Source organism: Delftia sp. PX-1 (assembly GCF_055797465.1).
Window position 1 is genome coordinate 1111658 of sequence record NZ_CP184763.1, and the last position, 56089, is coordinate 1167746.

The following is a 56089-nucleotide window of genomic DNA, read 5'->3' on the forward strand; positions in this document are numbered from 1 at the left end:
GCAGGCCACGCAGTCCACCAGCTGCAGCACATGCAGGGCGCGCAGGCTGATGTCGGCCAGGTTGCCTATGGGGGTGGCCACCACGTAGAGGGCGCCCTGCGGATAATGCTGGGATGCCGCAGCATCCTTGGCTGCGCCCAGCGCGGTGGCGAAAGAGGTAGTCAATGGGTTTCCTTGCGAAAAAGCCGGCAGGCGCGGGGCCGTCTGCCCTCACGACCCGGCACCGGGGCCAGCAGGCCGAGGATGCGGCGCTGGCCCATCTGCAGGCGGCCGGCCTGCGTCTGGTCGAGCGCAATTATCGGACGCCGGGGCGCGGCGGCGGCGAGATCGACCTCATCGTGCAGGCGCGCGACGGCACCGTGGTCTTCGTCGAGGTGCGCAGCCGTGGCACGCGCGCCTTCGGCGGTGCCGGCGCCAGCATAGGCGCCACCAAGCAGCGGCGCATCGTGTTTGCCGCGCGCCACTACCTGATGCGATGGGCCGCGCCGCCGCCGTGCCGCTTCGACGTGGTGCTGGTCGAGTCCGGCGCCGGGTCTGCCGTGCAGTGGCTGCAGGCCGCCTTTGATGCCGAAGGCGCCTGATCCGTTACCGCTGCAGCACAAATAACGCCTGGCTACGAAAGACTTCAGGGGCGGCAGTTATCATCGGGCCTCCATGCTTGAGCAACGTATCCAACAGCATTTCATCGACAGCGCCGACCTGAAATACCAGGCCGCCCAGGCGCTGAGCCAGCCCATTGCGTCAGCGGTACAGGCCATGCTGGCCTGCGTGACCAGCGGCGGCAAGGTCCTGGCCTGCGGCGCTGGCGCCTCGGCCAGCGACGCCCAGCTCTTCGCCGCCCTGTGCGTGGCCGGTTTCGAGCGCGACCGGCCCGAGCTGGCCGCCGTGGCCCTTGTGTCCGACGGTGGCCTGCTGGGCACCGTGGGCGCCACGGGCTCGGGCGGCAACGCCACCCAGTACCTGGCGCGCCAGATACGCGCCCTGGGCCAGCCCGGCGACCTGCTGCTGGTGCTGTCCGCCACGGGCAACGACGTGGCCGTGCTGGAGGCCCTGGATGCCGCCCATGAGCGCGACATGATGGCCGTGGTGCTGACCGGCCGCACGGGCGGCTCCCTGGCCGGCCGCGTGCGCGAGACCGATGTTCTGATCTGCGTGCCGCACGACCGTGCGGCGCGCGTGCGCGAAACCCATACGCTGGTGCTGCACTGCCTGTGCGACGGCGTGGATGCCCAGTTACTTGGTGAACAGGAGATGCCTCTATGAAGTTCCGTTGGTCCCGCGCCGCCTGCGGTGTGCTCGCCGTTGCGTCCCTGGGCGCCGCCCTGTCGGGCTGCGTCGCCCTGGTGGGTGGCAGCGCCGTGATGGCCGGCATGTCGGTGGCGGACCGCCGCACCACCGGCACCCAGGTGGAAGACCAGGGCATCGAGCTGCGCGCCAACAACCGCATCTCCGAAGTGCTGGGCGACAAGGCCCATGTCAACGTCACCAGCTACAACCGCCAGGTGCTGCTGACCGGCGAGGCCGGCAACGAGGCCGACCGCCAGACCATCGAGAAGCTCGTGCGCGAGCAGCCCACGGTGCGCAATGTCTTCAACGAAGTGGTGGTGGCGCCCTTCACTTCCACGCTGAGCCAGCGTTCCAAGGACACCCTGATCACCACCCAGGTCAAGGCCAGCCTGCTGGACGCCAAGGACATCCAGGCCTCGGCCTTCAAGGTCGTGACCGAGAACAAGGTCGTCTTCCTGATGGGCATCGTCACCCCGCGCGAAGCCAAGCGCGGCGCCGAGATCGCCCGCGGCATCAACGACGTGACCAAGGTCGTGCGCGTGGTGGAAGTCATCTCCGAGGACGAACTGGCCCGCATGCAGCCGCAGTCCGCCCCCGTGGTCACCGACGACTCCGGCAAGGCCGCCGCAGCCAGCGCTCCCACCAGCCTCTCGGAAAGCAGCCTGTCCACCCCCGCAGGCGCCACCGCCACCCCGGTGAAGTGATCACCGCCGCCTGAAAGCAAAAGCCGGAACATGTTCCGGCTTTTTGTTTTGGACATAGGAAGATCTCGTCCCTCAGGGCATAGCACTTGAATCTGGCAGGGCCTAAAGCCAGGGACACCAAGCAAGGGCCGCCCCGCAGCGATGGTGTCGTCCCCCCTCCCTTGCGAAGCAAGTAGAGAGGGGGAAGCGGCGTAAGCCGCTCAGGGGGTGAGCCTCTTGATGAGGCTGGAGGTATCCCAGCGCCTGCCCCCCATCTGCTGCACATCGGCATAGAACTGGTCCACCAGGGCCGTGACGGGCAGGCGGGCGCCGTTGCGCTGGGCCTCGGCCAGCACCAGGCCCAGGTCCTTGCGCATCCAGTCCACGGCAAAGCCGAAGTCGAACTTGCCTTCGGCCATGGTGCGGCCGCGATTGTCCATCTGCCAGCTCTGGGCTGCGCCCTTGCCGATGACGTCGAGCACGGCGGGAATGTCCAGGCCCGCGTGCTGGCCGAAGGCGATGGCCTCGGACAGGCCCTGGACCAGGCCGGCGATGCAGATCTGGTTGACCATCTTAGTCAGCTGGCCGGCGCCGCTGTCGCCCATCAGCGTGCAGGCGCGCGAGAAGGCCATGGCCACGGGCTGCATGGTGGCGAAGGCGGCCTCGTCACCGCCGCACATCACGGTGAGCTGGCCGTTCTGGGCGCCCGCCTGGCCGCCCGAGACGGGAGCGTCGATGAACTGCAGGCCCAGCTCCAGCCCGGCCGCATGCAGCTCGCGCGCCACTTCGGCCGATGCCGTCGTGTGGTCGGCAAAGATGGCGCCGCGGCGCATGCCCGCGAAGGCGCCGTCCGGCCCCAGCACGACCGAGCGCAGGTCATCGTCATTGCCCACGCAGCTGAACACGATGTCGGCGCCGGCCACGGCCTCGCGCGGCGTGGCCGCATGGCCGCCGTTGAACTCCTCGCACCAGGCGCGGGCCTTGGCCTGCGTGCGGTTGTAGACCGTGACGCGGTGGCCTGCCGTGGCCAGGTGGCCGGCCATGGGATAGCCCATGACGCCCAGCCCCAGGAAGGCTACGGAGAGGGGAGCGATGGCCGCATAGCTGCGGGCGGCGATGGAGGAGTCGGACATGGGGGATTCCTGAGAGGTGGTGGGAGCGGGTGGCGCAGGGGCGCGCGGTGTGCGGCCCTGGAAGGAGCCGGTGTCCCGGCTCGGCGCGCTGAAGGCGCGTTCAGACGATGGCGAAATGCTCGGTGCCCGCCGCCAGGTCCAGCGACTTGGCGCGCTGGCTGCCCAGCTTGATCTGCAGCCGCAGGTCGTTGACCGAGTCCGCATTGCGCAGGGCATCCTCGTAGGTGATGAGGTTGGACTCGAACAGGTCGAACAGCGCCTGGTCGAAGGTCTGCATGCCCAGGTTGCGGCTTTTCTTCATGATCTCCTTGATCTCGGTGACTTCGCCCTTGAAGATCAGGTCGGAGATCAGCGGCGAGTTGAGCATCACCTCGATGGCGGCCACGCGCCCCTTGCTGTCCTGCTTGGGCAGCAGGCGCTGGGAGACCATGGCGCGCAGGTTCAGCGACAGGTCCATCAGCAGTTGCGGGCGGCGCTCTTCGGGGAAGAAGTTGACGATGCGGTCCAGCGCCTGGTTGGCGCTGTTGGCGTGCAGCGTGGCCAGGCACAGGTGGCCGGTTTCCGAGAAGGCGATGGCGTGCTCCATGGTCTCGCGGTCCCGGATTTCGCCCATGAGGATCACGTCCGGTGCCTGGCGCAGGGAGTTCTTGAGCGCTGCTTCCCAGCTGTCCGTGTCCAGGCCCACCTCGCGCTGCGTGACCACGCAGTTCTTGTGCGGGTGCACGAATTCGATGGGGTCCTCGATGGTCACGATGTGGCCGTAGGAATTCTCGTTGCGCCAGTCCACCATGGCGGCCAGCGTGGTGGACTTGCCCGAGCCCGTGGCGCCGACCAGGATGCACAGGCCGCGCTTGGTCATGGTCACTTCCTTGAGCACCTGGGGCACGCCCAGGCTGTCGATGGTGGGCAGGGCCAGCGGAATCGTCCGCATCACCATGCCCACGCGGCCCTGCTGGATGAAGGCGTTGACGCGAAAGCGCCCTATGCCCGGCGGCGAGATGGCGAAGTTGCACTCCTTGGTGCGCTCGAAATCGGCGATCTGCTTGTCGCTCATGACGGAGCGCGCCAGCGTCAGCGTGTGCACCGGCGACAGCGGCTGCGGCGACACCTTGGTGATGCGCCCGTCGATCTTGATCGCCGGCGGGAATTCCGCCGTGATGAACAAGTCGCTGCCGTTGCGGCTGACCATGAGCTTGAGCAGGTCGTTGATGAACTTGGTGGCCTGATCTCTTTCCATTGCCGTATTCCCCCGGGCATTGCGCACCGTCGTGGCGCGCAGGTTGTTTTGTTATGTGCAGGTGGTCCGGTCCGGCCCGGATGGGCCAGGCGTCCTCATATTCGACTCATTCGCCGACTCATTCGCCATCTAAGTGTGCTGCTCCTCGCCCAGGCGCACGCTGATGGCACGCAGCCGGAACGAGAGCTTGCGCGCCAGCAGCGCCATCAGCTTGGCGGCCAGCGCGGCATCCTTGACCATCATTTCGTCCAGCGCCTCTGCGCTGAGCACGCCGATCTCGCAGTCGGTCAGCGTGGTGCAGCTGGAAAAGCGCGGCCCGCCGTCGAGCAGCGACATCTCGCCGAGGATGTCGCCGGGCCGTGTCTGCGCCAGGCGCATGCGCTCGCCCCAGGGCTGCTGGCGCTCCACGGCGATCTGGCCGGACAGCACCACCGCCATGAAGCTGCCGTTCTCCTCCTGGCGGATCACGTCGCGCTGCGGCGCCACGGCCGCGTAGATGAAGTATTCGCTCAGCCGGTGCAGGCTGGCGGCGTCAAGCTGGCCCAGGTAGCGGTCGCGCGACCACAGCTGCTCCAGCTGGGTGACGCTGCCGCGCGGCAGCCGCGTGGCGCCCACCTCGATGGCGCGCGCCTCCCAGGGAACGGGAGGCGTGTGCGGGTCCATGAAGCCATGCGCCGCCAGCGTGGTCGTGAAGAAGGCCGACTCGGAGGCCGGGGCCGAAGGGTCCTGGCCGCTTCGCAGCTTGCGGAAAATGCTTTTCATGGCGCGTGGCGAGAGGCTGGGCCGGAGGCGGTCAGCCCGGGAAGTTGTCCGGTATCTTGGCCTTGGCGCGCGCTTCGGCCGGGCTGATCAGGTTGCGCCGCACCAGATCGGTCAGGTTCTGGTCCAGCGTCTGCATGCCCACATTCTGACTCGTCTGGATGGTGGAGTACATCTGGGCCACCTTGGCCTCGCGGATCAGGTTGCGGATGGCGCTGGTGCCCAGCATGATCTCGTGGGCCGCGATGCGGCCCTGGCCGTCCTTGGTCTTGCACAGCGTCTGCGAGATCACGGCCTGCAGCGATTCGGAAAGCATGGCGCGCACCATCTCCTTTTCCTCGGCCGGGAAGACGTCGATGATGCGGTCGATGGTCTTGGCGGCGCTGGAGGTGTGCAGGGTGCCGAAGACCAGGTGGCCCGTCTCGGCCGCGGTCATGGCCAGGCGAATGGTTTCGAGGTCACGCATTTCGCCCACCAGGATGGCGTCCGGGTCCTCGCGCAGCGCCGAGCGCAGGGCGGCCGAGAACGACTGCGTCATCGGCCCGACCTCGCGCTGGTTGATCAGGCACTTCTTGGAGTCGTGCACGAATTCGATGGGGTCCTCCACCGTCAGGATGTGGCCGTACTCGGTCTCGTTGAGGTGGTTGACCATGCCGGCCAGCGTGGTGGACTTGCCCGAGCCCGTGGGGCCGGTCACCAGCACCAGGCCGCGCGGCTTCAGGGCCAGGTCGGCGAAGATGCGCGGCGCGTTGAGCTGCTCCAGCGTCAGGATCTTGCTGGGAATGGTACGGAAGACGGCGGCCGCGCCCCGGTACTGGTTGAAGGCGTTGACACGAAAGCGCGCCAGGCCCTCGATCTCGAACGAGAAGTCCACCTCCAGGAACTCCTCGTAGGCCTTGCGCTGGGAGTCGCTCATGATGTCGTAGACCATGGCGTGGACAGTCTTGTGGTCCAGCGGATCGACATTGATGCGGCGCACATCGCCGTGCACGCGGATCATCGGCGGAAGCCCCGCGGACAGGTGCAGGTCGGAGGCCTTGTTCTTGACGCTGAAAGCCAGCAATTGGGTGATGTCCACGGAGTTCGCTCCCTCGTTTGGTACGCTGGCGGCAATTATGACGACGATTGAAAACAAGCTTCAACAGATTCACGAACGGATTGCCTCGGCCTGCGCGCAGGCGGGCCGGGCGGCCGGCTCGGTGCAGTTGCTGTCCGTCTCCAAGACCTTCGGCGCCGACGCCGTGCGCGAGGCCGTGCTGGCCGGCGAGCGCAGCTTTGGCGAGAACTACATCCAGGAAGGCGTGGACAAGATCGCCACAGTGCGCGCCATGGGCCTGCCGGGCGGCGAGGCCCTGCAATGGCATTGCATAGGCCCCATCCAGAGCAACAAGACGCGCCTGGTGGCCGAGCATTTCGACTGGGCCCAGACCGTGGACCGCCTGAAGATCGCCGAACGCCTGTCGGCCCAGCGCCCCGAAGGCCTGGCGCCGCTGCAGGTCTGCATCCAGCTGAACGTGGATGGCGGCGAGACCAAGGCCGGCGTGGCGCCCCAGCAGGCGCTGGAGCTGGCCGCCGCCATCGTGCAGCTGCCGCGCCTGGTGCTGCGCGGCGTGATGAGCATTCCCGACGATGTGCCGGGCTTCGAGGCCCAGCGCGAGGTGCATGCCCGCGCCACGGCCGTGTTCGCGAAGATCCGCGCCAGCGGCCTGCCGGGGCTGGAGCGCTTCGACACGGTGTCCATGGGGATGACGGGCGACCTGGAAGCGGCCGTGGCCGCCGGATCGACCATGGTGCGCGTGGGCAGCGGCATCTTCGGCCAACGAAACTACGCCCCGCATTGAGCGGGGCGTAGCTGGCTTGGCTGGCGGGGCAGGCCGCCTCAGCGCCCGCCTGGCCGCTTCATCTGGCAGTCCGTGGGCAGCTCCACCTGCTCGGGCGTGTAGACGGCGTCGGTGCGAAAGCCGTAGTTCGTGCCTTCCCAGCCGGTCTTGACCAGTTTGCCATCCACGGGCGCGATGGTGTTGACCACCTGGGGCAGCAGCAGCTGGTGGTCCTTGCCGCGCATGCGCACGGGGCCGACCACGGTGTCCATCTGCAGGTCCTCCAGGGCCAGCGCGATCTTCACAGGTTCGGTGGACTGTGCCTTGGCCATGGCGGCGGCCAGCATGCGCGGCACCAGGTCCATGCGCGGGGCCAGGAAGTCCTTGCCCATGCGGGCCTTGTATTCCTGGGCGCGGGCGTCGGCCAGCGGGCGGCCGGCCTGGCCCGGGTGCCATTCGGCCACCCAGGTCAGCTGGCCGATGCGGGTCTGGGCGAAGGATGTCACCGTGCCCGGCATGCCGCCTGCGCTGTGGTTGAAGTAGCGCAGGTCATAGCCCGAGTCGGCCGCCGACTTGAGCAGCAGGGTCAGGTCCTGCCCCCAGTTGCCCGTGATCACCGAGTCCGCACCCGTTTCCTTGATCTTGGCCACGTAGGGCGCGAAGTCCTTGACCCGGCCTATGGGGTGCAGCATCTCGCCCGTGAACTGGATGTCGGGCCGGGCCGCGCTCACCATCTGGCGCCCGTAGGCCGCCCACTGCTTGCCGTGGGCGTAGTCCTGGTTGAGCAGGTAGACCTTGCGGATGCCCGGCTGGGTCTTGATGTAGCTGGCAATCGCCTGCATGCGCATGGCGGTGTTGGCATCGAACATGAAATGCCAGAAGCTGCAGGCCTTGCCCGTCAGCTCGGGGTCGATGGAGGAGTGGTTGAGCACCAGCACCTCCTTGCCCGGATTGCGCTGGTTGTGGCGCGAGGCCGCCTGCACCAGGGCTGCCACCACCGACGAGCCCGATCCCCCGGTCACCACCACGCGCGCTCCCTGGTCTAGGGCTGCCTGCAGCGCGGCCTGGCTTTCCTGGGCCGAGAGCTTGCTGTCGAACTGCAGCAGCTGCAGCTTCGCCCCGTTGAACAGACCGCCCTTGGCGTTCACGTCCTCGACCGCGTACTGCACGTGGTCCCGCATCAGCTCGCCCGTGCTGACGAAGGGGCCGGACAGCGGGTCGATGAAGGCGATCTTGAAGCTGTCGGTTCCCTGGGCGTGGGCGGCCGTGCTGCACAGCAGGGCGGCGGCGAGTGCCATGGATGGCTGGGAATATCGTCGGATGCAATGGCGGCGGATCGGCATGTCTTGTCTCCTCGAAGGAATGGTCGTCAGTCCTTGCCGGGCGGCTCGGCCCGGGGCCGGCTGCGCCGTGCAGGCGTCTTTTTCGCGGGGGATGCGGCAATGGCTTCGGGCGCGGTGGCTGGCGCCGTGCGCAGGCCCAGCACGCGGCTGGCCAGCTCGGTCAGCTCGGCCACCATCTCGGCCGTGCCCAGGCGGCCGCCGGGGCGGTACCAGTTGTAGAGAAAGCCCGGCAGGCTGCAGGCGGCCTGGGCGGTGATGCGTGTCTCGCGAAAGTCCAGGTGGCCGCTGGCGCGGCCTTCTTCGAGCAGCGCGCAGAACTGACGGTAGAACTGGCGCGCCAGCGTGCGCGAGGCCTTCATGTACGCCGGGCTGAACGCCTGGGGCTCGCGGTAGGGAAAAAAGGCCGCAGGGTAGTGGGCAATGGTGGCCGCGATCAGGCGCTGCAGGCCGTCCACGGCCTTCTCGTGCGCGGCGCGCGGATCGTCGGCCGCGAAGTCCAGCACCGTGAAGCAGGCCTCGGTGGGTGCCCAGCACAGGGTCTCGAAGATCTCCTGCTTGTTGCGGAAGTAGTAGTAGACGAAGGGCTTGGTCACGCCCAGGGCCTGGACGATCTGCTCCATCGTGGTGTTGGCGTAGCCGTTGCGGTCGAACAGGGCCTCGGCCGCCTTGAGGATGCGTTCGCGCTTTTCATCGGAGCCGGCCGTGGGAAGGCGCTGGCGGCCGCGCGGGGTGACAGGGGGCTTGGGCATGCGGGAAATCTCGTGTCGCGTCGGTGGCTGCGATGGTTATACCGGTGGGTAGCAATGTTCTACCAGCGGGTATATATTGGCAAGCCGCTGGACCCCAAAACAAATCAAGGCTATCCCTTAGGACTGGTTCCGGGATGGCCAGACACCCAGGAGACAAGCATGGCGGATTCCGAGACCCTCATTCCCCTGCATGAGGCCCTGCGCCGCAATGCGCGCAACCACCCCGGCCGCGACGCCTACATCTGGTATGGCCGCCACATCAGCTGGGCCGAGATGGATGCGGCCAGCGACGCCTTTGCCGCGCGGCTGCAGGCGCTGGGCGTGGGCCGGGGCGAGCCCGTGGCGCTGTTCATGAACAACTGCCCGCAGTACATCGTGGCGCACTACGGCATCCAGAAGGTCGGCGCCATCGTCTGCCCCTGCGGGCCGCTGAACAAGGAGCATGAGCTGCAGTACCAGCTCGATGACCTCCAGGCCCGCGTCATCGTCGCGGCCGATGTGCTGCTGCCCGTGGTGGACAAGGTGCGCGCCAGCACGGCGCTCAGGCATGTGCTGGCCGTGCGCTATGGCGACTGGCTTCCTGAATCGGCCACGCTGGCGCTGCCGCCCGAACTGCAGGCCCCCGTGCAGCCGCTGCCCGAGGGCGTGGAATCGTTCTGGGATGTCATGCACAGCGGCGCCAAGCCCGTGCCCGTCGATGTCGCCATGGACGATGTCTCGCTGATGACCTATACCTCGGGCACCACGGGCCTGCCCAAGGGCGCCATGCTCAGCTACGGCAACGCGGCCAGCAAGACGGCCGGCGCTTCCAGCGCCACGGGCGTGAACGCCGGGGACATGCTGCTGGCCGTGGCGCCGCTCTATCACATTGCCGGCATGTCCATGGGCGTGAACATGCCCGTGCACAGCGGCGCCACCTGCGTGCTGCTGCACCGCTTCGACCCGCTGGCCGTGGCCCAGGCCCTGGAGCGCTACCGCGTGACCTGGTGGTACAGCATCGCGCCCATGAACGTGGCCGTGATGCAGCTGCCGGGCGTGGAGGCCATGGACTTTTCCGCGCTGCGCCGCAATACGGTGACCAGCTTCGGCATCGCCTACACCGAGGAGCTGGCGCGGCAGTGGAAGCGCTTCACCCCGAACTGCATCTCCAGCGAGGCGGCCTACGGCCTCAGCGAGACCCACACCATGGACACCACCATGCCCGGCGATGCCATCCGCTGGGGCACGCACGGCAAGCCGCTGCCCGGCAACGAGGTGCGCATCATCGACCCCGAGACCGGCGAGCCCCTGCCGGCCGGCGAAGTGGGCGAGATCACCATCCGCGGCCCCGGCAACTTCAAGGGCTACTGGAACAAGCCCGAGGCCACGGCCAGGACCCTGAAGAACGGCTGGGTCCACACGGGCGACATGGGCCGCTTGGACGCCGAGGGCTACCTGACCTTCATCGGCCGCTTCAAGGAAATGATCAAGGTCTCGGGCTACAGCGTCTTCCCCGAGGAGGTGGAGGCCATCCTCATCAAGCACCCGGCCGTGGCCCAGGCCGCCGTGATCGGTGTGCCCGACCCGCAAAAGGGTGAGGTCGTGCGCGCCTTCATCGTCACGCGGCCGGGCCAGCAGATCGCGGCCGAGGACCTGGTGCAGTGGTCGCGCGAGAACATGGCCAGCTACAAGGCGCCGCGCGAGGTGCGTTTCATCGAGGCGCTGCCTGCCACCGGAGCGGGCAAGGTGCTGCGTCGCTTGCTGCGCGATCAATGAGAAAGACCGAAGACCCATGTTCCAGAAGATCCTGATTGCCAACCGCGGCGAGATCGCGCTGCGCATCGTGCGCGCGCTGCGCGAGCTGGGTGTGCCCAGCCTGGCCGTCCATGCCGCAGACGATGCGCAGGCGCCGCATGTATCCGCTGCCGATGCAGCCGTGCCCCTGGACGCCAGCGGCCCCTCGGCCTACCTGGACGGCGCCCACCTGCTGCGCATTGCGCGCGAGCACGGCTGCGACGGCATCCATCCGGGCTACGGCTTTCTCAGCGAGAACGCCGGCTTTGCCCAGGCCTGCGCCGACGCGGGACTGCGCTTCATCGGCCCTGCACCCGCCCATCTGGCGCTGCTGGGCGACAAGGCCCGCGCACGCGATCTGGCGCGCCGCTGCGGCGTGCCGCTGATGCCGGGCAGCAGCGAGGCCGTCACGCTGGAACAGGCTCAGGCCTTCTTCGAGGCGCAGCAGGCCGGGGGCGCCAGCGGCATCATGGTCAAGGCCATCGGCGGCGGCGGCGGGCGCGGCATGCGCGCCGTGGCGCGTGCCGAGGACCTGCCCGCTGCCTACGAGCGCTGCCGCAGCGAGGCGCGCGCCGCCTTCGGCGTGGACGGTGTCTATGTGGAGCGTCTGATGACGGGCGCACGCCATATCGAGGTACAGATCCTGGGCGATGGCGGCGCCGCCCCCATCGCGCTGGGCGAGCGCGAATGCACGCTGCAGCGGCGCTTCCAGAAGCTGGTCGAGATCGCGCCCAGCCCCAGCCTGGCGCAGCCGCTGCGCGAGCGCATCACGCGCGACGCGCTGCGCATGGCCGCCGAGATCGGCTACGAGAGCCTGGGCACCTTCGAATTCCTGGTCGATGCCGCCTCCGACTCCCTGCCCTATGTCTTCATCGAGGCCAACCCGCGCCTGCAGGTCGAGCACACCATCACCGAGGAAGTCTTCGGCATCGACCTGGTGCAGACCCAGATCCGCATTGCGGCGGGCGATCACCTGGGCGAGCTGGGCCTGGATGCCAGGACACCCCCCGCGCCGCGCGGCTATGCCATGCAGTGGCGCATCAATGCCGAGACGCTGGATGCCGCAGGCCATTCGCGCCCCGGCAGCGGACGCATAGGCGCATTGCAGTGGCCGGCCGGCCCCGGCATCCGCATCGACACGCATGCGGTGGCGGGCGCCAGCCCCTCGCCGCACTACGACACGCTGCTGGCCAAGCTCATCGTGCACAGCAGCGGGCCGCGCTTCGAAGACGTGCTGCGCCGCGCACGCCGCGCGCTGGACGAATGCCGCATCGACGGGCTGGCCACCAACCTGCCGCTGCTGCAGGCGCTGGCCGGCCGGCCCGAGATGGCGTCGCAGGCCGTGCACACACGCTGGCTTGAAGAGACCCTTCCAGAGTTGGTGGCGGACGCCCAGGCGCTGGCCGAAGGCGCGCGCCGCACGGCCGTGGCCGCCGATGTTGCGATGACTGCCGAGGCTGCTGGCGCGCCCGTCCCCGAAGGCGCCATCACGGCCCCCATGCCCGCACGCATCGTGCAGTGGAGCGTGGCCGTGGGCGATGCAGTGTCCGCAGGTGCCGAGCTGGGCGTGCTCGAAGCCATGAAGATGGAGCATGTGCTGCTGGCGCCGCAGGCCGGCGCCATCACGCAACTGCTGGCCGAGGCCGGTGCCTATGTGGCCCAGGACCAGCCCCTGCTGGTGCTGGCCGCCGCCGAAGGCGTGCAGGCCGACGCACGCGCGCAGCAGATCGCCCAGGACCCGGACCACATCCGCGCCGACCTGCGCCGCGTCATCGACCGCCATGCCTTCACGCTGGACACCGCCCGCCCCGAGGCCATGGCCAAACGCCATGCCCAGGGCGGCCGCAGCGCGCGCGAGAACATCGCCGATCTTTGCGATGAGGGCAGCTTCATCGAGTACGGCGCGCTGGCCATTGCCGCGCAGACGCGCCGGCGCAGCATGGACGACCTGATCGCCAACACGCCGGCCGACGGCATGGTCACGGGCATGGGCTCCATCAACGGCGCGCAGTTCGGCCAGGAGCGCTCGCGCGCCGTCGTCATGGCCTATGACGCCACCGTGCTGGCCGGCACCCAGGGCGCGCGCAACCATGCCAAGACCGATCGCATGCTGGGCATTGCGCTGGCCCAGAAGCTGCCCGTGGTGCTGTTCGCCGAAGGCGGCGGCGGGCGGCCCGGCGATACCGACACGCCCGTGGTCGCCGGCCTGCATGTGCACACCTTCGCGGCCTATGCGGCACTGTCGGGCCAGGTGCCGGTGATCGGCATTGCACACGGCCGCTGCTTTGCGGGCAATGCAGCCCTGCTGGGCTGCAGCGACGTCATCATCGCCACGCGCGCCAGCACCATCGGCATGGGCGGGCCAGCCATGATCGAGGGCGGTGGCCTGGGCGTGTTCCGCCCTGAAGAGATAGGACCCAGCGGCATCCAGCATGCCAATGGCGTGATCGACGTGCTGGTCGAGGACGAGGCCCAGGCCGTGGCCGCCGCGCGCCACTACCTGTCCTTCTTCCAGGGCCGCACCACGGAGTGGACCGCGCCCGACACGCGCGCCCTGCGCCATGTGGTGCCCGAGAACCGGCTGCGTGCCTATGACACGCGTGCGGCCATGGCGCATCTGGTGGACGAAGGCAGCCTGCTGCCGCTGCGCACGGGCTTTGGCGCAGGCATCCACACGGCGCTGGCGCGCATCGAAGGCCGGCCCGTGGGGCTGATGGCCAACAACCCCTCCCACCTGGGCGGTGCCATCGACGCCGATGCGGCCGACAAGGCCGCGCGCTTCATGCAGCTGTGCAACGCCCATGGCCTGCCCATCGTGAGCCTGGTGGACACGCCGGGCTTCATGGTCGGCCCCGAGATCGAGAAGACCGCCCAGGTGCGCCATGTCAGCCGCCTGTTCGTCACGGCGGCCAAGCTGCGCGTGCCGTATTTCAGCGTGGTGCTGCGCAAGGGCTACGGCCTGGGGGCCATGGGCATGACGGCGGGCAGCTTCCATGCGCCGGTGTTCAACGTGGCCTGGCCCACGGGCGAGTTCGGCGCCATGGGTCTGGAAGGCGCCGTGCGCCTGGGCTTTCGCAAGGAACTGCAGGCCCTGCCCGAGGGCGCCGAACGCAACGCCCTGTTCGACCGGCTGCTGGCCCAGCAGTACGCCCACGGCGAGGCCATGCACATGGCCGGCACGCTGGAGATCGACGCCGTCATCGACCCCGCCGACACGCGCGCCTGGCTGTCGCGCGGCCTGGCGGGGGCGCGCGTGGCACCCGCCCAGGCGGGCTTCGTGGACACCTGGTAGGCCCTGAAAACGCTGCAGGCGGCGTGCTAAGCTGATCCTCTTTTCGACGAACACGATGGCGGGCCCGCTCAAGCGGGCCCCGCTGCCTCTGGAGACCTTCCCATGCCCGGACTTCTGCCCGATATCGATCCCGACGGCCTGCTCGAATTCTCGGTGGTCTACACCGACCGCGCGCTCAACCACATGTCCAAGCGCTTCGCGGGCGTGATGCAGGACATCCTCACCACGCTGCAGGAGGTCTACCACGCCCACACGGCCGTGCTGGTGCCGGGCAGCGGCACCTTCGGCATGGAGGCCGTGGCGCGCCAGTTCGCCAATCGCGAAAAGGTGCTCATCGTGCGCAACGGCTGGTTCAGCTACCGCTGGACGCAGATCTTCGAGGAAGGCGGCCTGGGCGGTGGCGCCGTGGTCTGCAAGGCCCGCCGCCAGGGCCCGGGCAGCCAGGACCCCTGGGCGCCTTGCGCGGCCGAGGACGTGGCCGCCGCCATCCGCACCGAGAAGCCCAAGGTCGTGTTCGCGCCCCATGTGGAGACGGCCAGCGGCATCATCCTCAGCGACAGCTACCTGCGCGCCGTGGCCGATGCCGCGCACGAGGTGGGTGCGCTCTTCGTGCTGGACTGCGTGGCCTCGGGCGCCATGTGGGTGGACATGGAAAAGACCGGCGTGGACGTGCTGATCAGTGCGCCGCAAAAGGGCTGGAGCAGCTCGCCGTGCTGCGCCATGGTCATGCTCTCGCAGCGCGCGCGCGAAGCCATCGAGCACACGCAAAGCTCCAGCTTCTCCTGCGACCTCAAGAAGTGGATGCAGATCGCCGAGGGCTACGAAAAAGGCCAGCACGCCTACCACACCACCATGCCCACCGACGCCCTGGTCCGCCTGCGCGACGTGATGCTGGAGACGCGCGCCTACGGCTTCGCCAAGGTGCGCGACGAGCAGATCGCCCTGGGCGCCAAGGTGCGCGCCCTGCTGGAGTCGCGCGGCTTTCCCAGCGTGGCGGCCGAGGGCTGGAAGGCCCCTGGCGTGGTCGTAAGCTACACCACCGACCCCGGCATCCAGAGCGGCAAGAAGTTCATGGAAGCCGGCCTGCAGACCGCCTCGGGCGTGCCCCTGCAGTGCGACGAAGGCCCGGACTTCAAGACCTTCCGCATCGGCCTGTTCGGCCTGGAAAAATGGCATAACGTGGACCGCACCGTCGGCCACATCGCCAAAGCGCTGGACGACATCGGTGTAAATGGCACCCCCTGAGCGGCTGCGCCGCTTCCCCCAGGGGACGACGCCTTCGCTGCGAGGCGGCTCTTGCTCGGCGTCTCGCCTTCAGGCAGTGTCAGCGCTTGAGGCCGCACGGCATGGCATTGCTGTTGAATGCATTTTTTGATTTGAAAGAGCCCTCATGAACAAGACCCTCACCACCCTGGCCGCCTCCTGCGGCCTGATGCTCGCCGCACTGACCGGCGTGGCGGCCCATGCGGCCGAACCCGTCACCACGGCCAGCGGCCTGGTCTATGAAAGCCTCAAGGAAGGCACAGGCGCCAGCCCCAAGGCCAGCGACACGGTGCGCGTGCACTACCGCGGCTACTTCCCCGACACGGGCAAGGACTTCGACAGCTCCATCACGCGTGGCCAGCCCATCGAGTTCCCCCTGACCGGCGTGATTCCCTGCTGGACCGAAGGCGTGCAGAAGATGAAGGTCGGCGGCAAGGCCAAGCTGACCTGCCCGCCCTCCATCGCCTACGGCAGCCGTGGCGCGGGCAGCGTGATCCCGCCCAACGCCACGCTGAACTTCGAGGTGGAACTGCTGGGCATCAAGTGATGGCCGGCCCGCTGGCCGGGCCATCCCCCGCCTGATGCGAAGCCGGCCTGCGGGCCGGCTTTTTCACGGTCGCTGAAAGGAAGACGTCGTGGACCCACGCAAACCGCTGGACGCGCGCGCCGCCGCGCTGATGCTCATGCTGTGCCTGATCTGGAGCCTGCAGCAGATCCTGCTCAAGGCCACGGCCGATGCCATCGCGCCCACGCTGCAGATCGCGCTGCGCTCTGGCGCGGGCGCCGTGCTGGTGTGGCTGTTCATGCGCTGGCGCGGCATGCGCGTGCAGTGGGGCGACGGCAGCTGGCGCCCGGGCCTGGCCGTGGGCACGCTGTTTGCGCTGGAATTCCTGCTGGTGGGCGAGAGCATCAACCACACCTCGGCCGCCCATGTGGTGGTCTTCCTGTATTCCGCTCCCGTGTTCGCGGCGCTGGGCCTGCACTGGAAGCTGCCCTCGGAGCGCCTGGCGCCGCTGCAATGGCTGGGCATCGTGCTGGCCTTTGCCGGCATTGCGCTGGCCTTCCTGGGCGGCGGCAAGCCTTCGAAGGCAGCCGGCGCCGCCATGCTGCTGGGCGACCTGCTGGCGCTGGCCGCCGGCGTGGCCTGGGGCGCCACCACGGTGGCCATCCGCACCACGCGGCTGGCATCGCTGCCCGCCGCGCAGACCCTGCTCTACCAGCTGGCCACCGGCTTTGCGCTGCTGCTGCCCGCCGCCTTCCTGCTGGGCCAGACCCGCTTCGAGCCCACGCCCCTGGCCTGGGCCGGCCTGGCCTTCCAGTCCGTGCTGGTCTGCTTCGTGAGCTTCCTGGTCTGGTTCTGGCTGCTCACGCAATACCTGGCCTCGCGCCTGGGCGTGTTCTCTTTCATGACGCCCATCTTCGGCGTGGTCTTCGGGGCCTGGCTGCTGAGCGAGCCCATCGAGCCCAACTTCCTGGCCGGGGCACTGATGGTGCTGGCAGGGGTGCTGCTGGTGAGCGGGTATGGGTGGCTGATGTCGCTCAGGCGGTGAGGCCAGGGATCAGGCCGGCCGGGGTAGCGGATCCGTGCCCTCGTTGAGCACGGAAAGATAGCGCTGATAGCTGAAGACCCGGCCTCGCTTGCGGCCGGTCACTTCCTCGATGATGCCCAGGCGCTGCAAGTCGGCGAGCGCCGTGTTGACGGTGGGCGAGGACAGTCCCGTCTGCCGGACCAGCTGGTTGGACGTCAGGAAGGGGTTGAGCTGGAACAGGTCGTGGATGCGCAGCGTGGAGCTGGCGCGTTCGCCTTCGGTCGCGATGCGTTCGCGGTCCTGCCTGAACAGGTCGACGATATGCGTGGCGGCCTCGAAGGCCTGGTTCGCGGTCTGTGCCACGCCGGTGAGAAAGAAGTCGAGCCAGGCTTCCCAATTGCCGTTCTCGCGCACTTCCTGGAGCAGCCGGTAGTACTCGGCCCGGTGCGTCTTGAGAAATAGGCTGAGGTAGAGCAGCGGCTTGTTCAGCACGCCGTTGATGCAGAGGTACAGCGTGACCAGCAGGCGGCCGATGCGGCCATTGCCATCGAGGAACGGATGCAGTGTCTCGAATTGCACGTGCAGCAGGCCGGCCTTGATGAGGGCGGGCAGGCGGGAAGCATCTTCGTGCATGAAGCGTTCAAATGCGTCGAGGCAGGGGCCAAGCTCGTTGACGGGCGGCGGCACGAACAAGGCATTGCCTGGACGCGTGCCGCCAATCCAGTTCTGCGAGCGCCGGAACTCGCCGGGGCTCTTGGTGCCGCCGCGTCCGCTTTGCAGCAGCCGGCCATGCATCTCGCGGATCAGGCGCAGTGACAGCGGCAGGTCCCGCAGGCGCTCCAGTCCGTACATCATCGCGTCCACATAGTTCGAAACTTCGCGGATGTCGTCGATGGGCTGGCCCGCCTGGGCCTCGGCTTCGAAGCGCAGCAGGTCCGACAGCGTCGATTGCGTGCCCTCGATCTGCGAAGAAAGCACGGCCTCCTTGCGCACGTACATGTAGAGGAACAGCTCCTGGCGGGGCAGCAGCATGGTGATGCCATCGAGCCGTCCCAGCGCACGCTCGGCAAGGCTGAGCTTTTCCAGGAGGACGAGCACATCGATGGCCGGCTCCGGCGGAAGCGGTGGCGGCACGAAGGCGCGTACCTTCTCGCCTGCTGCGGATGTCTCGATGAAGCGGCCAAGCCGCTGGCTGGTAGGGGAATCGGGCATGGGCTGACTATGGCTTCGGACGCTTATTTAAGCAAATGCGGTTTTTCTTAAATAACGAGAGCGCCAAGTTAAGCAGACTTAAATAAGCCTTCGTCTCAAGGCGGCGGGCCGGCCGCATGACCCCTCATGCCAGTCCCAGCCGCCGCGCCAGCCGCTGCAGGTTGGCGCGGTCCATCTGCAGTTCGCGTGCGGCGGCGGCCCAGCTGCCGTGGTGGCGCTGCAGGCTGGCCTTGATCAGCTGGCGTTCGTAGCTTTCGACGGCATTGCGCAGGCCTTGGGGGCTGGCGCCGGGCGATGCGGCCTGCGGGACGGGCAGGGTCGGGGTGGCCGTCGCCGGGGGCTGCGCGTCATCCCGGAGATCGGCCTGCCCCAGCGTGACCATGCGCGCCCGGCCACCGGCCGGAGTGCCGGAGGGCGCACGGCTGAGCGCCCGCAGCACGCCGCGGCTGATGAGGTGCTCCAGTTCCCGGACATTGCCGGGCCAGTCCTGGGCGAGCAAGGCCGATTGCGCAGCGGGGTGCAGGCGCAGTCCGCCCAGGCCCAGGCGCGAACGGTTTTCCTCGAGGAAGAAGCCGGCCAGCATCAGCACGTCGCTGTCGCGCTCGCGCAGCGCAGGCACGCGCAGCGGGTAGACGCTCAGGCGGTGGAAGAAATCGGCGCGCATGCGGCCTGCCGCCACCTCGGCGGCCAGGTCGCGGTTGGTGGCGGCGATCACGCGCACGTCCACATGGTGCTCGCGGTCCGAACCCAGGCGCTGCAGCTGGCCGCTTTGCAGCACGCGCAGCAGCTTGGCCTGCACGGGCAGGGACAGCTCGCCCACTTCGTCCAGGAACAGCGTGCCCTGGTCGGCCTGCTCGAACTTGCCGCTGCGCTCGGACAGCGCGCCCGTGAAGGCGCCGCGCACATGGCCGAACAGCTCGCTTTCGACCAGGTTGTCGGGAAGGGCCGCGCAGTTGATGCTGACCAGCGCCCGGCCCGCGCGCGCCGACTGGGCATGCACGGCCTGGGCCACCAGTTCCTTGCCCGTGCCGGTCTCGCCCGTGATCAGCACGTTGAGGTCGCTGGCCGCGACCAGGGCGATGTCCTTTTGCAGCGCGCGCATGGCCGGGCTCTGGCCGATCAGCGGACGCGATGAATCGCCCCCCGGGGCGGCGCCGGGTGCGGGCAGGGCGCGCGCACTGCGCGCCAACCGGCGCAGCCGCTCGGCCGTGGTCACGGTGGCCGCCGCCAGGTTGCTGAAGGCCTGCAGCGCCGCCAGCGCGGCCGGGTCGGCAAAGCGCCCCGGGTCCAGCGCGTCCAGCGTCAGCAGGCCCCAGGGCAGGCCGCCCGTCTGCAGCACGCAGCCCATGCAGTCGTGCACCTCCAGCGGCCCGTGGCCCTGGGCCACCAGGCCGTCATAGGGATCGGGCAGCGGGCTGTCGGGCGCAAAGCGCATGGCCTGGCCCGCGGCCAGCAGCTGGGCGAAGCGCGGGTGCTCGGCAATGCGAAAGCGCCGGCCCAGCGCATCGGGCACCAGGCCATCGATGGCCACGGGCCGCAGCCACTCGCCTTCCAGGCGCAGCAGGGCGGCGGCATCGGCCGGCAGCACGGCGCGCAGGGCTGCCAGCAGGCGGCGAAAGCGCTCGCGCTCGGGCAGGTCCTGGGCCAGGTCGGCCACCAGGGGGGTGAGGGCGTGCAGGGCGGTGGATGTGGTCATAAAGACTGCGATGGCTGTCAAAAGGACTCGATTTGACGAGCGTCATATTGACGCATGAAACGCCAAGCCCTTGTTCTTCAAGGGTCGCGGGACTGGCACGGCCCTTGCCTTTGCCAAGGCATGTCCGGCATCGCACCGGGCATGTCCGTTCCCGTACCCAAGGAGTTTTCCGTGCTGACCGACCGCCAACGTGCCATCGTCCAATCCACCGTTCCGCTGCTTGAAACCGGCGGCGAAGCGCTGATCACGCATTTCTACCAAACCATGCTGGGCGAGTACCCCGAGGTGCGCGCCCTGTTCAACATGGCCCACCAGCAAAGCGGCGCCCAGCCGCGTGCCCTGGCCTACAGCGTGCTCATGTACGCCAGGCACATCGACCGGCTGGACGCCCTGGGCGACCTGCCCGCGCAGATCATCAACAAGCACGTTGCGCTGCAGGTGCAGCCCGAGCACTACCCCATCGTCGGCACCTGCCTGCTGCGCGCCATCCGCGAAGTGCTGGGCGCCGAGATCGCCACCGACGAGGTCATAGCCGCCTGGGGCGCCGCCTACCAGCAGCTGGCCGACATCCTGATCGGCGCCGAGCGCCAGGCCTATGACCGCACGGCGGCGGCCGAAGGCGGCTGGCGCGGCGAGCGCGCCTTCGTGGTCGAGGACAAGGTGCAGGAAAGCGCCGAGATCACGTCCTTCTACCTGGTGCCCGCCGACGGCGGCCCCGTGATCGCCCACCAGCCCGGCCAGTACATCGGCCTGCGCCTGGTGGTGGACGGCCAGGAGCAGCGGCGCAACTACTCCCTGTCCGCACCCGCAGACGGGCGCAGCCTGCGCATCAGCGTCAAGCGCGAGGCGGGTGGCAAGGTCTCCAACTTCCTGCACGACCGGGTCCGGGTCGGCGACACGCTGCAGCTGTTCCCGCCCGCAGGCCACTTCACGCTGCAGCCCGGCGAGCGCCCGCTGGTGCTGATCAGCGGCGGCGTGGGCATCACGCCGACCCTGCCCATGCTGGACGCGGCCTTGCCGACCCGGCGGCCCGTGGTCTTCATCCACTGCGCACGCGAGCGCGGGGTGCATGCCTTCCGCGAGCATGTGGATGCGCTGGCTGCCGTGCATCCGCAGCTCACCCGTTACTACTGCTATGACCGGGCGGAGGAGGACGATGGGGTCGATGCGCAGGGCCTGCTGACCGCCCGCCAGCTGGGTGAATGGCTGCCCGCCGTGGATGCCGATGTCTACTTCCTGGGGCCTCGGCCGTTCATGCGGTCGGTGAAGGAATCGTTGAAGGCCCTGGGGGTGCCGCAGGAGCAGGTGCGGTATGAGTTTTTTGGGCCGGCCGAGGCGCTCCAGTAGGCTTTGCCGGAGCCTGCCCTGGGTGGTTCCTGGCTCTGCCGCACCCCTGGCATGCCTTTGTCGCGCCCCTTGTAGCACCTCTGTGGCAAGAGGTGCGACAAGGTCCGAAGGCTCAGCGGTAGAAGGCTTGCACGGTGCCCTTGAGCTTGATCAGCAAGGGCCTGCCCTTGCGATCCACCGTCTTGCCCGCGGGCACCTTGATCCATCCCTCGCTCACGCAATACTCCTCCACGTCGAACCGCTCCTTGCCGTTGAAGCGGATGCCGATGTCGTGCTCGAACACGGCTGCCACGTGGTGCGGGCTGCGCGGGTCGATGGACAGGTGGTCGGGCAGGGCGGGGCGCTCGGCGGATGCGTTGGCGTCGGTCATGGTCTTGTTCTCGCAAGAGGGTTCTGAAGAAAGCCGGTATTGTCCGCGCAATCCGGGGTCAGGCGCTGGCTGACAGGCATTGGCGGCAGGCATCGCCACGCGGGGCCCGGCGGGCGTCGTATGCTGCGCTCCATGCTGTCGCCAGAGCAACGTCAAACACTGAAGTCGGCCAAGCGCCTGCCGCTGGCGTTGCTGCTGCTCATGGCGCTGGGCTTCGTGGCCTCGTCGGTGGCGGCAGCGCACTGGCAGCAGGTGCCGCTGTGGCTGGCCTGCATCAAGGCCGTGACCGAGGCCTCGCTGGTCGGCGCGCTGGCCGACTGGTTTGCGGTGTCTGCCCTGTTCCGGCACATTCCGCTGCCCGTGGTCGGGCGCCACACGGCCATCATTCCGCGCAACAAGGACCGCATCGGGCTGAACCTGGCGAATTTCGTGCGGGACAAGTTCCTGGACGGGCCTTCGCTGGTGGCGCTGATCGAGCGCCATGATCCCGCGCGCGTGCTGGCAGGCTGGCTGACCTCACCGGCCAACAGCACGCTGCTGGGGCGGCAGGTGGCGCGGCTGGCGCTGGCGGCGCTGGAGATGGTGCAGGACCGGCAGGTGGAGCGCTTTCTTTCGCACTCGTTCAAGGCCTTGCTGGAGCATCTGGACCTGCCGCGCGCGGCGGCGGACCTGCTGTCGGGCCTGACCCAGGACGGGCGCCACCAGGCCGTGCTCGACGATGTGCTGGCGCGCGTCAGCGGCGTGCTGCGCGAATCCGAGACCCATGTGCTGATCGCCCGGACCATCGTGCTGTGGCTCAAGCGCGAGCATCCGCTCAAGGAAAAGATGCTGCCTACGGACTGGCTCGGCGACAAGGGTGCCACGGCCATCGCCGGGGCGCTGGACAGCCTGCTGCAGGACATCGCCAGCGATCCCGGGCACCACATGCGCAAGGCGTTCGATGCCTCCGTGCAGCGGCTGATTGACCGGCTGCAGTCCGACCCGGCCATGGCCGATCGCGCCGAGCGCCTGCGCGACTACCTGCTGCACGACGAGAAGCTGGCCGGCTACCTGCGTTCGCTGTGGCTGGGCCTGCGCGCCAGGCTGCAGGCGGACCTGGCCAACGAGCATTCGCAGGTGGCGCGCAAGACCGCGGCCATGGGCCGCTGGCTGGGCCAGTCGCTGGCGCATGACGAGGCGCTGCGCCACTCCATGAACGAACGCCTCAAGCGCTGGGCCCAGGCGCTGGCGCCCGATGTCTCGCAGTTCCTGGCCCAGCACATCGCCGACACCGTGCGGCGCTGGGATGCGCGCGAGCTGTCCGAGCTGATCGAGCTGCACATCGGCAAGGACCTGCAGTACATCCGCATCAATGGCACCGTGGTCGGCGGTGCCGTGGGGCTGCTGCTGTTCCTGGTCTCCAATGCGGGGCGGCTGTGGTCCTGATCTTCGTATCAGGATGTTGCCTGCCGGCCACATCCGGCCAACTTTACAAAGCCGCCGTGTTCGCCGGAACGCCGTGAATCGTGCCGGGCGCTGCACGCGCCCGGGCACTGGCGGCCCTGCATGTCATTGATGAACAAGGCAACATTCAGCATCCTGAATGAATTGCTCACAGATCGGTCCGCTTGTAAAGAAAAACAGCAGCTGCGCTGCTGTCGGCCAGGCCGTTGTCGGCGGGAAAATAAAATAAGAACGATTCGCACTCATCAAAAACAACAGAGCGGATGCGCACCCCGGTCGTTCGACCGTCCGTGATTCTTCTTGCGAGCTTTCCCATGCACAACTGCACAGCCCCCGCGGCGGGCCGTGGCTTTGCCCTGTCCGCCCTTTGCACCTCCCTGCGTGCTTCGTTTCCCTCCACCGTCGTTCCCCTGCGCCGCACCGCGCTGGGCGCCTGCCTGGGCCTGCTGGCCTCGGGCAGCGCGCTGGCCCAGGCAGCAGACGGGGCCGCGCTGGAAACCCTGGTCGTGACGGCCAGCGGCTTCGAGCAGGAGATCAGCCAGGCGCCGGCCTCGATCTCGGTGATCACGCGCCAGGAACTGGAGCAGGGCGCCTACCGCAACCTGCACGATGCCCTGCGCGATGTGCCCGGCGTGATCCTCACGCCCTCGGACAACAACTCCAACGACATCTCGTTGCGCGGCATGGGCGCCAACTACACCCTGATCCTGGTGGACGGCAAGCGCATGAGCACGCGCGAGACCCAGACCAACGGCAGCACGGGCACGGACCAGAGCTGGATTCCGCCGCTGGAGGCCATCGAGCGCATCGAGGTGGTGCGCGGCCCCATGTCCTCGCTGTACGGCTCGGACGCCATGGGCGGCGTGATCAACGTCATCACGCGCAAGGTGGCGAAGAACTGGCATGGCTCGGTGCGCGCCGACGCCACGCTGCAGGAGCGCTCCACCTCGGGCGATGCCTACCAGACCAACTTCTACCTGTCAGGCCCGATCAAGACCGACCTGCTGGGCCTGAGCCTGTACGGCAACTACGGCAAGCGCGACCAGGACCGCATCTACCAGGGCTACAACAAGAGCGACAACCGTTCGCTGAACCTGCGCCTGGCGCTGACCCCCAGCAAGGACCACGACCTGATCGCCGAGATCGGCACTTCGCGCCAGCACTTCGTTTCGTCGCCTGGCATGACCCTGCTGCCCACCGATGCGCCCAGCGACCGCAAGTTCGAGCGCGAGAACTACTCGCTGCAGCACAAGGGCCGCTGGGGCTGGGCTTCCTCCGACACCTATCTGCAGCGCGAGGAAACGCGCAACCTGTCGCGCGACATGACCATCAGGAACACGGTGTTCAACAGCAGCTGGGTGGCGCCGCTGGGCCGCCAGCACCTGCTGACCACGGGCGTGTACTACAACCAGCAGGACCTGCGCGACACGACGACCAATACGCTGCCGGGCTCGGCGCGCACCACGGCCGATCGCACGCAGTACGCCTGGTTCGCCGAGGACGAGTGGCGCCTGCGCGAGAACTTCGCCCTGACCGGCGGCCTGCGCTACGACCACGACAGCAAGGGCGGATCGCAATGGAGCCCGCGCCTGTACGGCGTGTGGAACCTCGACGCGCAATGGACCGTCAAGGGCGGCGTGTCCACCGGCTTTCGCGCGCCCTCGCTGCGCCAGACCCTGGGCGACTGGGGCCAGTCCAGCCGCGGCGGCAACATCTACGGCAACCCCGACCTGAAGCCCGAAACCTCGCTGAGCAAGGAACTGGGCGTGCTCTACAACAACGGCGCCGGCCTGTCGGCAGGCCTGACGGTGTTCGACAACGAGTTCAACGACAAGATCACGCGCATCGCCTGCCCCGAGTGCGGACCGGCCAATTCCTCGGGCAACACGCCCACCACCAACGTCAATATCGACAAGGCCATCACGCGCGGCATCGAAGCCACGTTCAAGGCCCCGCTGGCGCGCACGCTGGACCTGAGCAGCAGCTACACCTTCACCAAGTCCGAGCAAAAAAGCGGCGAGTTCGCGGGGCAGCCGCTGAGCCAGCTGCCGCGCCACATGCTCAACCTGGCGCTGAACTGGAAGCCTTCGCAGCAATGGGCGGGCTGGGCCAAGCTGTCCTACCGGGGCAAGGAAAGCCAGCCCACGGGCGGCCGTTCGGCGCGCACCTGGGTGGCCGGCAGCTATGCCATGTTCGACATGGGCGGCTCCTACAACTACAGCAAGGACGTGACCTTCTACGCAGGCATCTACAACCTGTTCGACAAGGACGTGTACTACGAGGACTACGCCACGGTGCAGGACGGCCGGCGCTACTGGATCGGCATGAACGTGAAGTTCTAGGTATCCCGGCCGCAAGGGCGGCCGCTGCCCGTGGCCTGCGGATCGGGCCGCGCCGCTTCCCGGCGCGGCACCCGCCTCCGGAGCCCGGAACTCCTTTCATTTTTTCCTGGGATTCTTTGCCATGACCTTCGATATCACGCGCCGCGCGGCGGCGCTGGCCTTGCCGGCCTTGTTCCTGGGGACTGCGGCGGCGGCCCCGCTGTCCGTGCGGCATGCCGGGGGAATGACCAGCCTGCCCGCCGCACCCCGGCGCGCGGTGGTTTATGACCTGGGGGCGCTGGATGCACTGCATGCGCTGGGCGTGCCCGCGTCGGCGGTCGCAGGCGTGCCCCGGGCGCAGCTGCCCCGGTACCTGGACAGCTTCGCGCAGCGGCCTGCGGCGGGCGGGCTGTTCGAGCCCGACTACGAGGCGCTGAGCCGCCTGGCGCCCGACCTGATCATCGTGGGCGGGCGCTCGGCCGGCAAGGCCGAGGTGCTGGGACGCATCGCGCCCACGCTGGACCTGAGCGTCAGCGGCAAGCACATGCTGGCCGATATCGAACGCAACATCGCCACGCTGGCGCTGCTGTTCGGCCGCCAGGCGCAGGGCCGTGCGCTGGTGCAGCGCATCCACGCCGAGCTGCAGGGCCTGCGTGCCCAGGCCTCGCAGGCCGCGCCGGGCCTGCTGCTGATGGCCGTGAACGACAAGCTCCTGCCGCAGGCGCCGGGATCGCGCTTCGGCTTTCTGTTCGATGTGTTCGGCGCGCGCTCGGCGCTATCGGCCGCGCAACTGCCAGCCCGCGGCACCGCCTACGGCTTCGATGATGTGGCGCGGCTGGACCCCGAGTGGATCTACGTCATCGACCGCAACACGGCCACGGGCCAGGCGGCAGGCGGCGGCGAGATCATGGCTTCGCGCAAGGTGTTCGACAACGCGCGGATCCACGCCACGGCGGCCGGCCGCAAGGGGCAGGTCGTCTTCCTCGATCCCAAGGGCTGGTACCTGATGGGCAGCGCCGGGCCGACGGCGCTGCTGGACAACATGGCGCAGCTGCGGCAGGCCTATGGCGCGGCGTCATCGCGTTGACCGCGGGCCAGGGCCGGCTCCCGGTCCCGGCCCCACAGCGCAATCACGCGCACATAGGCCAGCTCGGCCAGCAGCTCCACCAGCGTCTGCGTGACGATGACGGCCGGCAGCACGGGAATGGCGCCGGGCACGGCCAGGGCCAGCGGCAGCACGACCAGCGAATTGCGCGTGCCCGCGCTGAACGCGACCGCGCGGCCTGCGGGCGCAGGCAGCCGGAAGGCGCGCGCCACCAGCCAGCCCAGTGCGGGCGCCGCCACCGCAAAGGCCGCATAGACGGGCACCACGCTCCAGGCGGCCTGCGTGGCCGGGCCCAATTGGGGCAGCACGGAGGCGATCACCACGAACAGCACCAGCGCGGTGGCCGGCACGGGCAGCAGGCCCAGCCATGCCGAGGCGCTGGCGCCGCGCCGGCTGCGGGCCGCCCACAGCTGCGTGGCAGCGGCCAGGGCCAGCGGCACGGCGATCAGCCACACGAACGCATGCAGGAAAGGCCCCGCCTGCACGAGCCGCGCCGCATCGTCGCCCAGGAACAGGCCCAGGTAGCCGGGCAGGGCCAGCATCTGCGCGATCAGCAGGGCCGGCGTGGCCGCCAGCAGCAGGCGCGCATCGGCGCGTCCCAGGTGGGAGAAGGTGACCACGTAGTCGATGCAGGGCGCCAGCAGCACCAGCAGCGCGCCCAGGCGCAGCAGGGGGTCGGCGGGCAGGAACTGCAGCAGCGCCCAGACCAGCACCGGCACCACGATGAAGTTGGCCACCATCAGCGCGGTCAGGAAGCGCACCTGGCCAAAGGCGCGCCGCAGCTCGGCCACGGGCACCTGCAAGAAGGTCACATAGAGCATCAGTGCCAGCGCGGGGTTGATGGCACGCTCCAGCACGCCTGTGCCGGGCAGCGCCCAGGCGGCAACTGCGGCCAGGGCCACGGCGGCGAAGTAGATGGGGATCTGGCGCTGTTCGAGCGCGTCTCGGGTGTCTTGCATTCAGGAGGCCGATGGCGGCGGGTACGGGGCGGGTACGCGGATGTGGGGCGGATGTGGGGCGCCTAGTATGGCAACGGCACAGCCGGCCCGCTGCTTCATTCCCCTGCAGACCCTGGGCCCGCAGGGATCAGCCCTGGTTTGCCGCGCCCAGCACCTTGTACAGATAGGAGCGCGAGATGCCCAGCTCCTGCGCGGCCAGCTTCTTGTTGCCGCCGCAGCGTGCGATGGCGTCGAGGATGGCGTTGCGCTCCTGGTCCTTGAGCGGGGCCACGGCGCCGGTGGCGGGCAGGCCGGGCTCGACAACGGGCGAAGGCCGTGCGCCGGCCAGCGGGTCCTCGTGGCGCGCGAAGTTGTCCACGCCCAGCAGCTGGCCGTCGCAGAACACCAGGGCCTCTTCCACGCGCTGTCGCAGCTGGCGCACATTGCCGGGCCAGGCCTGCCGGGCCAGGTAGGGCATGACGCCGGGCGCGATGCGGGGCAGCGCAATGCCGTTGCGCTCGCAGAACGACTGGGCAAAGCGCTGCACCAGGGCCGGGATGTCCTCCAGGCGCTGGCGCAGGGCCGGCACATGCAGCACCACGCCGCTGAGGCGGTAGAACAGGTCCAGCCGGAAGCGGCCGCTGTCGATGAGGCCGCGCAGGTCGCGGTGCGTGGCGGCCACGATGCGGAAGTTCACCTGCCGGCCGCTGTGCGCGCCTAGGCGCTGCACCTGGCGGTCCTCCAGCACGCGCAGCAGCTTGACCTGGATCTCCATGGGAATGTCGGCCACTTCGTCGAGGAAGAGGGTGCCGCCCTCGGCCTGCTCCAGCTTGCCTGGCTGGCCCTGCCGGCGCCCGCCCGTGAAGGCGCCGGCCTCGTAGCCGAACAGCTCGGACTCGATCAGCGTGGCCGGCAGCGCCGCGAGGTTGAGGCTGACCAGGGGCGCGTCGGCATCGCGCCCGCGCGCATGCAGGGCCTGGGCCACCAGCTCCTTGCCGCTGCCGCTCTCGCCCAGGATGAGCACGGGCACGTCCAGCCGCGCCACGGCGTCGATCTCGCGGGCCAGCCTTTGCATGGGGGCACTGGCGCCCACCATCTGCGCCGTGGGCGTGCCGCCGCGCAACTGGCTCAGTTCGCGCTTGTAGTGCTGCACCTCGTCATGCAGCTGGTTCAGCCGCTGCTGCATGCGGTTGAGTGCCTCCACGCCGCTGAAGCTGACCTGACCCACGGCGCCCACCACGGCGCCGCCCTCGTAGACCGGCATGCGGTTGACGATGCGGCTCACGCCAGGCCCCAGCTGCTGCAGGTCGCCGATCTCGGCCCGGCCGCTGCGCACCACGTGGGGCAGGCGCGAGTTGGGGATCACGTCCTCGGCGCGCCGGCCTGCGGCCGTGCCGGGCGCCAGGCCGAAGAACTTCTCGTGCACGGGGCTGATGTAGCGCATCAGCCCTTCATGGTCGGCCACCGTGATCGCCTGGTACGGGTTGGTCAGGAACATGTTGAGGATGGCGAAGGCGAAGGGCACGCTGGCCACCATGTCGAACAGCGCCGCCGCCTCGTCGGCCGGGCGCAGCAGGGCGACCTCGCCCTCGGCATCGGCCAGCACCACGGCCACATGGCGGGCCACCGTGCCGCGCGGACCCGGTGTTTCCACGTGCAGCAACTGGCCATGGCCGATGGGGTTGTGCCCGTCGCCGTGCGCGCGGGCCAGGGCCTCGGTGACGGCTGCATGCAGCAGCGGCTCCTGCGCCAGGCCCAGCCGCGCCACGGGCTCGGGCGAGTCGCGTCGCCACACGAGAACGCCGAATCGGTGGTCGGGGGAGCTGGGCATGGGCATGGCGGGCAGTGGCTGGGATTGAACGCACTCTAGCGGCGCGCAGGCCACGGGTCTGTCCCCGTGGTGTCTCCATTGAAGACAGCGCCCGACCCGTGTCTTCGAGGTTGTCCTTGATGTGGACACACGGAGATCGACTGTGGAAAAAATCCTTTGAATTCAACGCACTGCGTTCTGGCACGCCTTGTGCATATCCACAGGCAAAAGGAGACACGACGACATGAGCTGGCAACCCGAAGTGGACGAGATCGCATACCGCCGCGCACTGGCGGCCAAACTGGGCGGAGAGGACAAGGTGGCGCGGCACAAGGCTGCCGGCAAGCTCACGGTGCGCGAGCGCATCGATGCCTGCACGGACGCGCAGTCCTTCGTGGAGGTGGGCTCGCTCACCGGCTCGGGCCAGTACGACGGCCTGGGCCGGCTGACGGACTTCACGCCCTCCAACCTCATCATGGGGCGAGCACGCGTGGGCGGGCGGCCCGTGGTCGTGGTGGGCGACGATTTCACGGTGCGCGGCGGCGCCAACGACGGCGCCGTGGGCGACAAGCTGATCTTTGCCGAGAAGATGGCGCACGACCTGCGCCTGCCCATGGTGCGCCTGGTGGACGGCACGGGCGGCGGCGGCTCGGTGCGCAACATCGAGACCAAGGGCTACACCAGCGTGCCCACCATGAAGGTCTGGAGCCAGGTGGTGCAGAACCTGTCCACCGTGCCCGTGGTCTCGCTGGCCCTGGGCTCGGTGGCCGGCATGGGCGCGGCGCGCGTGGCCTCCAGCCATTACTCGGTGATGGTCAGGGAGACCGCCCAGCTGTTCAATGCCGGCCCGCCCGTGGTGGCGCGCATCGGCCAGAACGTGACCAAGAACGAGCTGGGCGGCAGCCAGGTGCACACGCGCAACGGCGTGGTCGATGACGAGGTGGCCACCGAGCAGGAGGCCTTCGAGCGCGTGCGCCGCTTCCTGTCCTACCTGCCATCGTCGGTGTACGAGCTGCCTGCGCGCACCGCGCCGCAGGACGATCCGCGGCGGCGCGACGAATGGCTGCTGTCGGCCATTCCGCGTGATGGCCGCAAGGTCTACAAGATCCGGCCCATCGTCGAATGCCTGGTCGATGAGGGCTCCTTCCTGGAGACGGGCCGCCACTGGGGCCGGGCCATCGTCACGGGGCTAGCGCGCATCGACGGCTGGCCCGTGGCCGTGGTGGCCAGCGACCCGTACTTCTACGGCGGCGGCTGGGACGGCCCCTCCGCCGAGAAGTTCACGCGCTTCGTGGACATGGCCCAGACCTTCCACCTGCCCGTGGTCAACCTGGTGGACATCGCGGGCTTCCAGATCGGCGTGGAGGCCGAGAAGGCCGGCGTCATGCGCTACGGCGTGCGCGCCCTGGCCGCCGTCTACCAGGCCACCGTGCCCTGGTGCAGCATCCTCATCCGCCGCGCCTACGGCGTGGCGGCGGCGGGCCACCAGCACATGGGCCGCTTCAACTTCCGCTATGCCTGGCCCTCGGCCAACTGGGGCTCGCTGCCCATCGAGGGCGGGCTGGAGGTGGCCTACAAGGCCGAGATCGAAGGCGCCGACGACCCCGTGCAAAAGCGCGCCGAGATCGAGCAGCGCGTGCGCAGCCTGACCTCGCCCTTCCGCACGGCCGAGGCCTTCGGCATCGACGAGGTGATCGATCCGCGCGACACGCGCGCCCTGCTCAGCGAATTCGTGGAACTGGCCGCGCCGCTGCGCGAGGCCGGAGCGCCGCAGTTCGGCCTGCGGCCCTGAACGCATAAAAACCCAAGGAGACAAAGCAATGGCAACCAGACAACCGCGCGCGCCCTCGCGCCGCACCGCCCTGGCCCTGTGCCTGGCGCCGTGCCTGACCATCTGCGCCGCGACGGCGGCCCAGGCCCAGGCCCCCCAGGAGGACAAGTGGCCCACGCGCCCCGTGCGCATCGTGGTCGGCTTTCCTGCAGGCTCGTTCACCGACACCATTGCACGTGCGCTGTCCGAGCCGCTGAGCAAGTCGCTGGGCCAGCCCGTGGTGGTGGAGAACAAGCCCGGCGCCAACGGCGCCATCGGCGTGGGCGAGGTGGCGCGCGCCGCGCCCGACGGCTACACCCTGCTGGTCACCAACTCCAGCAGCATCACCATCAACCCCCAGATCTACAAGAAGATCACCTACCGCGCCAAGGACTTCGCGCCCATCACCATGGTGCTGGATGCGCCCTTCATCCTCACCGTCAACCCCGAGTGGGCGCAGAAGCACCAGATCCGCTCGGCCAAGGATGTGATCGTCTTCGCCAAGGGCCATCCCGACAAGCTCAGCTACGGCTCTGCCGGCCCCGGCAACATCGCCCACCTGGCCTATGCGGCCTGGAGCAACCGCACGGGCGTGAAGACCACGCATGTGCCCTACAAGAGCGCATCGCAGGCGCAGATGGCCGTGCTCAGCGGCGAGCTGGACACGCAGTTCGACACCTGGAGCGCGCTGCCCCACATCGCCAGCGGCAAGCTCGTGGCACTGGCCGTCACCGCGCCCCGGCGCATGCAGCAACTGCCCGAGGTGCCCACCATGGCCGAGGCCGGCTATGCCGATTTCGACGTCACCTTCTGGGCCGGCCTGCTGGCGCCTGCGGGCACGCCGCCGGCCATCGTCAACCGGCTCTACGAGGCCTCCAGGGGCGTGCTGCAGGACGCACGCATCCGCGCCGTGCTCAGCAGCCAGGGCGAGCCCGTGATGATGCCGCCCGCGCCGTTCGGCCAGCGCATCGCCAAGGAAGTGGCCGACTGGGGCCAAGTCATCCAGCGCGAAGCCTTGTCTTTGGATTGATGAGGTACGCATGTCTCTGTTGCAAGCACTGAACCCCCGCTCCGTCGCCATCCTTGGCGCATCCGACAACCCCATCAAGGCCGGTGGCCGGCCCATCGACTACCTGCGGCGCCACGGTTTCGCAGGCCGCATCCTGCCCGTCAATCCCAAGCGCGCCGAGGTCCAGGGCCTGGCCGCCTACCCCTCGCTGCGCGCGCTGCCCGAGGCGCCCGATGCCGTGGTCATCAGCCTGCCCGGCGAGGACGTGGCCGCCGCCATCGACGACTGCGTGGCCGTGGGCGCGCGCCTGGCCGTGATCTATTCCTCGGGCTTTGCGGAGCTGGGCGAGGAGGGCCGCCGGCAGCAGGCCGACCTGGTGGCGCGGGCGCGCCGTTCGCCAGGCGGCGGGCTGCGACTGTTCGGCCCCAACTGCCAGGGCGTGGCCAACTTCGCCACGGGCGCCATCCTCAACTTCTCGACCATGATCAACGAGAACGCGCCGGCCGACGGCCCCGTGGCCATCGTCAGCCAGAGCGGCGCGGGCGCGGCCATTCTCTACGGCGGCCTGCGCCGCGCGGGCATCGGCGTGCGCTACATGCTGTCCACGGGCAACGAGGCCGATGTCTGCGCGGCCGAAGCCGTGCGCGCCGTGGTCGAGGACGAAGGCATCCGCCTGGTCGTGCTCTACATCGAGACGCTGCGGCAAAGCGCCTGGCTGGCCGAGGCCGCACGCCTGGCGCATGCGCGCGGCATCACCATCCTGGCCGTGAAGGCCGGCCGCACGCGCGCAGGCCAGGCCACGGCCAGCTCGCACACGGGCGCGCTGGCGGCCGAGGACGCGCTGGCCGATGCCTTCCTGCGCCAGCACGGCATACCGCGCCTGGCCGACTTCCGCGAGCTGATCGACTACGCGCCGCTGTTCCTGTCCCAGCCCGCGCCGCGCGGTCGCCGCGTGGTCAGCATCAGCAATTCGGGCGCCACCTGCGTGCTGTCGGCCGACGCGGCCGAGGAATACGGCCTGGCCCTGGAGCCGTTCGATGCCGCCACGCTGGACGGCCTGTCCCAGGCCCTGCCGTCCTATGTCACGGCGCGCAATCCCATCGACATGACCACGGCCCTGCTGGGCAGGCCGCAGACCTTTGGCGACACGCTGCGGGCCTTGTCGGGCAGCGGTGCCGCCGATCTGGTGCACGTGGGCTTCCCGATCGGCGGCGAGGGCTATGACTTCGCCGACTTCGCGGGCCAGGCCAGCCGCTTTGCGCGCGATACCGGCGTGCCCATTGCGGTCAGCGTCAACCAGGACTGGGTGGCCCAGGCCTTCCAGGACCAGGGCGTGCCCACCTTCTGGAGCGAACGCGCCGCCATGCGCGGCCTGGCGCTGCTGGCCGAGCAGGCCGGTGGCAGGCAGGCACAGGTGCCGTCTGCCGAGGCATCGGTGCCGGTGGCGGCCTCCCGCTCCCTCACGCTTGACGAGCCCTCCAGCCTGTCCGAGCTGGCCCGCGCCGGCCTGCCGGTGATGCGCCATCTGGTCTGCAGGAGCGAGGACGAGGTGCGCGCCGCCCTCGAATCCCTGCCGCTGCCCCTGGTGGCCAAGGGCGTGTCCGCCGATCTCTCGCACAAGTCCGAGCATGGCCTGGTGCGGCTGAACATCCGCGATGCGGAGCAGGCGCTGCAGGCCTTTGGCGACTTCGCCGCCACGCTGGCCCGCCTGGGCGTGGCCGATGGCGGCCTGCTGCTGGGAGCCCAGCACAGGGCCGACTTCGAGCTGGCGCTGGGTGCCCATGTGGATGCCGAATTCGGCGTGGTGGTCATGGTCGGCCAGGGCGGCGTGCTGGTGGAGGCGCTCAGGGACGTGCAGTTCCTTGTCGCCCCCTTCAGTGCGCGGCAGGCGCTGGATGCCCTTGCGCGCCTGTCCATCGCCCCGGCCTTTGCGGCCGTGCGCGGCATGCCGGCCGTGGAGCTGGATGCCGTGGCCGCCATGATGGTGCGGCTGGGCGACTGGATGCTGGCCCAGGGCGGGCGCGTGCAGTCGGTCGACGCCAATCCCGTGCTCGTGGCGCGCGGCGCGCAGGCGCCGGTGATCGTCGATGCGGTGGTGGCCGTGGCCGCCACGCCAGCGGCGTCCTCGGAGGCGGCATGAGCGGCGCCCCGCACCCCATCCGCCGCGTGCTGGTCGCTAACCGGGGCGCCGTGGCCGCGCGCGTGATCCGCACGCTGCGGCGCATGGGCCTTGAATCCGTGGCCGTGTACTCCGAGGCCGATGCCAGCCTGCCCTATGTGCGCGCGGCCGACCAGGCCGTGTGCATAGGCCCTGCGCCCGCCGCGCAAAGCTATCTGGACCAGGCGCGGCTGCTGCAGGTGGCGCGCGAGACCGGCGCCGATGCCGTGCACCCGGGCTACGGCTTTCTCTCCGAGAACGCGGACTTCGCCGAGGCCGTGCAGCGCCAGGGCCTGTGCTTCATCGGCCCCTCGCCGCACTGGATACGCACGCTGGGCCACAAGACCCAGGCGCGGGCCTTCATGGCCGCCCAGGGCATGCCGCAGGCGGCCAGCTCGGCCGTGCTGCACAGCGTGCAGGAGGCGCAGGCGGAGGCGGCGCGCATCGGCTTTCCCGTGCTGGTCAAGCCCGCAGGCGGGGGCGGCGGCATCGGCATGCTGCCCGCGCACGATGCACCGCAGCTGGAGGCCGCCTGGTCCAAGGCCAGCGGCATTGCCGCCAAGTACTTCGGCACGGCCGAGCTGTACCTGGAAAAGCTGATCGAGGCGCCGCGCCACATCGAGTTCCAGGTGCTGGCCGACCGCCATGGCGAGGTGCGCGTGCTGTTCGAGCGCGACTGCTCGGTGCAGCGCCGCCACCAGAAGGTGGTGGAAGAGGCCCGCCCCGCAGGCATTCCCGCGCAGGCCCTGGCCGACATGCGGCAACTGCTGGCCGGCCTGCTGGCGCGCACGGGCTATGACGTGATCGGCACCGTGGAGATGCTCTACACGCCGCAGCACGGCTTTGTCTTCCTGGAGATGAACACGCGGCTGCAGGTCGAGCATGCGGTGACCGAGGAGATCACGGGCATCGACATCGTCGAGGCCCAGATCCGCCTGGCCGCCGGCGAGCGCATGGGCGACGTGCTGCCCGCCGAACCCGTGGCCAGCGGCCATGCCATCGAGGCGCGCATCTATGCCGAAGACCCCGTGCGCTTCCTGCCCTCGCCAGGGCGCCTGGACCGCTTCGAGATGCCCCAGGGAGAAGGCCTGCGCGTGGAGACCGGCTATGCCCAGGGCTGCAGCGTCACGCCCTTCTACGACCCCATGGTCGCCAAGCTCGTGGCCCATGGCAGCGACCGCGCCCAGGCCATCGCACGGCTGCGCCAGGCACTGGCGCAGACCCGCATCGAGGGCGTGAAGACCAACATCCCCTTCATCGAACGCATCCTGGGCCACGCCGATTTCCTGGACCTGCGCATCGACACCGGCATCGCCCAGCGCGTGCTGGCCCCCCTTTGAAAGCCCTACCCATGACCACCACCCCGAACATGATCACAAGCCCCATCGCCGGCCTCGTGGCCGCTGTGGAAGCCGCCGAAGGCGGCACCGTCGCCCTGGGCGACACCCTCATCATCGTGGAGTCCATGAAGATGGAGATTCCCGTGGAAAGCGAGGTGGCAGGCGTCGTGCGCCGCATGCTCGTGGCCGTGGGCGAGCCGGTGGCCGAAGGCCAGGCGATTGCGGAGATCGGATGAACGCCGTTGGAATCTCCACCACCCCGGACCTGGAGGCCGCCGCGCTGGCGCGCGGCTACTTCGGCATCGACGTGCCCTTCATGTCCCACATCGGCCTGGAGCCCGTGAGCCTGGCGCCCGGCCTGGCGCGCACGCGGCTGCCCATGCGCCCGCACCTGGCCAACAGCCGGGGGCATGGCCATGGCGGCGCGCTGATGAGCGCGCTGGACTTCACGCTGAGCGCGGCCGCGCGCTCGTCCAACCCGCTGGGGCTGGGCGTGGTGACCATCGAGATGAGCACGCATTTCCTGGCATCGGCCACCACCGACCTGCTGATCGAGGCCCGCGTGCTGCGCGCAGGCGCGCGCACCGTGTTCTGCGAGGGCGATGTGCTGGACAGCGCGGGCCAGGCCGTGTGCACGGCGAGGGCCGTGTTCAAGCTGATCGCGCTGTAGCCTGGCTTCAGGCGCCGTCGCCTTCGGGCGCCGGCGGCAGCAGATGCTGGCCGATCTGCTGCCAGGCCTTGGCCGCGTCATGCTGGCCGCCGAACATGTGGCAGCTGGCGGCCGTCATGGCCAGGCGGCCGTTCTCGGGCTCCAGGTCGAACGCCAGCTCGCATTGCGCGGCGGCGTTGCGCCACATCACCACGGCGTCTGGCGAGTCTTCCTTTTGCAGCGCATGGGCTTCGGCCATCCAGGCCTGGGCCAGGCGAAACGCGGCTTCCGCCTGGTCCGGGTCGGCCTTATGGGCCAGATAGAAATGCTTGCCGGCCTGCTGCCACAGCGCCCGGGCCTGGGCGAAATCCTGGGTGGCGGCCCGCTGCGCCTGGGCCACCAGGGCATTGCCTTCGGCCAGCAGCGTTGCGTAGGAGGAGGGGGCGTCTTGCGTCATGGGGCGCCATTGTGCCGCCGCTCCGGTGCCTGTGTTCAGGCCGGGGAATCGCGCGGCGGGCTCGGGCTGTCGGGCAGCTCCAGGCCGATGCGCGTGAAGCCGCCCTCGGACTCGGCAAAGCAGCGCCCGCCGTGCATGCGCGCGATGGCGGCCACGATGGCCAGGCCCAGGCCATGGTTGCGGTCGGCCTGGCTGCGCGCGGCGTCGGCGCGGTAGAAGCGGTCGAACAGGCGCGGCAGGTGGACGGGATCGATGGCCGGGCCCCGGTTGAGCACCGCCAGCGCCACATCGCCGGCGCCCCCGTGGTGGGTACAGGGCCGCGCGCCGATCTGCACGGTGATGGTGGAGCCGCGCTGTGCATAGCGTGTGGCATTGCCCAGCAGGTTGGACAGCGCCCGGCGCAGCAGCCGCGCATCGACCTCGGCGGCCGCGTCGCCCTGGACGACGACCTGCAGGTCGGCCTCCTGCAGCGCGGCCTCGTGGAAGTCGATGACCTCATGGGCCAGCGCGGCCAGGCTGGCCCAGGGCGCCAGGCGCGCGCCCTGGCCCCGGTCGGCCTGGGAGAGAAACAGCATGTCGGCCACGATGCCGGCCATGCGCCGCAGGTCCTCCAGGTTGGAAGCCAGCACCTCGCGCAGCTCGGCCTCGCTGCGCGGCTTGCGCAGGGCCAGCTCGCAGCTGCTGATCAGCGTGGTCAGCGGCGTGTTCAGCTCATGGGCCACGTCGGCGTTGAAGGCCTCCATCTGCCGGTAGGCCACGGACAGCCGCTCCAGCAGGGCGTTGAACTGTGCGATCAGCGGCCGCAGCTCCTGCGGCTGCCCGCTGTCGTCCAGGCGCCGCTGCAGGTCCTGGGCCGACAGCTGGCGCGTCTGCTCGGTCAGCTGTCGCAGCGGCGCCAGGCCCAGGCGCACCAGCCAGATGCCGGTCAGCGACACCAGCAGCGCGCCGCCCACGGCAGCCAGGGCCAGCGTCCAGGCCAGCAGGGACAGTTGCCGGTCGTCTTCGGCCCGGTCCAGCGTGAGCTGGGCACGGGCCTGCTGGCCGGAGTCGGCCAGCACGACCTCGAAGCTGCGCTGCAGCGTGCGGCCGGGATTCTTGGGCGTGCGCAGGCGCTCGTAGAGCACGCGGCCCTGCAGGTCGGTGATGCGCAGCGACATCTCGTCCAGGCCCGTGAGAAAGTCGTCCAGCATGTGGGCCAGCCCGGCTTCGTTGTGGGCGCTGCGGCTTTCGGTCATCAGGTGCAGCACGGCCTGCTGCTTGAGGTCCAGCGTCTCGTGCTGGTGCTGCTCCAGCGTCATCGATGCCACCCCGTAGACGGCCGCGCACACCAGGCCCAGGCCCAGCATGGTCTGCAGGGCCAGCCAGCGCGACAGGCGCCGGCCCAGGTGGGGAATGTCGGCAGGGGCAACGCTCACGGTGCGCGCGACTCCAGCACATAGCCCATGCCGCGCACCGTGTGCAGCAGCGGCTGCGCGAAGGGCTGGTCCAGCTTCAGGCGCAGGCGGCGCACGGCCACCTCGACCACATTGGTCTCGCTGTCGAAATTCATGTCCCAGACCTGGGAGGCCAGCTCGGTGCGCGACAGCACCTCGCCCTGGCGGCGCAGCAGCAGGCTCAGCAGGTTGAATTCCTTGGCCGTCAGGTCCAGGCGCTGGCCGGCGCGCGTGGCGCGGCGGCGTATCAGGTCCAGCTCCAGGTCGGCCATGCGCAGCGTGGTGGCCTCGGCCGCAGGCTGGGCCGTGCCGCCGCCGCGGCGCAGCAGCACATGCATGCGCGCCACCAGCTCGGAGAACGCGAAGGGCTTGACCAGGTAGTCGTCGGCGCCGCCTTGCAGGCCGCGCACGCGGTCCTCCACCTGGCCGCGCGCCGTCAGCATCAGCACCGGTGTCTGGCGCGACTGGCGCAGCGCCGCCAGCACGGCCAGGCCGTCGATGCCGGGCAGCATGCCGTCGAGCACGATGAGGTCGTAGGCCAGCTCGGTGGCCAGGTGCAGGCCGTCGATGCCGTTGTGCGCGACATCGACCACGAACCCCTCCTCGGTCAGGCCCTTGCGGAGGTAGTCGGCCAGCTTGGTTTCGTCTTCGATGACCAGGACTTTCATGCCGAGCATTGTCGGGGCAGGCAAGGGTTTTCGGAGATGACAAATTTGTCATGTGCCCGACAGCGCCGGGTCGCTGCGCCGCCCTAGACTCGCCGGCATGGGGCAGTCGCGATTGGGGTCAAACGCCATGCCCGACAATCCCGCACTTCTGCCATGCCCTCTTCCATGACCCGGCCCCGTCTTGCCGCCCTTGCCATCCTCGTGATCGCGCTGCTGTTCCAGTGGACCTGGATGGCGGCCGCTGCGCTGTGCCGCCACGACGGGCATGAGACCCGGCACTTCGGCCACCATGTCCATGGCGTGAGCCTGCACGGCATGGGTGCCGAGCGCCATGCGGGCACGGGCACGGATGCCGAGTCCGGCCCGCCTGCGCAAAAGGCCGACCAGGGCCTGCAGTCCTCGCTCAGCGTGGACTGCTCCATGTGCCACGCCTGGGTGGCCGCTGCCACACAGCACTGGCAGGCGGCGCCGGTGGCCCCGCCGCCCGCGCAATTCGCCGAGCCGCTGCGCCGGCATGCCTCGGCCGTGCTGCTGCGTCCCGACCGGCCCCGCTGGCAGGGCTGACGCTCCTGCAGCCGCCGGCCAGGCATTCGGCGTTCATCGCCCTGTTTCGCCCCGGACCGGCATTTTCCAGAAATCCCTTCGCGCGCAGCGGCCCTCGTCCGTGCGCGCCCTGTGGCGTGGGGCCTGATCGACCAAGCGATCACGCCTGATCCGCGCTGCGGGCAAGGAGCCCGTGTATGTCTTTTCCTTCGTCCTTTCCGTCGAGGACAGCCTTCGCACCGTGGGTGCTGGCGGCGCTGGCCGCCTGCGGCGTCGTGCAGGCCGCCGAGCCACCGGCCGATTCCGTGGCGCCACCCGCCTTTGCAGGCGCATCCCTTCCTGATGGCCTGCCGCTGGACCTGCAGCAGGCACTGGCCCTGGCGCTGGACGGCAATCCCGGCCTGCGCGCGGCCCGCCAGGCGCTGGCCGCCACGGAGGGGGCCGTGCTGCAAAGCCAGGCCCGGCCCAATCCCGAGCTGGCCTGGTCGCAGGAGGACACGCGCCGCAGCACCCGCACGCTGACCGTGCAGCTGAACCAGACCCTGGAAGTGGGCGGCAAGCGCGAGGCCCGCATGCGCGTGGCCGAGCGCGGCCGCGACCTGGCCCGCGCCGAACTGGCAGGGGCCGAGGCCGCGCTGCGCGCCGATGTGGGCGCGGCCTTTTTCGGCGTGCTGGCCGCGCAGCAGCGCGTGGTCCTGGCCGGGCAGACGCTGGAGATCGCCAGCAGCGCGCGCGAAGCGGCGGCCCGGCGCGTGGCGGCCGGCAAGGTGGCGCCGCTGGAGGAGACCCGGGCCCGCGTGGCCGAGTCCGGCGCCCTGCTGGAGCAGGCCCGGGCCCGCTCTGCCCTGCGCGTGGCGCGCGGCCAGCTGCAGGCGCTGTGGGGCGAGAGCGTACGCCCCTTCGGCCAGGCCGAGGGCGCCGTGGACGCGCTGCCCCAGCTGCCGGAACTGGCAGCCCTGCAGCAGCGCATCGAACAGGCTCCCGCCGTGCTGCGTGCGCGCCAGGCGCTGGAGCAAAGCCGCGCCACGGCCGACCTGGAGCGTGCGCGCCGCCTGCCCGATCCCACCGTCAGCCTGGGCGTCAAGCGCGCCACCGAGGTCGGGCGCAACCAGCTCGTGGTCGGCGTCTCCGTGCCCCTGCCCGTGCTCGACAGCAACCGGGGCAACCAGCTGCAGGCCCTGCGCCTGGCCGACCAGGCCGAGGAGCAGTTGCTGGCCACGCGCGTTCAGCTGCAGGCCCAGCTGTTCGAGGCGCGCGAGCTGCTGCAGGCCAGCCGCGAGCAGGCGCGCCAGCTGGCCGAGGAGGTGCTGCCCACGGCGCGCACGGCCTACGAGCTGGCCTCGCGCGGCTTTGCGCTGGGCAAGTTCGCCTACCTGGACGTGCTGGACGCGCAGCGCACCTGGTCCGAGGCGCGCAGCCAGTACCTGGACCAGCTGCTGGCCACGCACCGCGCCGCCGCCGACATCGACCGCCTGCTCGGCACAGAAGCCGGCCTCTGACCCCGATAGCAACCTGATTGCATCCAGACCATGAACACCAAGCCCTCCTCCTCCCCCCTCGGACCGCGCCGCACCCTCGTGGCCATTGCCGTCATCCTGGCCGTGGGTGCGCTGGCCGCCACGCTGATCCTGCGCAGCGGCCCGCCGGGTGCCGCCAAGGCCGACAGCCATGGCCACGGCCACAGCGAGGCCGCAGGCCATGCCGATGGCGAGCACCACGGCGCTGCAGCCGGAGATGGCCACAAGCACGACGAAGGCCATGCCGACGATGAGCACCATGAAGATTCCAAGGCGGAAAAAGCCGAGGCCAAGCCTGCCGCCAAACCCGCAGCCGCCGCCGAAGCCGGCCATGGCGACGACGAAGGCCTGATCGCCATGGACGCCCAGCGCATGCAGGCGGCCGGCGTGCGCCTGGCCGAGGCCGGCCCGGCCACCGTGCGCTCCGTGCTGCAGCTGCCCGGGGAGATCCGCTTCAACGAAGACCGCACGGCCCACGTCGTGCCGCGCGTGGCCGGAATTGCCGAGAGCGTTCCCGCCAACCTGGGCCAGAACGTGAAGAAGGGCCAGCTGCTGGCCGTGCTCAGCAGCGCCGCCGTCTCCGAGCAGCGCAGCGAACTGCTGGCCGCCGGCAAGCGCCTGGAGCTGGCCCGCACCACCTATGCGCGTGAAAAGCAGCTGTGGGAGGAAAAGGTCTCGGCCGAGCAGGACTACCTGCAGGCGCGCCAGGCGCTGCGCGAGGCCGAGATCGCCGTCTCCAACGCCCAGCAGAAGCTGGCCGCCACGGGCGCCGGTGCCGGCGGTGGTGCGGGCGGGCTCAACCGCTTCGAGCTGCGCGCGCCGTTTGACGGCGTGATCGTGGAAAAGCACCTGTCCGTGGGCGAGGCCGTGCAGGACACCACCCAGGTCTTCACCATCTCCGACCTGCGCAGCGTCTGGGCCGAGATGCGCGTGGCCGCGCCCGACCTGCCCGCCGTGCGCGTGGGCGAGAAGGCCACGGTGCGCGCCACGGCCTTCGACTCCTCGGCCACGGGCGAGGTGGCCTATGTGGGCGCCCTGATCGGCCAGGACACGCGCACGGCCCCCGCGCGCATCACCCTGCCCAACCCCGACGGCGTGTGGCGCCCGGGCCTGTTCGTGAATGTGGAGCTGACGGCATCGTCCCGGCAGGCGCCGCTGGCCGTGGCCACGCAGGCACTGCAGAAGATGGAGCAGCAGACCGTGGTCTTCGTGCCCGTGCAGGGGGGCTTTCGCGCCCAGCCGGTACGCGTGGGCCGCGCCGACGGCAAGACCACCGAGGTGCTGGAAGGCCTGAAACCCGGCCAATCCTACGTGGCCGAGGGCAGCTTCATGCTCAAGGCCGAGCTGGGCAAGGCCACGGCCGAGCACTCCCATTGATGCGGGCATGAACGGAGAACTCCATGTTTGAACGCATCATCCGATTCGCCATAGAGCAGCGCTGGCTGGTCCTGCTGGCCGTGCTGGCCATGGCGGGCCTGGGCATCTACAACTACCAGCGCCTGCCCATCGACGCCGTGCCCGACATCACCAATGTCCAGGTGCAGATCAACACCCAGGCCAGCGGCTACTCGCCGCTGGAGACCGAGCAGCGCGTCACCTATCCCATAGAGACGGTGATGGCCGGCCTGCCCCACCTGGAGCAGACGCGCTCGCTGTCGCGCTACGGCCTGTCCCAGGTCACCGTGGTGTTCAAGGACGGCACGGACATCTACTTCGCGCGGCAGCTGGTGGGCGAGCGCATACAGCAGGCGCGCGACAGCCTGCCTGCGGGCATCACGCCCACGCTGGGCCCCATCTCCACGGGCCTGGGCGAGATCTACCTGTGGACCGTGGAGGCCGAGGACGGTGCGAAAAAGCCCGACGGCACGCCCTACACGCCCATGGACCTGCGCGAGATCCAGGACTGGGTCATCAAGCCGCAGCTGCGCAACGTGCCCGGCGTCACCGAGATCAACTCCATCGGCGGCTACGCCAAGGAGTACCTGGTGGCGCCCGCGCCCGAGAAGCTGGCCGCCTACGGCTTCACGCTGGCCGACATCGTCACCGCCCTGCAGCGCAACAACGCCAACGTGGGCGCCGGCTACATCGAGCGCCAGGGCGAGCAGTACCTGATCCGCGCGCCGGGCCAGGTCGGCGGCATCGCCGACATCCGCGAGGTCATCGTGGGTTCGGCCCAGGGCCAGCCCATCCGCATCCGCGACCTGGCCGAGGTCGGCCTGGGCCAGGAGCTGCGCACGGGCGCGGCCACCGACAACGGCCGCGAGGTGGTGCTGGGCACGGTGTTCATGCTGATCGGCGAGAACAGCCGCACCGTCTCGCGCGCCGTGGACCAGCGCATGGCCGAGATCAACCGGGGCCTGCCCCCGGGCGTCAAGGCCATCACCGTCTACGACCGCACCAACCTGGTGGACAAGGCCATCGCCACGGTCAAGAAGAACCTGGTGGAGGGCGCGGCCCTGGTGGTGGTCATCCTCTTCCTGTTCCTGGGCAACCTGCGCGCGGCGCTGATCACGGCGCTGATCATCCCGCTGTCCATGCTGTTCACCTTCACGGGCATGGTGCACTACAAGGTCAGCGCCAACCTCATGAGCCTGGGGGCGCTGGACTTCGGCATCATCATCGACGGCGCCGTGGTCATCGTGGAGAACTGCGTGCGCCGCCTGGCGCATGCGCAGGAGGCGCGAGGACGGTCGCTGACGCGCAGCGAACGCTTCCATGAAGTCTTCGCCGCCGCGAAGGAAGCGCGCCGCCCGCTGCTGTTCGGCCAGCTCATCATCATGGTGGTCTACCTGCCCATCTTCGCGCTCACGGGTGTGGAGGGCAAGATGTTCCACCCCATGGCGCTCACGGTGGTCATTGCGCTGGCCGGCGCCATGCTGCTGTCCATCACCTTCATCCCGGCGGCGATTGCGCTGTTCATGGGCGACAAGGTGGCCGAGAAGGAAAACCGCCTCATGGGCTGGGCACGCCGCGGCTATGCGCCCGTGCTGGCGCGCGTCATGGCCGCGCCCGCCGTGGTGCTCACGGCCGCCGCCGTGGCCGTGGCGCTGAGCCTGCTGCTGGCCACGCGCCTGGGCAGCGAGTTCGCGCCCAACCTCAACGAGGGGGACTTCGCCATCCAGGCGCTGCGCATCCCGGGCACCAGCCTCACGCAGTCGCTGCAAATGCAGATGCAGATCGAGAAGGCGCTCAAGAAGGAGTTCCCCGAGATCGACCGCGTGTTCGCGCGCACCGGCACGGCCGAGATCGCCTCCGACCCCATGCCGCCCAACATCTCCGACGGCTACATCATGCTGAAAGCCCGCAGCGAGTGGCCCGACCCGGCGCGCCCGCGCGATGAGCTGCTGGCCGCCGTGCAGGCGTCGGTGGACCGCATCCCGGGCAACAACTACGAGTTCTCCCAGCCGATCCAGCTGCGCTTCAACGAGCTGATCTCGGGCGTGCGCAGCGACGTGGCCGTGAAGATCTTCGGCGACGACATGGCCGTGCTGGAGAAAAGCGCCCAGACCGTGGCCGGCATGCTGCAGCAGATCGCGGGCGCCTCCGAGGTCAAGGTCGAGCAGACCACGGGCCTGCCCATGCTCACCGTGCAGATCGACCGCGAAAAGGCCTCGCGCTACGGTCTGAACATGGGCGATGTGCAGGACGCCATCAGCACCGCCATGGGCGGCACCGAGGCCGGCACGGTGTTCGAGGGCGACAAGCGCTTCGACATCCAGGTGCGCCTGCCGGACGCCGTGCGCAACGACCTGCAGGCCCTGAGCCGCCTGCCCATCGCCCTGCCGCGCGGGGCGGACGGGCGCATCGGCTTCGTGCCGCTGTCGGCCGTGGCCGCGTTCGAGACCGCGCCCGGCCCCAATCAGGTCAGCCGCGAGGACGGCAAGCGCCGCATCGTGGTCAGCGCCAATGTGCGCGGGCGCGACATGGGCTCCTTCGTGGGCGAGGCGCAGCAGAAGCTGCAAGGCCTGTCGCTGCCGCCCGGCTACTGGACGCGCTGGGGCGGCACCTTCGAGAACCTGGAGTCGGCCACGCGCCGCCTGCAGATCGTCGTGCCCGTGGCCCTGCTCATGGTCTTCGTGCTGCTGTTCGCCATGTTCGGCAATGTGCGCGACGGGCTGGTGGTCTTCACGGGCATTCCGTTCGCGCTCACGGGCGGCATCCTGGCGCTGTGGCTGCGCGACATACCGCTGTCCATCTCGGCGGCGGTGGGCTTCATCGCGCTGTCGGGCGTGGCCGTGCTCAACGGCCTGGTCATGATCTCCTGGATCAGAACCTTGCGCGAACAGGGCGCCAGCGTGCCCGATGCCGTGACCGAGGGCGCGCTCACCCGCCTGCGCCCCGTGCTGATGACGGCCCTTGTCGCCTCGCTGGGCTTCGTGCCCATGGCCATTGCCACGGGCACGGGCGCCGAGGTGCAGCGGCCGCTTGCCACGGTGGTGATCGGCGGCATCCTGTCGTCCACGCTGCTGACCCTGCTGGTGCTGCCGCTGCTGTACCGGCTGGTGCATCGCAACGATCCGTCGGAGGCCAGCGGCACAGACCCCGTGCCCGCCGCGCCGGCACCTGCCGTGTGACGCGGCGCCCGGGCAGCACCCGGGCGGCCACTTTGGAACCCGCTGCAGCCTGGCTGCAGCGGGTTTCTTCATGCCCGGGATATCCCGGGCCACACATCTTTGCCCATCGATGTGAACCTCGCGCATTTGGCATGGAGCGGCTGCGAACCCCTGCCTAGAATTCGTCCCACAACAGCAAGGACAACGGGAGGGACAAGGCCATGAACAGCCCCGCCAGCGGACAGCACGGCCGTGCCCGCATCGCCGTGGAGAGCCGGTCCATCGACTGCATTCCCGACAGCGAGCGCCACGCGCGGCTCGCCGACCAGGGGCCGTTCTGGTTCCTGGGCAACTTCCACTTCTTCACGCTTTCCATCGGCTTCGTCGGCCCGTCGCTGGGGCTCTCGGCGCCCTGGAGCGCCCTGGCCGGGGCGCTGGGCATCATGTTCGGCACGCTGTTCATGGCGCTGCACGGCGCGCAGGGGCCGCAGCTGGGGCTGCCGCAGATGATCCAGTCGCGCGCCCAGTTCGGCTTTCGTGGCGTCACCCTGGCCCTTTGCGCCACGCTGCTGGTGTTCACGGGGTTCAACGTCGTCAACGTCTCGCTCATCATGCAGGGCATGCAGGCCGTGTTCGGCCTGCCGCCAGCGCCCACGGCCTGCGTGGCCGTGGCGGCAGGCGCCTTGCTGGCGGTCTGCGGCCACGATGCGATGCACAAGGCCTTTCGCCATGCGCTGATGCTGGCACTGCCCCTGTATGCGCTGGCCACGCTGGCGTTGCTGGCAGGCGTGGGCGAGCCCGCCTTGCACGTTCGGTCGGAGCCATTGCCAGGATTCGCATGGAGCGCCTTTGCCGCGCAGTTCACCATCGCGGCCAGCTACAACATCTCCTATGCGCCCTATGTGTCCGACTATTCGCGCTACCTGCCGAGCCACACTGCGCCCCGGCGCCTGATCGCGGCCATCTTCCTGGGCGCCTCGCTGTCCGGAGCCTGGATGATCGGGCTGGGTGCGTGGATGGCGCAGCGGCTGCAGGCCGGGGACGCGCTGGCGGCGCTGGGACGGATCGGCACCGGCCTGTTCCCGGGCGCGGACCGGCTGCTGCCTGCCCTGGCCGTCGTGGCCTTCCTGCCCATCATCGCGTTGAACACGTACAGCGCGGCACTGACCGTGCTCACGGCGGCGGATTCGCTGGGCGGCCTGCGCCCCACGCGCGCCGCCCGTATTTTTGCCATCGCGGCGATCAGCGTCGGCATCCTCGCGTGCGTGCTGTCCATCCAGGGCAGCGGCGTGGCTTTGCTGCATTCCTTCCTGGCGCTGCTGCTGTACTTCCTGGTGCCGTGGACGGCGGTCAACCTCGTGGACTACTTCCTGGTGCGCAAGGGCCGCTACGCCATCGCTGATTTCTTCACGCCACAGGGCATCTACGGCGCCTGGGGCTGGCGCGGCATCTGCGCCTATCTGGGCGGCTTTGCAGCCATGGTGCCGTTCATGCACATCCACGACGCCACCGATGGCCATGCGGTCTTCATCGGCTGGGCTGCGCAGCGGCTGGGCGGCGTGGACTTCGCCTGGCTGCCGGGCATTCTCGTCGCCGGCAGCCTTTACTGGGGGCTGGCCCGCAACCTGGATCTGCAGGCCGAGGAGGCCGCCCGTTGCCAGCCGCGGCAGGACAGCCACCCTTTGCATCCCAAGGAGCGCACACCATGACGGAGCACCGCATCCGCATCATCCAGCCCCGTCTGCGTGACGGCGACATTGCCGGCAACCTGGCGATGACGCTGAAGACGATCAGGGCCAGCGCGGGTCAGGCCGACCTGCTGGTCTTTCCCGAAACCTGCATCAGCGGATTTCCCCGGCCGGACAACGTGGCGCAGCTGGCCGAGCCGCTGGACGGCCCCTCGGCCACCGCGCTGCGCGAGGCCGCGCGGCAAGCCGGCGTGGCCGTCGCCATCGGCCTGGCCGAAGCAGACCAGGGCCGCCGCTTCAATGCCGGCCTGCTGATCGATGCCGACGGGCAGGTGCTGCTGCACTACCGCAAGACCATGCTCTACGACTCGGACCAGGGCGTGTTCGAGGCAGGTGAGCGCTGGCCCACATGCGAATGGCGCGGCCTGCGGCTGGGAATGCTGATCTGCTTCGACATCGAGTTTGCGGCACCGGCCCGCGCGCTGGGTGCGCAGGGCGTGGACCTGATCGTGCTGATGGACGGGATGATGCACCCCCACGGCCACATCCATCGCCACGCCGTGCCCGTGCGTGCGATGGACAACCAGTGCTACATCGCCATGGCCAACCGCGTGGGCCCTGGCGACAGCTACGCTTTCAGCGGAGGCAGCCAGTTCGCCGATCCCTTCGGCCAGACGCTGGCGCGCATCGCGGGCGATGCCGAGGGCCTGCTGGACGTGCGCCTGGACCCTCTGGCGCCCGGCCGCGCGCGTGCGCAGTACCGGGGCTGACGAGCGCCGAGGCGCCGCAGTGTCTCGGTCATCGCGGTCATCTGTGTCGGTTGTATGACAGCAATGTCACCATCCTGTGGGGGTGGCGTGGGGGGGCGATTTCTACATTGGAGTCCTCTCCCCGGCGTTCCGCCTTGCGGGGCGTGGGGAGAACGAATCACCAACGTTCTTTGAAAGGGACACACCATGTCGCAACGCCGTTTCACCCCCGCTACCCTGATCGCCGGCCTGGTCGCATCGGCAGCGCTGCTGCTGCCGGGCATGGCATCGGCGGCCGGGTACATCCACCCGGCCAACAACGAGGCGGGTGCCGTCGTCCATCCCGAACATTTCAAGAGCAGCAAGACGCGCGCCCAGGTGACGGCCGAGGCCGAGGCGGCCGTGCGCCAGGGCGGCACCTCGCGCTTCAATGCCGGCGTCTACCCGGCGCCTGCACCGCAGACCGGTGGCGGCAAGACGCGGCAGGAAGTGATCAATGAACTGATCAACGAAACGCCTGCCCAGCGCGATGCACGCCAGCGTGCCATGGGTGGTTGATGCACGTGCGGGGCGATGCAGTGCTGCCCCGCGGCAGCCGTATCAAGGGATGACCGACGCGCCGCGCGGCTACGAGCCTGCGGCGCGTTCCGCTTCCTCGGCCTCATGGGCGCGTGCGATGGCCAGGATCACGTCGCGCGCCAGGCGGCGCTTTGGTACGGGAAGGCGCAGGTAGATCTTGAACAGCTCGTTGTCCTCGTAGCCCAGGCCGGCGGACCAGCTGCCCTTGGGCTCACGCACCTCGCGCGCCGGCTGCGGCGCGCGCAGGAACTCCTCCAGCGGCACCTGCAGCCAGTCGGCCAGCGCAGCAAGTTTCTTGGTGTTGGGCATGGTCTTGCCCAGCAGCCACAGACGCACGCCGTGCTGCGACATGGGCTTGCCCCAGAAGCGTGTGTTGAATTCGCGCTCCAGCACCGAGGGCTTGGCTTCATAGCCACGGGCCTCCAGGGAATCACGTAATTTCTGCGCAAACCGCTGCTTCGCATCCTGCATGCGGGCACGCTATGGGATAAGTCTGATTGTGCAGTGAGTATTGTGAAAAATCACATATCCGATGTGATTGATAGTTAACATCAAAGACTCAACCAGAAATCACAAGCACAGGAGGGCCCATGCGCTGGCAACGAGTGTGGCTGCTGCCTGCGGGCTTGGCCCTGCTGCTGGGCGGTTGCGGCGGTGACGATGGCGAGGTGCTGACCGTGCGGGCTGCGCCCTGGGGCGCCGCCTCGGGCGTGTCGATAGGGCAGGTGCTGCAGGACAGGTCGGCCTGCGCGCGCAGCAGCTGGCGCAGCGTGGGCGACGGCAGCGGCGGGCGCATCGTCGAGTACGCCTGCGAGCGCGCAGGCGTGCGTGACTACCTGCAGGCCAGTCTGCGCCAGGAGGTCGGGCCACTGCAGCGCGCCGCCGAAAGCGAACAGGCCCGGTTCGAGGCGCGGTTGCGTGGCGAATGGCGTGAGCTGCTCGTGCTGGAGCGGCAGCGGCAGGAGATGCTGCGGCGCCACGCGCAGGAGGCGCAAAGGGATGCCGACCACAGGCAGCGGCACCTGGAGGATCTGCGTGTGCTGGGGGACATGAAGGAGTGCGGCAGCTTCCGTCCGCAAAGCCTCAGTGCCGAGGCCGCGCCGCAGCGCCTGGTGCTGGCAGCCCAGGCCTGTGCACAGGCAGGGCGCGCGGCCGGGCATGTCTATGCGCGCGAGCGGGAGCGGACGCTGGTGCGGCTGCGCGCGGCCCTGCCGCGCTACGACGAGGCCCGGCTGGGCCGCGAGGCGGCCTTGCAGGCGATGGACCGCACCCTGGAGCAGCAGGAGGCGGCGCTGCGCCGGCTGGAGGAAGACCGCCCCGAGGCGGGCGAGCGCATACGCCGCTCATTGGCCGCGCGCATGGAGGCCATGCGCCTGCGGCTGGGCCAGGTGGGCCGCGTGCGCGAGCTCACGCGCTGGAGCGTGGCCGGCGCACGCGTGGCCTACCTGGACACGGCCCTGGCCATGGAGTGCGGCGTGCGCACGCTGACCGAAGCCATGCCGCTGGACACCCTGGTCGAAGACCTGGGCGAGGGCCAGGCCGTGCCCCGCCAGGGAGGCGCATTGGCCCGGGCGCTTGACGGACTGTGGGCGCGCTGCCTGCAGCAGCCCTGAGGGCGGGAAGGACTGCACGGCGCCTGTTGCACGCCGCACGTCGCCGGTTGCACCGCGCCCGTTGCACCACGCCGGTTGCACCACGCCTCAGAATCTCGGCAGGTCCGGGTGTGAGATCTGGCCGCCGCGCACCAGCATCTTTCCGTATTCGGCACAGCGGTTGAGCGTGGGAATCACCTTGCCGGGGTTGAGCAGGGCCTGCGGGTCGAAGGCGGCCTTGAGCGCGAACATCTGGTCGTTCTCGGCCGTGGTGAACTGGGTGCACATGGAGTTGAGCTTTTCCACGCCCACGCCATGCTCGCCCGTGACCGTTCCGCCCATGGCCACGCTGGTCTCCAGGATGTCGGCGCCGAACAGCTCGCAGCGGTGCAGCTCGTCGGGGTCGTTGGCATCGAACAGGATCAGCGGGTGCAGGTTGCCGTCGCCCGCGTGGAAGACGTTGGCGCAGCGCAGGCCGTATTTCTTTTCCATCTCCTGGATGGCCAGCAGGATGTCGGCCAGGCGCTTGCGCGGGATGGTGGAGTCCATGCACATGTAGTCGGGGCTGATGCGCCCGCTGGCGGGAAAGGCGTTCTTGCGCCCGCTCCAGAAGCGCAGGCGCTCGGCCTCGCTTTCACTCACCGTGATGGCCGTGGCCCCGGCGCCGCGCAGCACCTCGCTCATGTGGGCGATCTCTTCCTCGACTTCCTCGGGCGTGCCGTCGCTCTCGCACAGCAGGATGGCCTCGGCCGTGAGGTCGTAGCCGGCCTTGACGAAGTCCTCGACGGCGGCCGTCATGGGCTTGTCCATCATCTCCAGCCCGGCCGGGATGATGCCCGCCGCGATCACGGCGGCCACGGCGTCGCCGGCCTTGCGCACGTCGTCGAAGCTGGCCATGATGCAGCGCGCCAGCTGGGGCTTGGGGATCAGGCGCACGGTGACTTCGGTGGTCACGGCCAGCATGCCTTCGCTGCCGACCAGGATGGCCAGCAGGTCGAAGCCCGGCGTGTCCAGCGCCATGGAGCCGAACTCCACCGGCTCGCCCTCCACCGTGAAGCCGCGCACCTTCAGCACGTTGTGTACGGTCAGCCCGTACTTGAGGCAGTGCACGCCGCCCGAGTTCTCGGCCACGTTGCCGCCGATGGTGCAGGCGATCTGGCTGCTGGGATCGGGCGCGTAGTACAGGCCGAAGGGCGCGGCGGCCTCGCTGATGGCCAGGTTGCGCACGCCGCACTGCACCACGGCCGTGCGGCTGGCGGCATCGACCTGGAGGATCTTGTTGAACTTGGCCAGCGACAGCGTCACGCCCATGGGATGGGGCAGGGCGCCGCCCGACAGCCCGGTGCCTGCGCCGCGTGCGATCACGGGCACCTGGATGGCGTGGCAGGCGCGCAGCACGGCCTGGACCTGGGCCTCGGTCTCGGGCAGGCAGACCACCAGGGGGCGCTGGCGGTAGGCCGTGAGTCCGTCGCATTCATAGGGGGTGGTGTCCTCGGCGTTCCACAGCAGGGCATGCGCGGGCACATGGCGGGCCAGCGCGGCCACGACCTCGGCCTGGCGCCGTGCGCGTTCGGAGGCCGTGGGCTGCTGGTGGGCGGCATCGGCGGCGGCCGACGCCATGGCGCCGGGGGCAGGGCTGGCTGGGGAGCTGGCGGAAGTCATGGGGCCTGACTTTAGGCGATGCCGCCGTCTTTGTGCAGCGGGACTGCGCTGATGTTTATTGCAACGGCGCGTGAAATCCGCGAAATCCGTGAATTCCGTTGTGGGCGCCTCAGCAGGCCATCGCCCTCTTCAACCATTCAGCAAAGGCCGCGCATTCCCAGCGGTCCATGGTGCCGGTGCGCCAGCACAGGTAGTGGGCATGGGGGCTGGCCGTGTCCAGGTCGAACAGGCGCACCAGGGTGCCGTTGTCCATCCAGGGTGCGCCTAGCTTGTGGCGCACCAGGGCAATGCCCATGCCGGCCGAGGCCGCGTCGCACATCAGGCCGATGTCGTTGAACTGCGAGCCCTCGTGCGGCTCGGGCCAGTCCAGGCCGGTGGCGCCGAACCAGGTGCGCCAGGGCTCCAGCGGGCTGCGCAGCAGGGGCATGCCTTCCAGGTCCTGGGGCTGCTCGAAGGGGCCATGCTCGCGGATGAAGGCCGGCGAGGCCAGCGGCGTGACCACGTCGCGCGCCAGTTCGATGTGCTCCACGTCGGCGTAGTGGCCGGGGCCGAAGCGCACCATCAGGTCGGCATCCTCGGCCACCACGTCCAGCAGCGGGATGGAGACCTGCAGGGCGATGTCGATCTCGGGATAGGTTTCCGTGAACTGGCGCAGGCGCGGGATCAGGATCACGCGCGCAAAGGTGGGCGTGACCGCCAGCTTGAGCCTGCGGCGGCCCGGCGCCGTCACCTCGCCCGGAAAGCGCTGCAGCGCGCCCAGGCCCTCGCGCACGTGGGACAGGTAGGCGCTGCCTTCGGTGGTGAGCGAAAAGTCCGAGCGGCCGAACAGCCGCGTGCCCAGGATCTGCTCGAGCTGGCGCACGCGGTGGCTGACGGCGCTGGGCGTGACGCACAGCTCCTCGGCCGTCTGCGTCACGCTGCGCAGCCGCGCCAGCGCCTCGAAAGTGAGCAGGCACTGTATGGGCGGGATGCGGCGGGCGCCGCTGCCGGGCGGGGCAAAGCCGCTGCCGGCGGCAAGGGTCACGTTCGCCATGGGCGGCCGGGAGCCGGCTTCAGCGGAAGACCACGGTCTTGTGGCCGTTGAGGATGACGCGGTGCTCGCTGTGCCACTTGACGGCGCGGGCCAGCACCTGGCTCTCGGTGTCGCGGCCGCGGGCCGTGAGGTCTTCCACGGTGTCGGTGTGGTCGGCGCGGGCCACGTCCTGCTCGATGATCGGGCCTTCGTCCAGGTCGGCCGTCACATAGTGGGCCGTGGCGCCGATCAGCTTCACGCCGCGGTCATGGGCCTGGTAGTAGGGCTTGGCGCCCTTGAAGCTGGGCAGGAAGCTGTGGTGGATGTTGATCGCGCGGCCGGCCAGCTTGGTGCACAGGTCGTTGGACAGCACCTGCATGTAGCGCGCCAGCACCACGAGTTCGGCGCCTTCGGCCTCGATGATCTCGAACTGTTTTGCCTCTGCCTGGGCCTTGGTGGCAGCCGTGACGGGGATGTGGTGGAAGGGAATGTTGTAGCTGGCCGCCAGCTGGTAGAACTCGCGGTGGTTGCTGATGATGGCGCGGATGTCCACCGGCAGCAGGCCGCTCTTCCAGCGAAACAGCAGGTCGTTGAGGCAGTGGCCTTCCTTGCTGACCATGAGCACGGTCTTCATGGCTTCGGCCTTGGTGTGCAGGCGCCACTTCATCTGGTACTGGCCGCCCAGGTCGGCCAGGGCCGCCCTCAGAGCCGCGGGATCGCAGCCGTTGCAGGCAAATTGCACGCGCATGAAGAACAGTCCGGTGGCCGGGTCGTTATACTGCGCGGCCTCTTCGATGTTGCCGCCTTGCTCGAGCAGGAAGCCCGAGACGGCATGTACCAGACCGAGCCGGTCGGGGCACGAAAGGGTAAGAATATAGGCTTGGGTCATAGCGGCGCAATTGTCGCAGCATGCACACGACCCTGCGCAAGTCACACGTTCTGGGAACGTTCTGAGGAACCACATGCAAGATCAGGGAGAGCAGCCCCGAATACCGCTCTGGGGCGCATTGACCCTGTATGTGTGCGCAGGTCTGCTGTGGCTCTGGGGCGTGGAATGGCTGCTGGCGCACCTGCAGATACCGCCGGGGCCGGCAGCGCAGCGGCGCATGCTGTCCTCGGTGGCCCTGGTGCTGGTCACGGCCGTGGGCGGCGGCTGGCTGCTGTGGCGCATGCGCCGTGGAGAGCGCACTGCCCATGCCGCGATGGCCGCCGGGCGGGAGGCCGACGAACGCCAGCGCCTGGCCGCCGCCGTGGTGGACAACACCATGGAGGGCGTGGTCGTCACAGATGCGCGCAGCCGCATCCTCTCGGTCAACAGCGCCTTCACGCGGCTGCTGGGCTACACCGAGCAGGAGATGCTGGGCAAGACCCCGCGCATGTTCAAGTCCGGCCGCCACGACAAGGCCTTCTACGAGGCCATGTGGGACAGCATGCAGGCCACGGGCCACTGGCAGGGCGAAATCTGGAACCGCCGCAAGAACGGCGAGGTCTTTCCCGAGCGCATGTCGCTCAGCGCCGTCAAGGACGCACAGGGCAAGGTCACGCACTACGTGTGCATGTTCACCGACATCTCGGCCGAGAAGGCGCGCGAGGCCCAGCTCGAATTCCTGGCCCACCGCGACATGCTCACCGGCCTGCCCAACAGCGTGCGCTTCACAGCGCTGCTGGAAGATGCCGTGGCCGAGGCGGCCGCCGAGCAGGGCACGCTGGCCGTGATGCTGCTGAACATCGATCGCTTCAAGGACGTCAACGACAGCTACGGCCACGCCATCGGCGACCAGGTGCTGCGCCACATCGCCGCCCGTGTGCACGACTCCCTGGGTCCCCAGGACCTCATAGGTCGCATGGCCGGTGACGAACTGGCCGTGCTGTGCAAGGGCATGAGCGAGCGCGGCGACGCCATCGCCCGCGCACGGCAACTGATCGCGGCGGCCGGCCAGCCCTGGAGCTCGCCGGACGGCCTGTCCGTCATGGCCGGCGTCAGCGTGGGCATCTGCATGTACCCCTCCCACGCCGGCAATGCCCAGGACCTGCTGCAGGGCGCGCATGCGGCCGTCTACGGCGCCAAGTCGCGCAGCGGCCGTGCCTGGTGCTTCTTCGAGGAAGACATGACCTCGGCCGCGCGCGAGCGCCTGGCCATGGAGGCACGGCTGCGGCAGGCCATAGACCTGGGCCACCTGCGCCTTTACTTCCAGCCCCAGATCGACCTGGCCACGGGCCGCCTGGTGGGCGCCGAGGCCCTGGTGCGCTGGCTGGACCCGGACGAGGGCCTCATCTCCCCGGCACGCTTCATCCCCGTGGCCGAAAGCTCGGGCGTCATCGGCGCGCTGGGCCTGTGGGTGCTGCGCGAGGCCTGCGCCCAGGGCCAGCGCTGGCGCGATCAGGGCCTGCCCGAGATGACCATCGCGGTCAATGTCTCGCTGCACCAGTTCCTGCTGACCGACATCGCCGGTGCCACCGCCGACGCGCTGGCCGCCACGGGCTTCGCCCCGCACTGCCTGGAGCTGGAGATCACCGAAAGCGCCCTGGCCGAGCGCCCCGAGGAGGCCCTGGCCGTCATGCGCCGCCTGCGCGCCCAGGGCCTGCGGCTGGCCATCGACGACTTCGGCACCGGTTATTCCTCGCTGGCCCACCTCAAGCGCTTCCCGCTGGACCTGCTCAAGATCGACCAGGGCTTCATCCGCGACATCCCGCACAGCGCCGACGACATGGCCATCAGCGGGTCGGTGATCGCGCTGGGGCATGCCATGGGGCTGAAGGTGCTGGCCGAGGGCGTGGAGACGGCCGAGCAGCTGGCGTTCCTGCGCGGCAAGGGGTGCGACTTCTTCCAGGGCTATCTGTGCAGCAAGCCCATGCCTGCGCAGGCGTTCGGCGAGTGGGTCTCGGGCAACGAGGGGATGTGGGCCGTACAGGGGTGAAGCTCAGTCCACCCGACCCGCATCCGCCCGCGGTGCCGGCGGGTTCCTGAACTTCTCGCGCAGCTCTGCGCAGTGATCCTTGGCCGGCAAGGCGTCCGTCTTCTGCAGCCAGTCCACATCGGATTCGTGCGCCACCGATGTCTCGCCTGCCTGCGCCACGGCCACTTTGGCTGCTGCGGACTCCGGCAGCCAGGTCGGGATGCCCACCCCGCGCAGGACATGGCCCCGCCCGGCCACCAGCACCACGGTCTTGCCAGGCCTGATCGCCGCCTTGGCCACCTCGGCCATGCTGGCATCGCGGGCCAGCTGGATGCGGGCCATGGGCGCCAGCTGGGTGTCGGGCAGCAGGCCGCAGTGGCCTTCGCGGATGGCGTCGAGCTGGCGCTGCCAGGCTTCGGGCGGCAGGTGGGTGTCCAGGTTCTGGTTGCGCATGGCCTGCTTCATGTCGGCGCGGGGCAGGTTGCCGCCCAGCACGGGCACGCCTGCGCGCACGGCGGCCATGACCACGCCGCGGTAGCGCGGCCAGGGCCAGGCGGCGTCCTGCCATTGCAGGGCCTGCTGCACAGCGTCCTCGGAGGCGTCGCGCGCCAGGCTGGCCGTGGAGCCCGTGCGCGGCGCCATCTCGATCACCAGCGCGGCCAG

General features: G+C 69.5%; 49 protein-coding genes (2 of these 49 cut by a window edge). 28 read left to right on the forward strand and 21 right to left on the reverse strand.

Translation table 11 applies throughout. The annotated features are described in order from the left end of the window. On the reverse strand, positions 1–165 hold the beginning of the coding sequence (gene rsmI, locus ACN20X_RS05200) for a 16S rRNA (cytidine(1402)-2'-O)-methyltransferase (RefSeq protein ID WP_034348387.1). It extends 777 nt beyond the left edge of the window; only the first 165 of its 942 coding nucleotides appear in the window; the start codon lies at positions 163–165; the stop codon falls past the left edge of the window. On the opposite strand from rsmI, the gene ACN20X_RS05205 reads away from it, so the two are divergent. The 3 genes from ACN20X_RS05205 to ACN20X_RS05215 all read left to right on the forward strand — a co-directional run bounded on the left by ACN20X_RS05205 (position 165) and on the right by ACN20X_RS05215 (position 1991). Continuing rightward, entirely contained in the window at positions 165–581 is a 417-nt protein-coding gene (locus tag ACN20X_RS05205; protein WP_016451993.1) for a YraN family protein, read from the forward strand. The two genes, rsmI and ACN20X_RS05205, sit on opposite strands and share 1 nt — an antisense overlap. 73 nt (positions 582–654) lie before the next feature. Then, positions 655–1263 (forward strand): SIS domain-containing protein, encoded by a 609-nt coding sequence (locus ACN20X_RS05210; protein ID WP_016451992.1) that lies wholly within the window; start codon positions 655–657, stop codon positions 1261–1263. Continuing rightward, complete coding sequence (locus ACN20X_RS05215) at positions 1260–1991, forward strand: BON domain-containing protein (RefSeq protein ID WP_016451991.1); 732 nt, start codon at positions 1260–1262, stop codon at positions 1989–1991. Before ACN20X_RS05210 ends, ACN20X_RS05215 begins: the two co-directional genes overlap by 4 nt. A 200-nt stretch (positions 1992–2191) precedes the next feature. On the opposite strand, the gene ACN20X_RS05220 is transcribed toward ACN20X_RS05215, so the two are convergent. The 4 genes from ACN20X_RS05220 to ACN20X_RS05235 form a co-directional block, all read right to left on the reverse strand. Beyond that, on the reverse strand, positions 2192–3103 hold the full coding sequence (locus ACN20X_RS05220; RefSeq protein ID WP_016450726.1) for an NAD(P)-dependent oxidoreductase: 912 nt from the start codon (positions 3101–3103) through the stop codon (positions 2192–2194). Between the two features lie 100 nt (positions 3104–3203). After that, positions 3204–4340, reverse strand: coding sequence for a PilT/PilU family type 4a pilus ATPase (locus ACN20X_RS05225; RefSeq protein ID WP_016450725.1), 1137 nt, complete (start codon positions 4338–4340; stop codon positions 3204–3206). A 129-nt stretch (positions 4341–4469) separates the two neighbouring features. Continuing rightward, positions 4470–5102: a cyclic nucleotide-binding domain-containing protein gene (locus ACN20X_RS05230; protein WP_016450724.1), complete on the reverse strand. Its 633-nt coding sequence runs from the start codon at positions 5100–5102 to the stop codon at positions 4470–4472. Positions 5103–5133: 31 nt separating this feature from the next. Next, positions 5134–6177: a type IV pilus twitching motility protein PilT gene (locus ACN20X_RS05235; protein ID WP_016450723.1), complete on the reverse strand. Its 1044-nt coding sequence runs from the start codon at positions 6175–6177 to the stop codon at positions 5134–5136. A gap of 37 nt (positions 6178–6214) precedes the next feature. Here ACN20X_RS05235 and ACN20X_RS05240 point away from each other — a divergent pair, with 37 nt between their 5' ends. After that, positions 6215–6940: a YggS family pyridoxal phosphate-dependent enzyme gene (locus ACN20X_RS05240; RefSeq protein ID WP_016451989.1), complete on the forward strand. Its 726-nt coding sequence runs from the start codon at positions 6215–6217 to the stop codon at positions 6938–6940. A 38-nt stretch (positions 6941–6978) separates the two neighbouring features. Here ACN20X_RS05240 and ACN20X_RS05245 read toward each other — a convergent pair whose 3' ends face one another. Together ACN20X_RS05245 and ACN20X_RS05250 are read right to left on the reverse strand one after the other, a co-directional pair. Continuing rightward, complete coding sequence (locus ACN20X_RS05245; RefSeq protein ID WP_016451988.1) at positions 6979–8262, reverse strand: branched-chain amino acid ABC transporter substrate-binding protein; 1284 nt, start codon at positions 8260–8262, stop codon at positions 6979–6981. 26 nt (positions 8263–8288) lie between these two features. Next, positions 8289–9011, reverse strand: coding sequence for a TetR/AcrR family transcriptional regulator (locus ACN20X_RS05250; protein ID WP_016446678.1), 723 nt, complete (start codon positions 9009–9011; stop codon positions 8289–8291). 159 nt (positions 9012–9170) lie between these two features. Here ACN20X_RS05250 and ACN20X_RS05255 point away from each other — a divergent pair, with 159 nt between their 5' ends. From ACN20X_RS05255 to ACN20X_RS05275, 5 genes are all read left to right on the forward strand, one after another. Continuing rightward, positions 9171–10766 (forward strand): AMP-binding protein, encoded by a 1596-nt coding sequence (locus ACN20X_RS05255; protein ID WP_016451987.1) that lies wholly within the window; start codon positions 9171–9173, stop codon positions 10764–10766. A gap of 16 nt (positions 10767–10782) precedes the next feature. Then, the gene (locus ACN20X_RS05260; RefSeq protein ID WP_473210343.1) at positions 10783–14076 is read left to right on the forward strand and encodes a carboxyl transferase domain-containing protein; all 3294 of its coding nucleotides are present in this window, start codon (positions 10783–10785) and stop codon (positions 14074–14076) included. A gap of 102 nt (positions 14077–14178) precedes the next feature. Next, positions 14179–15321, forward strand: coding sequence for a pyridoxal-phosphate-dependent aminotransferase family protein (locus ACN20X_RS05265; RefSeq protein ID WP_016451985.1), 1143 nt, complete (start codon positions 14179–14181; stop codon positions 15319–15321). Between the two features lie 145 nt (positions 15322–15466). Then, positions 15467–15886 carry an FKBP-type peptidyl-prolyl cis-trans isomerase gene (locus tag ACN20X_RS05270; protein ID WP_016446675.1) on the forward strand — a complete coding sequence of 140 codons (420 nt, stop codon included), beginning with the start codon at positions 15467–15469 and terminating at the stop codon, positions 15884–15886. Positions 15887–15974: 88 nt separating this feature from the next. Beyond that, a complete protein-coding gene (locus tag ACN20X_RS05275) occupies positions 15975–16889 on the forward strand; it encodes a DMT family transporter (RefSeq protein ID WP_016446674.1) in 915 nt (304 codons plus the stop codon). 9 nt (positions 16890–16898) lie between these two features. Here the strand turns inward: ACN20X_RS05275 and ACN20X_RS05280 are convergent, their stop codons facing one another. Then, positions 16899–18080: a Fic family protein gene (locus ACN20X_RS05280; protein ID WP_016446673.1), complete on the reverse strand. Its 1182-nt coding sequence runs from the start codon at positions 18078–18080 to the stop codon at positions 16899–16901. A gap of 124 nt (positions 18081–18204) precedes the next feature. Then, positions 18205–19776 carry a nitric oxide reductase transcriptional regulator NorR gene (norR, locus tag ACN20X_RS05285; protein ID WP_310036320.1) on the reverse strand — a complete coding sequence of 524 codons (1572 nt, stop codon included), beginning with the start codon at positions 19774–19776 and terminating at the stop codon, positions 18205–18207. A 120-nt stretch (positions 19777–19896) separates the two neighbouring features. Between norR and hmpA the strand changes: the two genes are divergently transcribed. Further along, positions 19897–21123 carry an NO-inducible flavohemoprotein gene (gene hmpA, locus ACN20X_RS05290; protein WP_209670044.1) on the forward strand — a complete coding sequence of 409 codons (1227 nt, stop codon included), beginning with the start codon at positions 19897–19899 and terminating at the stop codon, positions 21121–21123. Positions 21124–21235: 112 nt separating this feature from the next. On the opposite strand, the gene ACN20X_RS05295 is transcribed toward hmpA, so the two are convergent. Beyond that, entirely contained in the window at positions 21236–21493 is a 258-nt protein-coding gene (locus ACN20X_RS05295) for a DUF3297 family protein (RefSeq protein ID WP_016446670.1), read from the reverse strand. A gap of 120 nt (positions 21494–21613) precedes the next feature. On the opposite strand from ACN20X_RS05295, the gene ACN20X_RS05300 reads away from it, so the two are divergent. Continuing rightward, entirely contained in the window at positions 21614–22918 is a 1305-nt protein-coding gene (locus tag ACN20X_RS05300; RefSeq protein ID WP_016446669.1) for a DUF445 domain-containing protein, read from the forward strand. A gap of 166 nt (positions 22919–23084) precedes the next feature. On the opposite strand, the gene ACN20X_RS05305 is transcribed toward ACN20X_RS05300, so the two are convergent. Further along, entirely contained in the window at positions 23085–23252 is a 168-nt protein-coding gene (locus ACN20X_RS05305; RefSeq protein WP_160851600.1) for a hypothetical protein, read from the reverse strand. On the opposite strand from ACN20X_RS05305, the gene ACN20X_RS05310 reads away from it, so the two are divergent. Beyond that, positions 23251–25278: a ligand-gated channel protein gene (locus ACN20X_RS05310; RefSeq protein WP_133072598.1), complete on the forward strand. Its 2028-nt coding sequence runs from the start codon at positions 23251–23253 to the stop codon at positions 25276–25278. The genes ACN20X_RS05305 and ACN20X_RS05310 overlap by 2 nt on opposite strands. Positions 25279–25399: 121 nt before the next feature. Next, on the forward strand, positions 25400–26344 hold the full coding sequence (locus ACN20X_RS05315; RefSeq protein ID WP_133072597.1) for a siderophore ABC transporter substrate-binding protein: 945 nt from the start codon (positions 25400–25402) through the stop codon (positions 26342–26344). Here the strand turns inward: ACN20X_RS05315 and ACN20X_RS05320 are convergent. Next, on the reverse strand, positions 26320–27321 hold the full coding sequence (locus ACN20X_RS05320; protein WP_473210344.1) for an arsenic resistance protein: 1002 nt from the start codon (positions 27319–27321) through the stop codon (positions 26320–26322). The genes ACN20X_RS05315 and ACN20X_RS05320 overlap by 25 nt on opposite strands. Positions 27322–27448: 127 nt before the next feature. Continuing rightward, positions 27449–29131 (reverse strand): sigma-54 interaction domain-containing protein, encoded by a 1683-nt coding sequence (locus tag ACN20X_RS05325; RefSeq protein WP_392456948.1) that lies wholly within the window; start codon positions 29129–29131, stop codon positions 27449–27451. A gap of 223 nt (positions 29132–29354) precedes the next feature. On the opposite strand from ACN20X_RS05325, the gene ACN20X_RS05330 reads away from it, so the two are divergent. From ACN20X_RS05330 to ACN20X_RS05355, 6 genes are read left to right on the forward strand one after another with little or no spacing between them, the layout of a single operon-like run. Further along, positions 29355–30902, forward strand: coding sequence for an acyl-CoA carboxylase subunit beta (locus ACN20X_RS05330; protein WP_017406246.1), 1548 nt, complete (start codon positions 29355–29357; stop codon positions 30900–30902). Positions 30903–30930: 28 nt separating this feature from the next. Continuing rightward, entirely contained in the window at positions 30931–31950 is a 1020-nt protein-coding gene (locus ACN20X_RS05335) for a tripartite tricarboxylate transporter substrate binding protein (protein WP_061287225.1), read from the forward strand. A 10-nt stretch (positions 31951–31960) separates the two neighbouring features. Beyond that, on the forward strand, positions 31961–34069 hold the full coding sequence (locus tag ACN20X_RS05340; protein WP_473210345.1) for an acetate--CoA ligase family protein: 2109 nt from the start codon (positions 31961–31963) through the stop codon (positions 34067–34069). Continuing rightward, complete coding sequence (locus tag ACN20X_RS05345) at positions 34066–35427, forward strand: acetyl-CoA carboxylase biotin carboxylase subunit (protein ID WP_312840362.1); 1362 nt, start codon at positions 34066–34068, stop codon at positions 35425–35427. The genes ACN20X_RS05340 and ACN20X_RS05345 overlap by 4 nt, the downstream gene beginning before the upstream one ends. An 11-nt stretch (positions 35428–35438) precedes the next feature. Further along, entirely contained in the window at positions 35439–35663 is a 225-nt protein-coding gene (locus ACN20X_RS05350; protein ID WP_012203026.1) for an acyl-CoA carboxylase biotin carboxyl carrier protein subunit, read from the forward strand. Further along, positions 35660–36097, forward strand: coding sequence for a PaaI family thioesterase (locus tag ACN20X_RS05355; protein ID WP_154835963.1), 438 nt, complete (start codon positions 35660–35662; stop codon positions 36095–36097). The genes ACN20X_RS05350 and ACN20X_RS05355 overlap by 4 nt, the downstream gene beginning before the upstream one ends. Positions 36098–36104: 7 nt before the next feature. On the opposite strand, the gene ACN20X_RS05360 is transcribed toward ACN20X_RS05355, so the two are convergent. Genes ACN20X_RS05360 through ACN20X_RS05370 form a run of 3 tightly spaced genes read right to left on the reverse strand, consistent with a single transcriptional unit; the run spans position 36105 to position 38634 of the window. Beyond that, positions 36105–36533: a hypothetical protein gene (locus ACN20X_RS05360; RefSeq protein ID WP_043789224.1), complete on the reverse strand. Its 429-nt coding sequence runs from the start codon at positions 36531–36533 to the stop codon at positions 36105–36107. 35 nt (positions 36534–36568) lie between these two features. Further along, complete coding sequence (locus ACN20X_RS05365; protein WP_043789226.1) at positions 36569–37948, reverse strand: heavy metal sensor histidine kinase; 1380 nt, start codon at positions 37946–37948, stop codon at positions 36569–36571. Beyond that, on the reverse strand, positions 37945–38634 hold the full coding sequence (locus ACN20X_RS05370) for a heavy metal response regulator transcription factor (protein WP_026062596.1): 690 nt from the start codon (positions 38632–38634) through the stop codon (positions 37945–37947). Before ACN20X_RS05370 ends, ACN20X_RS05365 begins: the two co-directional genes overlap by 4 nt. A gap of 153 nt (positions 38635–38787) precedes the next feature. On the opposite strand from ACN20X_RS05370, the gene ACN20X_RS05375 reads away from it, so the two are divergent. The 7 genes from ACN20X_RS05375 to ACN20X_RS05405 all read left to right on the forward strand — a co-directional run bounded on the left by ACN20X_RS05375 (position 38788) and on the right by ACN20X_RS05405 (position 48242). Then, positions 38788–39198 carry a hypothetical protein gene (locus tag ACN20X_RS05375; RefSeq protein ID WP_223275155.1) on the forward strand — a complete coding sequence of 137 codons (411 nt, stop codon included), beginning with the start codon at positions 38788–38790 and terminating at the stop codon, positions 39196–39198. 176 nt (positions 39199–39374) lie between these two features. Beyond that, positions 39375–40676: a TolC family protein gene (locus ACN20X_RS05380; protein ID WP_473210346.1), complete on the forward strand. Its 1302-nt coding sequence runs from the start codon at positions 39375–39377 to the stop codon at positions 40674–40676. Positions 40677–40706: 30 nt separating this feature from the next. Next, on the forward strand, positions 40707–42071 hold the full coding sequence (locus tag ACN20X_RS05385; protein ID WP_473210347.1) for an efflux RND transporter periplasmic adaptor subunit: 1365 nt from the start codon (positions 40707–40709) through the stop codon (positions 42069–42071). Positions 42072–42094: 23 nt separating this feature from the next. Next, positions 42095–45268: a CusA/CzcA family heavy metal efflux RND transporter gene (locus tag ACN20X_RS05390; RefSeq protein ID WP_473210348.1), complete on the forward strand. Its 3174-nt coding sequence runs from the start codon at positions 42095–42097 to the stop codon at positions 45266–45268. Positions 45269–45468: 200 nt separating this feature from the next. Then, positions 45469–46956 carry a purine-cytosine permease family protein gene (locus tag ACN20X_RS05395; protein WP_016451967.1) on the forward strand — a complete coding sequence of 496 codons (1488 nt, stop codon included), beginning with the start codon at positions 45469–45471 and terminating at the stop codon, positions 46954–46956. Beyond that, positions 46953–47705 (forward strand): carbon-nitrogen hydrolase family protein, encoded by a 753-nt coding sequence (locus tag ACN20X_RS05400; RefSeq protein WP_016451966.1) that lies wholly within the window; start codon positions 46953–46955, stop codon positions 47703–47705. The genes ACN20X_RS05395 and ACN20X_RS05400 overlap by 4 nt, the downstream gene beginning before the upstream one ends. Positions 47706–47891: 186 nt before the next feature. After that, the gene (locus tag ACN20X_RS05405) at positions 47892–48242 is read left to right on the forward strand and encodes a DUF4148 domain-containing protein (RefSeq protein ID WP_016446650.1); all 351 of its coding nucleotides are present in this window, start codon (positions 47892–47894) and stop codon (positions 48240–48242) included. A gap of 69 nt (positions 48243–48311) precedes the next feature. Here the strand turns inward: ACN20X_RS05405 and ACN20X_RS05410 are convergent, their stop codons facing one another. Continuing rightward, complete coding sequence (locus ACN20X_RS05410; protein ID WP_016446649.1) at positions 48312–48734, reverse strand: hypothetical protein; 423 nt, start codon at positions 48732–48734, stop codon at positions 48312–48314. 119 nt (positions 48735–48853) lie between these two features. Here ACN20X_RS05410 and ACN20X_RS05415 point away from each other — a divergent pair, with 119 nt between their 5' ends. Next, on the forward strand, positions 48854–49876 hold the full coding sequence (locus ACN20X_RS05415; protein ID WP_016451965.1) for a hypothetical protein: 1023 nt from the start codon (positions 48854–48856) through the stop codon (positions 49874–49876). A gap of 87 nt (positions 49877–49963) precedes the next feature. Here ACN20X_RS05415 and ACN20X_RS05420 read toward each other — a convergent pair whose 3' ends face one another. The 3 genes from ACN20X_RS05420 to purU form a co-directional block, all read right to left on the reverse strand. Further along, on the reverse strand, positions 49964–51475 hold the full coding sequence (locus ACN20X_RS05420) for an FAD-linked oxidase C-terminal domain-containing protein (RefSeq protein WP_461609642.1): 1512 nt from the start codon (positions 51473–51475) through the stop codon (positions 49964–49966). A gap of 151 nt (positions 51476–51626) precedes the next feature. Further along, positions 51627–52550, reverse strand: a complete 924-nt coding sequence (locus ACN20X_RS05425; RefSeq protein ID WP_016451963.1) for a LysR substrate-binding domain-containing protein — start codon at positions 52548–52550, stop codon at positions 51627–51629. Positions 52551–52569: 19 nt separating this feature from the next. Beyond that, positions 52570–53418, reverse strand: coding sequence for a formyltetrahydrofolate deformylase (gene purU, locus ACN20X_RS05430; protein WP_013804418.1), 849 nt, complete (start codon positions 53416–53418; stop codon positions 52570–52572). Positions 53419–53491: 73 nt separating this feature from the next. Here purU and ACN20X_RS05435 point away from each other — a divergent pair, with 73 nt between their 5' ends. After that, positions 53492–55447, forward strand: a complete 1956-nt coding sequence (locus ACN20X_RS05435) for a putative bifunctional diguanylate cyclase/phosphodiesterase (protein WP_016451962.1) — start codon at positions 53492–53494, stop codon at positions 55445–55447. A 3-nt stretch (positions 55448–55450) separates the two neighbouring features. Here ACN20X_RS05435 and ACN20X_RS05440 read toward each other — a convergent pair whose 3' ends face one another. Next, positions 55451–56089 carry the 3' portion of a ChaN family lipoprotein gene (locus ACN20X_RS05440; protein ID WP_016451961.1) on the reverse strand. 246 nt of this gene lie beyond the right edge of the window, so the window shows 639 of its 885 coding nt (coding positions 247–885); its start codon lies beyond the right edge, outside the window; it ends in the stop codon at positions 55451–55453.

Bases quoted from the DNA above. Each gene is read 5' to 3' on its own strand.
- hmpA (WP_209670044.1), top strand. From the start codon at position 19,897: ATGTCCGGCATCGCACCGGGCATGTCCGTTCCCGTACCCAAGGAGTTT.
- ACN20X_RS05250 (WP_016446678.1), bottom strand. From the start codon at position 9,011: ATGCCCAAGCCCCCTGTCACCCCGCGCGGCCGCCAGCGCCTTCCCACG.
- ACN20X_RS05360 (WP_043789224.1), bottom strand. From the start codon at position 36,533: ATGACGCAAGACGCCCCCTCCTCCTACGCAACGCTGCTGGCCGAAGGC.
- ACN20X_RS05415 (WP_016451965.1), top strand. From the start codon at position 48,854: ATGCGCTGGCAACGAGTGTGGCTGCTGCCTGCGGGCTTGGCCCTGCTG.
- ACN20X_RS05385 (WP_473210347.1), top strand. From the start codon at position 40,707: ATGAACACCAAGCCCTCCTCCTCCCCCCTCGGACCGCGCCGCACCCTC.
- ACN20X_RS05380 (WP_473210346.1), top strand. From the start codon at position 39,375: ATGTCTTTTCCTTCGTCCTTTCCGTCGAGGACAGCCTTCGCACCGTGG.
- ACN20X_RS05300 (WP_016446669.1), top strand. From the start codon at position 21,614: ATGCTGCGCTCCATGCTGTCGCCAGAGCAACGTCAAACACTGAAGTCG.
- ACN20X_RS05410 (WP_016446649.1), bottom strand. From the start codon at position 48,734: ATGCAGGATGCGAAGCAGCGGTTTGCGCAGAAATTACGTGATTCCCTG.
- ACN20X_RS05400 (WP_016451966.1), top strand. From the start codon at position 46,953: ATGACGGAGCACCGCATCCGCATCATCCAGCCCCGTCTGCGTGACGGC.
- ACN20X_RS05340 (WP_473210345.1), top strand. From the start codon at position 31,961: ATGTCTCTGTTGCAAGCACTGAACCCCCGCTCCGTCGCCATCCTTGGC.
- ACN20X_RS05230 (WP_016450724.1), bottom strand. From the start codon at position 5,102: ATGAAAAGCATTTTCCGCAAGCTGCGAAGCGGCCAGGACCCTTCGGCC.
- ACN20X_RS05270 (WP_016446675.1), top strand. From the start codon at position 15,467: ATGAACAAGACCCTCACCACCCTGGCCGCCTCCTGCGGCCTGATGCTC.
- ACN20X_RS05335 (WP_061287225.1), top strand. From the start codon at position 30,931: ATGGCAACCAGACAACCGCGCGCGCCCTCGCGCCGCACCGCCCTGGCC.
- ACN20X_RS05265 (WP_016451985.1), top strand. From the start codon at position 14,179: ATGCCCGGACTTCTGCCCGATATCGATCCCGACGGCCTGCTCGAATTC.
- ACN20X_RS05390 (WP_473210348.1), top strand. From the start codon at position 42,095: ATGTTTGAACGCATCATCCGATTCGCCATAGAGCAGCGCTGGCTGGTC.
- ACN20X_RS05225 (WP_016450725.1), bottom strand. From the start codon at position 4,340: ATGGAAAGAGATCAGGCCACCAAGTTCATCAACGACCTGCTCAAGCTC.
- ACN20X_RS05205 (WP_016451993.1), top strand. From the start codon at position 165: ATGGGTTTCCTTGCGAAAAAGCCGGCAGGCGCGGGGCCGTCTGCCCTC.
- ACN20X_RS05310 (WP_133072598.1), top strand. From the start codon at position 23,251: ATGCACAACTGCACAGCCCCCGCGGCGGGCCGTGGCTTTGCCCTGTCC.
- ACN20X_RS05395 (WP_016451967.1), top strand. From the start codon at position 45,469: ATGAACAGCCCCGCCAGCGGACAGCACGGCCGTGCCCGCATCGCCGTG.
- ACN20X_RS05405 (WP_016446650.1), top strand. From the start codon at position 47,892: ATGTCGCAACGCCGTTTCACCCCCGCTACCCTGATCGCCGGCCTGGTC.
- ACN20X_RS05370 (WP_026062596.1), bottom strand. From the start codon at position 38,634: ATGAAAGTCCTGGTCATCGAAGACGAAACCAAGCTGGCCGACTACCTC.
- ACN20X_RS05305 (WP_160851600.1), bottom strand. From the start codon at position 23,252: ATGGGAAAGCTCGCAAGAAGAATCACGGACGGTCGAACGACCGGGGTG.
- ACN20X_RS05280 (WP_016446673.1), bottom strand. From the start codon at position 18,080: ATGCCCGATTCCCCTACCAGCCAGCGGCTTGGCCGCTTCATCGAGACA.
- ACN20X_RS05325 (WP_392456948.1), bottom strand. From the start codon at position 29,131: ATGCCCAGCTCCCCCGACCACCGATTCGGCGTTCTCGTGTGGCGACGC.
- ACN20X_RS05215 (WP_016451991.1), top strand. From the start codon at position 1,260: ATGAAGTTCCGTTGGTCCCGCGCCGCCTGCGGTGTGCTCGCCGTTGCG.
- ACN20X_RS05245 (WP_016451988.1), bottom strand. From the start codon at position 8,262: ATGCCGATCCGCCGCCATTGCATCCGACGATATTCCCAGCCATCCATG.
- ACN20X_RS05315 (WP_133072597.1), top strand. From the start codon at position 25,400: ATGACCTTCGATATCACGCGCCGCGCGGCGGCGCTGGCCTTGCCGGCC.
- ACN20X_RS05240 (WP_016451989.1), top strand. From the start codon at position 6,215: ATGACGACGATTGAAAACAAGCTTCAACAGATTCACGAACGGATTGCC.
- ACN20X_RS05425 (WP_016451963.1), bottom strand. From the start codon at position 52,550: ATGGCGAACGTGACCCTTGCCGCCGGCAGCGGCTTTGCCCCGCCCGGC.
- ACN20X_RS05420 (WP_461609642.1), bottom strand. From the start codon at position 51,475: ATGGCGTCGGCCGCCGCCGATGCCGCCCACCAGCAGCCCACGGCCTCC.
- ACN20X_RS05255 (WP_016451987.1), top strand. From the start codon at position 9,171: ATGGCGGATTCCGAGACCCTCATTCCCCTGCATGAGGCCCTGCGCCGC.
- ACN20X_RS05295 (WP_016446670.1), bottom strand. From the start codon at position 21,493: ATGACCGACGCCAACGCATCCGCCGAGCGCCCCGCCCTGCCCGACCAC.
- ACN20X_RS05330 (WP_017406246.1), top strand. From the start codon at position 29,355: ATGAGCTGGCAACCCGAAGTGGACGAGATCGCATACCGCCGCGCACTG.
- ACN20X_RS05435 (WP_016451962.1), top strand. From the start codon at position 53,492: ATGCAAGATCAGGGAGAGCAGCCCCGAATACCGCTCTGGGGCGCATTG.
- purU (WP_013804418.1), bottom strand. From the start codon at position 53,418: ATGACCCAAGCCTATATTCTTACCCTTTCGTGCCCCGACCGGCTCGGT.
- ACN20X_RS05320 (WP_473210344.1), bottom strand. From the start codon at position 27,321: ATGCAAGACACCCGAGACGCGCTCGAACAGCGCCAGATCCCCATCTAC.
- ACN20X_RS05260 (WP_473210343.1), top strand. From the start codon at position 10,783: ATGTTCCAGAAGATCCTGATTGCCAACCGCGGCGAGATCGCGCTGCGC.
- ACN20X_RS05375 (WP_223275155.1), top strand. From the start codon at position 38,788: ATGCCCTCTTCCATGACCCGGCCCCGTCTTGCCGCCCTTGCCATCCTC.
- ACN20X_RS05345 (WP_312840362.1), top strand. From the start codon at position 34,066: ATGAGCGGCGCCCCGCACCCCATCCGCCGCGTGCTGGTCGCTAACCGG.
- norR (WP_310036320.1), bottom strand. From the start codon at position 19,776: ATGACCACATCCACCGCCCTGCACGCCCTCACCCCCCTGGTGGCCGAC.
- ACN20X_RS05355 (WP_154835963.1), top strand. From the start codon at position 35,660: ATGAACGCCGTTGGAATCTCCACCACCCCGGACCTGGAGGCCGCCGCG.
- ACN20X_RS05220 (WP_016450726.1), bottom strand. From the start codon at position 3,103: ATGTCCGACTCCTCCATCGCCGCCCGCAGCTATGCGGCCATCGCTCCC.
- ACN20X_RS05210 (WP_016451992.1), top strand. From the start codon at position 655: ATGCTTGAGCAACGTATCCAACAGCATTTCATCGACAGCGCCGACCTG.
- ACN20X_RS05350 (WP_012203026.1), top strand. From the start codon at position 35,439: ATGACCACCACCCCGAACATGATCACAAGCCCCATCGCCGGCCTCGTG.